We start from the raw sequence: 54,867 nt of genomic DNA on the forward strand, positions 1-54,867 counted from the left end.
GACGACTTTTGCAGATATTTCCGCCATTGCTTGGTGTTCCTACTAAGATATTGATGTTTCCAACGCTGAATTACTCCTGGGTTTCCTCTTCCTCTTCATCTGGAATGGGTGAGTCGGATTCCTCATAATCGAGGTCGTCTTCAGCGCCTTCGTAATCTTCGTAATCGTCTTCTGCTTCTGCGTCTAGCTGACCGTGACGCCCTTCATAGATGGCATCCGCCAACTTACCCACTATTAGCTTAATTGACCGGATGGCATCATCATTGGCTGGGATGGGAATATCTACCACATCAGGATCGCAGTTTGTATCAAGAAGAGACACAATGGGAATCCCCAGCTTCTGGCATTCCTGAACAGCGTTATATTCCCGACGCTGATCCACGATTACCACGATATCAGGAACTTTCCGCATCAATTTGATGCCGCCCAGATACTTCTGCAATTTTGTCATTTCCCGACGCAGCATGGAAGCTTCTTTTTTGGGCAACAAGTCGAGGACTCCGGTTTCTTCCCGCCGCTCCAAATCCTTCAGGCGCTCTACGCGGGTTTTAATCGTCGCCCAGTTGGTGAGCATTCCCCCTAACCAACGTTGGTTAATGTAGTAGGAACCACAACGAGCAGCTTCTTGTGCCACAATACCCGCAGCCTGACGCTTGGTGCCAATGAAGAGAAACTTCTTGCCCTTCTCGGCTTCCGAACGCATATAGTTATAAGCATCTTCCATCAAATGCGCTGTCTGCACCAAGTCGATGATGTGGACACCATTGCGGGAAGTGTAGATATATGGAGACATTTTCGGGTTCCACCGTCGGGTCTGATGCCCAAAGTGAACTCCAGACTCCATCATTTGAGCCAAAGAGACGACTGACATATTTTTTTCTCCTTTCGGGTTAATCCTCCATCCAGACGTATTTCCTGCGGAAACACCCGAAACCCTGGATGTGCGAATTGAGACAACTCTTCTAGTATATCATAAGTTAGGCTCAGATGCAGTTAAAAGTGTTGGGTTGAACGAAAGTAAAACCCAACAAATGTTTAGAATACTTGGCTGAAGTTCCCTGGAAACCTACGCTGGTTTTATATTTTTAGCTCTAAGTTAACCATATTAGGTTTTAAATTCGATTAACTAAAGTGGCAGTAGCTTGATCGGTTGGCACTAAAAGTATCTCGCTAATATTAACGTGGGCGGGTCGAGTGACGCAGAAAAATATCACGTCCGCAATGTCTTCTGGTGTCAAAGGTGTTAATCCTTGATAAACTTTTTTAGCTCGGTCAGTATCACCGTGAAAACGGACATTACTAAATTCAGTTTCGACTAAACCAGGATCTACCGAAGTTACGCGCACTGGCGTTCCCAAAAGGTCTTGTTTCAAGCCTTCAGAAATTGCTTTGACGGCGGCTTTAGAGGCACAGTAAACATTACCGCTTGGATAAGTTTGATGTCCAGCAATTGAGCCAAGATTTACTACATGACCCCGCCCACGATTAACCATTCCTGGTACGAGGAATCGGGTACAGTATAGTAAACCTTTGATGTTTGTGTCGAGCATTTCTTCCCAATCTTGAATGCTGCCTTCATGGAGTTTATTTAAACCGCGACTTAAGCCCGCATTGTTAATCAAAATGTCTACATTAGACCAGTCGGCGGGTAGGGAAGAAAAAGCAGATTCAACAGAAACGCGATCGCGCACATCCAGAGGTAACAAATGCACAGCAGTTCCCTTCAACATCTGTGCAAGTTCTTCTAAGCGCTCTTGCCGTCGAGCCACCAAAATTAGTTTGGCACCAGCTTCAGCAAATATTTTGGCACAAGCAGCACCAATGCCACTACTAGCGCCTGTAATTAACACAATTTGGTCTTTGATTGAAACCATAGAATTTTAGATTTTGGTTATCTCGTTCCTAGGCTCCCGCTTGGGAATGCAATTCAGGAGGCTCCCGCCTCCTTTCACCGATAGCACTACAGGCGGGAGCCTCACATACTGCGTTCCCAGGCGGGAGGCTGGGAACGCAGTAGATTACTTAGTTCCCGCGTTGCCTTCTACAACTCGCAGGCGCTGAGTTACCATTGTGGTGCCTTCCTCCCGGATTAACACCGTTGACACCCAGTAGTTACCTTGAGAAAGGGGCGCGCGACCTACTTTAAAAATCCCACCAGAGGATAGTAACTCTAAATCCACAGGCGCAGGTTTGACAAAGCGCTCCGCCTTGACAGGTTCCTCCACGGCTGCTCCCAGCATAAGATCGTCGCCCAGAGGTTCCTGCACAACAGCATCCAAATTATAAGACTGACCAACACGTACCTGCTCTGGCAACTTCATATTCACCGTAGGAGGCTTTGCGCCAGTCGTCATCTGAGTGCGTTCTGCTAAGATTTCCTGCTGGACAATTTTTTGATTTTGAAAACGCTGGCGCGATCGCACAGTAGACTCAATTTTCGTATCTTTGCCATCCACTTTCCCTGCACCAGTGATAGTAGTCACCGTCTCGGCCACAATCTCATCTCCCTTCGCTTCCCAAGATGTGAGTTCTGTTCGGTAGTTCAGTTTTGGGTAGCGCTGCCAGATTTGAGATAAACTCTGTTGCATACTTTGGCGATTTAAGCCGTCAGAATGGGTAAAATTCTGGCTATAGAACTGCATCACCGTCTTCACATCCTGGCGATTGGCAGCAGCATCAATTTGCGCTAAAGCATTTTTTAGCTCAGCGGGTGCTGTTTCTGGACTAGCGGCGCGGACGGTAGCAGGATGAAGCACCGAAAGCGTAAAAAGTATAAAAGCAAAAATTTTCAACTTTTGCTTAACCATAGAGAGTCGAAAGTTGTTAGAAAGAGTTATCGAGTTAGGCATCGGGGACGTGTTTGAATAGTGGGATAAAGGAAACGGATATTGAGCAAGGTGCAGGGAGTAGAAATCCTGGCTACTCTCCAAAGCTAACTTACAACTAATTTTTGATCTTATCCGCGCCAGGACAGCCAGTAGGAGAAAGAAACTTTGGCAAATGAACTGAAAAAATTGCTAATAGCCGCGAGTGGTACTGGGGGGCATCTATTTCCCGCACTTGCTCTAGCCGAACAACTGCCAGACTACCAAATTGAGTGGCTTGGTGTCCCTAACCGCCTGGAAAACCAGTTGGTTCCTGCTCAATATCCCCTCAATACCATAGCTATAGAAGGCTTTCAGGAACGCTTCGGATTGGGGACACTGGGAATTTTGCTGCGCCTTAGCAGTTCCATCCGCGAGGTGCGACAGATAATTAAAGAAAAGAATTTTCAAGGCGTATTCAGCACTGGCGGTTATATTGCCGCACCAGCGATTATTGCTGCGCGATCGCTTGGAGTGCCAGTTATCCTCCACGAATCCAACGCCCTCCCTGGCAAAGTAACTCGCTGGCTGAGTGGGTGGTGTACTAGCGTCGCTTTAGGATTTGAATACGGAGCACATTATCTACCCCGCACTGGAACAGCATACACAGGCACTCCAGTTCGCGCCCAGTTCCGCACCCAGCAAAAGCTGGCTCTGCCAATTCCGGAAAACGTGCCTTTAATTGCCGTTGTCGGAGGCTCACAAGGCGCTGTCGCTGTCAATCAATTAGTGCGCCAGTGTGCGATCGCGTGGTTAGATGCAGGTGCCTGGATCGTCCATCTAACGGGCGATAATGACCCAGATGCCCAAAGCCTCCAGCACCCTCAATATTTTGCTATGCCTTTCTATGACAACATGGCGGCACTCTTCCAACGAACTAACCTGGCAATTAGCCGCGCTGGTGCTGGCACACTCACGGAACTGGCAGTAACTCATACACCCGCTATTCTCATTCCCTACCCCTACGCCGCCGAAGATCACCAAGTCTACAACGCGGCAATCTTTGACTCAGCGGGTGCTGGTTTGGTATTTCGTCAGGCAGAACTGACACCCCAGTTACTACAAAGTAAAGTGTTGAATTTATTGCATTCACCCGATTTGCTGCAACAAATGGCACAAAAAGCTGGCAAGTTGGGATTTCCTGATAGTGCCGAGCGTTTAGCCGATTTAGTACGTCAGACCCTGTAGGGACTAGAGACTAAGAGAATGGTGGGCAATGCCCACCATTAAAGTCATTGGTGGCATTCCTGTAAGTTTTTAAGGAGGTTCGGGGTTTAATTACGACTAAGCGAACAGTAGTGGGCGCTCAGCAGGAAAGATTGGGTGCATCTACACGTTGGCAGAGCAAGTGTTTTGTGCAGAATTGTTAGTTTTGAGTAGGAGCAACTTTCTCAAAAGTTGTCCTTAAAGTTGTTATTGGTAAGCCATGAAACTCATACTTTTGGCCACAGCTACCCTATTAGCTACATTTGGCTTTTTGGCTCCACTCAAAGCTCAAAATACCGAACCTTTCAACTCAACAACGCCCTCTTCTCAAACGCCACCAACTTCAGATCAAGTTTTGGAAGCTTGTTCTAGAGATGCTGGGGATACTTTGCCAAACCCTTATAGGGATGTGTCACCCTCAGACTGGGCATATAAAGCGGTTCTCAGTATGTACTATTGTGGCGCTTATAGAGGGTCAATTTCACCCGCCAAAGTTAAACCATTTCTGGAACAACAAGTTCCCAGAAGCAGCAACCCAACTGAAACTAGAGGAGAAGTTCCCCAACTTGAAGCCTAACGACTAAAGTTTCGGCTATGCAAACAAAGCGTGCGTAGACAGGCTTATTCTAGCCCGTGCAGGTAGGCTTTGTTTGTATAGCCTCAGGCTTCAGCCTGGAGGTTCTAACCAACGCATTTCCCGCCCTACAATATAATTGGTCTATGCACAGGTGAGGTCAACTGACAATGACTCAAGAACTCACAGATTTAAGAAATTATATTCTTGAAGGTCGCTATGAAGATGCTTTATCCCTATTAGATGAATTGGAGGGGATGAGTAAAAAAGCTATTTTGCAGACTATCGAAAGCTTTCTGATTCGGCTGCTCGTTCACTTGATAAAGAACCAAGTTGAGCAGCGTTTAACTAATTCTTGGGCTGCTTCCATTCGAGATTCGATTCTCAAAATTCAATCTTTAAATCTCAAAGAGAATCAAACCTCATATTATATTAAGCCAGAGGAATGGGACTCTTACCTCGAAACTGCTTTTGAAGATGCAATTTTTACAGGTAGTGTGGAAGTTGCTAATGGTGCCTATAAGCCAGCTCAACTAATGAGAATAGTAGACCAAACACAGATTATAATTATAGCCAATAAATTATTAAATTTAACTTATTCTCATGCTAAAAAAGCATTACGTGATGCTATTTCGGAAGAATTTAGTCAATTACCAGGTGGGGAAGATTGGAATTTAGAAGTATGAAATTGAGGTTTGATGATGATAAGCGATCGCTAAGATATCGTATCTTATATATGCACACGCAAACCGCCTGAATGTTTCACATCCAGGCGGTTCAATTATAGGGTTATATTTTCAACTAGAGCGTCTAGATAAAGTTGTAGATCAGGTTGCTCACGAAAGAAAGCGCGATCGCACCGATTACCGCACTCCAGATCCCCAACCGCAAGCGGAATCCATGTACCAGAGACGCTGCGAGCATGAAAGTTGCAACCGTAACAATAAACGTGAAAAGCCCTGACAGCAAGTTAAACGTCAAAAAGTTAGGAATTGCAAACACAAGTCCCATAATTGGTCTAACTATAGCAGCAACAATTCCTAGCACTGCTGCTGAAACAAATGCTTTCGGGGTGCTATCAATTTCAACACCTACAGGTATTTGGGAAATAATCAGTAAGCTAGAAGCTGATACCAGCCATGCAATCAAAAGATCAATAAAATCCATATTTTTATTACTCCCTTTCTAGAAGTAGAGGCGTGAAAAATTATCTTTATAATTACTACCGTAAGTTAAAGATCGCGCCTCTACCTCTATAAATTGGCAGAATCAACTCTACCTCTTGGGAACAGAATCAGCCTTTGGCGGAGCAATAGTAGCACCAGGGACTGGGACAGCGGGTGCAGTAGGATTAATACCTGGTTGTCCGGGTACAACAGGTAATTGCGGCTGACCTGGATTGTAAGGGTAAGTGGGAGCTGGTGCAGCGTAGGGATTATACGGCTGGATGGGAGCAGTACCGGAGTAAGGTGTAACTCCCGGAGCAACAGGAACCTGCGTATTAGAGCCAGAAGTCCCGTCACCGGAACCGGGTAAAGTTGCTAAAGACACGCGATCGCCTCCTACCTCGCGTAGCAAATCCAACACCTGAATCACATCGTTGTAACTCGCAGTCCGTGACGCATACAGCACCATCAAACCATTGGGATTTGTCGAGCGATAATTCTTTAGTGCCACAGATAGCTGATCTTTTGAGCCGATCGGCTGTTGTTCGATATAAACTTGACCCACATCATCCAAACTTACCATCAACATCTCTCGCATTTGCGGAGTGCCGCTGCTAGCTTTAGGCAAATCCACACTGATAGCTTGCTGACGAGTTAGCTGCAAACCAGCTAACAGAAAAAACGTCAGGATACAAAAGATGACATCTATCAGAGGAATAATCTCAATCCGCGCTTCTTCAGACGGAGTATCCAAATTTACTTTCATTGTTGGAAAAAAGAAGAGAATTGCTAATTGAAGTATCGCTAATTGTTAAAAATCCATTAGCCATTGACTAAGGACTAATTTTAGCGATCGCTAGGCTCGGCGCTGTCGATTTTCGGTTTGATGGCATTACTATGACGGTTAATGCCAAATTTCGGCCATTCCTGCCTGTAAAGTAACTCCAAGTCATTCCCGGCTTTGCGGAAAATTTTGATTTGATTAAACAAAAAAGCTTGAAACAGCCGATAGAAGACCAGAGTAGTAATTGCAACCACCAGTCCAGCCGCCGTACTGATGAGAGATTCACTAATTCCCAAAGTTACTCCAGCAGTCGAAGACGTTCCCAAATCGCCCAAACGAATACCACTCAGGGAGCGGATCAAGCCCAAAACTGTACCCAGCAAACCTAGTAGAGGCGCGAGGGCAATTACAGCTTCTAAAAGTTTGTCGCCTTGGCGCATCGCAGCCAATTCCTCGTCCGCTGATGACTCCAGCGCCAGCTTAAACACCTCTGGATCGGGGCTAGCCAGCCGCAAGGGAGCATACAAAAAGCGCCCAATAGGTTGTCTTCTCGCCTGTCCGGCAATCTCTGCGGCAACGTCCCAGTTGCGGCTCGCCGCCTCCAGTATGCGATCTACAATCTCTCTTTCCTTGGTTAAGATTCTCGCCCAAAACCACAGGCGCTCCAAAATTGTTCCTAAAGATAGCAGCGATAAAGCCAGCAGGGGCCACATCGCAGGTCCGCCCTTTTCAATCAGTTCTTGAAATGTCACAGTGGATTCTTTCCTCCTCACTCCCCGGCTTAGGTTTTCTTTATTCTGTTAAAGCCATTCCAATTCTAGTTAAGCATTGTCATTCATAAGAGATACCTTCTCCTGCTGTTGTCGCATCATAAGCGTCAAACTTCGGGGGGATATCCACACCTGCATACTGCTGGTAGATTTGTCAATATTAAAAATAGATCGAGGGTTAAAGAATGAATTTTTCAATCCAATCACTTTACAACTGGTATCGCAACACAATTCGTAATCCCAAGTATCGCTGGTGGTTGATTCTGGGGACAGTGGCCTATCTGTTCAGCCCGATTGACATTGCTCCGGATTTTATTCCTGTTGTGGGACAGATTGACGATGCCTTGCTTTTGACACTGCTGGTTTCTGAGATATCCCAGATGCTGTCGCAGCGTCTCAAGTCTCGTAACGAGGAAACAGTTAGCGAAGCTGATGCTGCTAACCAAGCTTCAACAGCTTCTTCAGACACCGTTGATGTTAAGGCTGTTCCCATCAAGTAGATTACGTAATTGACAAGTTTTTCTTAGGCTCCCTGGGAAAAGGGCTTCGGGCGATCTTCGATGTGAGCTACATAAAGTGAGATCCCCCTTTGCCTCCATTAAAAGGCAGGGTGGTTTCATACAATCGAAGAAAATATCGTATCGTAAATTGCGACATTTTGTAGGGGCATGGCAATGCCATGCCCCTACCGCCAACCGAAATCAACGTTACAGAATTTTCTTTTAACAAATGCAACCACCCTGCTTTGCCTCCCTAGGAAGGAGGGTAGTATGCCAGTAGCTTAGACTTGACAACCAAATATTAAAAGACGCCTCGGCCACAGCCGAGGCGTCTTTTTGTGTGGTGTTAAGATGAGGGCGAACGATGGGACTTGAACCCACGAATGGTGGAACCACAATCCACTGCCTTAACCACTTGGCTACGCTCGCCATTCCAGTTTCTAACTATAGCATAACTTTCTGGTTTGATCCAGTGATCCAAAAATTACCCCGGAACTCAGGAGCCAGCAGGCGTAGTCTTAACCATAAAGATAAGTCGTAGGCGTACCATGAAGGGTTTGCAGGTTGTTCAAACAATTGGGACAGTCGTCCTAGCTGGGCTGGGCGTGGCGATGGCTATGACTAATCCGAGTCAGGCTGAGTATGAAGAGTTTGCCTTACAGCAGCTGACGGTGTATTTAAAAGAGAATGTTTGTGCAAAAGCGTCCGAAGATTTCGGTGGCTTTTTGAAGCGTCAATGTAATTTACTGGTAGAAACTGGAAGTCCCCAAGTTAAGCAACTTATTGCTGAAACTACAGAAAGGCATAATTTTATTTTCTTTAGTATTTACCGAACGGATTTATCGGTGAGTTCGTTTTTGCCGTCTTATCATTTTGAGTCGGTGGGAGTTTTTAATAATATTTATATCTACCAAGCCCAAAAACAATAAGGCGATCGCTACTTCCTTTTTCAGCCAAACCGTGTCACCTCACCCGCAGATGGTCAACGAGGAGGGGGCGAAGAAAAAGACTGACTTTATCCTCGTTATAGTCACAGGCTAATAACGTCAATGCCTTATGTGAAGCGGAACTTCCCATAACCCATTCTCAGCTGACGGGGTGACAGCCCGTCAGCTCACGGACTTCATTGATGCTCTACTCCAAGAACAAGACAATAAAAAGCTGTCCTAGAAGGACAGGGCTTGCATCCCATTATTTTCGGTCATTTTGGACAGAATTTACAACAGCTGACTGAGGCAGAAATTTTTCATAAAAATCAAGTAAAAGTGTTTCCTTGAGTTCCCAATCAAATACTTCCTGCACTCGCTTTCGTCCCGCTTGTCCCATGCGAATTCTAACTTGTGGTTCAGCTAAACGAATCATCGCCTTAGCTAAATCGTGTACTGTCTGTTCGGGATTTTCAGCAGCAACTTTAATCCCAGTTTCTTCAGTCACTTGTACCGCGGGCCCTCCCAAATTTAAGCAAATTACTGGACGACCCGCCGCCATCATTTCCGCACATACAAAACCGCCAGATTCGTGTAAGCTGGAGTGAACGAGGACGTGACTCTGTCCAATTTTAGACAGTGTTTCTTGGCGCGGCAAAGCTCCCCAGAAGCGGATTTTATCCCCAATTCCCAGCGAGTGCGCTAATGCTTCTAATCGTTGCCGTTCCCCTCCATCTCCGACTATCCAGTATTCGGCTTCGGGGATGTGGTTGAGAGCGATCGCAAAAGCGCGAATCCCCAAATCTACGCCTTTCCAATGTATCAGGCGACCAACACTAATAAAGCGCACTGGACTACCGTCAGGTAGGCCATATTGCGCCAAACTGTTAATTTCTTCTTTAGACAAACCCACTTGGGAAGCGATTTGGACATTTTTTACCCCAAGCGATCGCAACCGTTCCGCCGTCTCGTGCGTAGTTGCTAAACCCACCCTACTCCGAAGAGCCGTCAGCCGCACAAACGGATCGCACTCACCCACAGATTGAGCTAAATTTCGCAGCACTTCATAAACCTGGCCACGCCGACTAAAATCTTTCCAGAAAGCCTTTGGTGCAGCTTCCGCGCCTCCCACAGGCCCCCAAATAAAAGGTACTGGAAGCAAGGCTAAGAAACTCGGCGACCAGTGCTTAACATAAGTAACGTGACGCACTATGTCAAAGGAAATCTCTTGATGCAGTCGTCTTGCCAAAAAATAAGCTTGAATTTGCCAAAGGTAGTAGTGAAGTTGCACCAACCCTTGCTTATTTCGCCAATCCTCAGTCCAGTTGAAGGGATCGAAGTAAACAAAGTGCAAATTTGGCACCGGGTTGCGTTCTAATTCTGCCTCAATAGCTCGACGAAAACCAATACGAGTCAACACCCAAACTTTGTGATCATTTGCTACGTGTCGCACCGTATTCCAACCTACTCCTTCTTCAGAGCCACAACCAGGCTCACAAGCATAAGCGGACAAAAGGATTTTCATAGGTTTTTCATCTCTTGATATTAGCAACTTTCTATTTATATAGTTCCCATTTATTTTTCTATAATACTCATTTCCCCTATAATTTCGTTTCCATGCTGAGCCTGGGAACGAAATTATAGAGGCTCCGCCTCATTCAATGGCGGCCCCAGCCAATCATTTTTTTTCTATTACATTTATTGCCACTTCTGCCATTTCTTTGGCTGCCGCTTCTGGAGAATATTGTGCTATCAGTTGCTGCGATTTTTTACCCATTGAGGCAATTAAATCTGGATTATCTATAAAACGGCGCATACCTTCAGTAATTTCTTCCGGTTTCAGAGGATCGAATAGATAACCATTTTCCCCTTCCACAATCATTTCGTAAGCGCCTGCACCCTTAGAACACAAAACAGGTTTGCCAAACACCATTGCCTCAAGCACCACCATACCCCAGACATCTTCATAGGTAGGAAATACGAAAACATCTGCATACTGAAAGTATGCTCCAAGCTGTCCGTATTCAACCCATCCCGTCCAGGTTACGCGCTCTGCCAAACTCCTATTTTTAACAAAAACTTCCAGTTCTTCTCGTTGCGCTCCATCCCCAATAATCAGCAGCGAATAATTAGAGTATCCCTGACTTTGCAGAAGCGAACACGCCTCTAACAGGGATTTTATCCCTTTCCTAGAAATTACTTGTCCGACAAATAGAAAAACCGGACGGTTTAACTGTAACTCACTTTGTTTAGCACCTTCAAGCCGTTCCCACAAAGCTTGCGTATCTGGCACCAAATAAGTTTTAGTAAAAATTCCATTTCCATCGGCTCCAATCGCTTCCTGAAGATACTTTTTGCCGTCATGGCTGTTAGCAATAAAAGCATCTGTAAACCGAACCATTAACCGACGAGCGAAGGAACGAAATTTAGAATCTTGAAAGTTAGTATTGGGTGAACTGCCATCGTAAATAATTACAACTTTCCAACCTCCCCAAGGTTTGAAAAGTAGAGCCAATACAGTCCAAATAGAGAAAGCACTGGCAAAAACTACATCAGGCTTAAATTTAAGTAACTCATTTACAATCTTCGGTGAAGCCAGCATGAAGCCGCGGCCATAGCCACTTGATACTTGAGTTGCTTCTACAAACTTAAATTTTCCTATAAGTTTAACAGCGGAAGCTCCCGGAGCTGCCGGATCAAATTTAGGCCAAAGGCAACCAGTATAAAAAATTGTATTTTTACATATTTTCATAAGTTCGTACAAAACTGGCCGCCAATAAGAGCCAAATTCGACTGAGGGAACCACTATTGCGATGCGGAGTTTATCCATATTTAATTCCTTATCCTCAACTTTTATATTACTGTGTCTCATTTTTGTGAAAATGCAGTTAGCGGCAAATAAACTAAGCCGTAGCTTATCAGGCTATAAAGACCGCGCAGACGGTCTTTATATCCACACCATTCGAGGGTGCCGCTACTTTCATGTTCCTTCCTGTCGCCGCTTTCCAAAGCTGGAGAAAAGTAATTTTCTATACGGTAGCAACCAAAAAATAGGCCATAAAATACCGGCATGGCGCTGAGCAAATAACTGCCGCTCTTTGAAGGTAAAATTCTTCGGCTGTTCTGCTTTCTGCCATCGTTCGCGGATAGGCAAATTCGAGTCCATCCAATTAGCATACAAAGGGTTTCCTGAACACGTTCCAATGTAGCCTGGAGCTAACCAAACTGTATATCCTTTTTGTTTTGCTCTTAACCCATAATCAAAGTCTCCGGCATAATGTCTAAAGTCAGGATCTAAGTTTCCTATTGTTTGATAAATTTCTCTAGGAATTAGGACACAATTGCCGTGCATGGTGTCGCAGCGCCTAGGTTCTTCGCCTGGTTCTAACCAGCGAAACTTGAAGGGATGCCACCATGTATTGCGCTCTACGCCTCCATAAGAAACTGTATTTGTCTCTGGATCGCGAGTCGCTCCTGTGACAATTACTAGCGCATAACCTTGCTCAGCTAAACGCTGCGATGTTGCCAGCATTTTACTCAAAGCATCGGGATAAATCAGGGTGTCATCATTAAGCCAAAGATGATAATTATGGTTGTGCCTGATGGCTTCCGAAAATGCCATCCGCATTCCCCCGTTCCAAAATAAATTGCCATCTCCCTGAATCATTTTTACTTGAGGATAAGTCTGGCTTACCGCTTCCGTCGTACCGTCGGTGCTGCCATCATCTACCAAATAAACGCAAAGCTCAAAGTCAGCTGGCAATACCTGGTTAAAAAGTGCCTCTAGACTTGCCAAAGTTTTAGGCTTGCGGTTATAGCAAGTTATCAGAATTGCTATGCTTGTTCCCATTACTCGTTTATCTCGTTGAAATTAATACTAGCGCTGTAAGAGAGCGATCGCATATTTTTTTCTTATATTTATTTTATAACTAAACTGATACTTTGAAATTTCTTCCAATATAAAAAAATATTTTATAAATCTTTAATAAAGCTTTTCATTAAGCTATCTAAAAAACACTAAACTTACTATATACCCCTTAGGCAGAATTAAACCATGAGTACAACAATGAAATTGAATCTAGGCTCTTTTGATCGAATCTTTCCAGGCTGGATCAATACCGATATTACGCCTCACATCTTTGTTACAAAAGTCCCTTTTTTAGCAGATGTGATGTTTAGCTTGAGAAAGCTAGATAAAGAGCGTTACGACGAGCATAAAAAAGGCATTTTTCGACAGTTAACTTATCTCGATTTAACCAAAAAATTTCCTTGGGATGATAACAGCGTGGACGCTGCCTATACCTCACACGTACTTGAGCATTTGTATCTTGAGGGAGCGCTAAATTGCATTTTGGAAGTCTATCGCGTTCTCAAGCCGGGTGGAATATTTCGGATTGCAGTTCCCGACCTTGATCAATTAATTAAGAGTTACGATTCTAGCTGTCCAGAAGTCTTTTTAACGGAGTTTTTAGAGGCGACACAGACACTAGAGAAAAATCGTCATCACTGGCACTATAACGAAAATTCATTGCGGAAGATTCTCCAAGAAGCAGGTTTTCGGGACATTGTTAGACGTGAGTATCGAGAAAGTAAAATTTCAGGTATTGCTGAAAAAGAAGAACGCCCAGAATCTTTGTTTATGGAATGTGTTAAGTAAAGATTCAGTAGAGACACGGCGGTGCCGTGTCTCTAGCGCTATAGAACATAAGTAGATGGAAAAAGAGGAATAAGATAATAAAGACCTGTATAACTTTGAAAACCTGTATTTAAACCTACATAATAGGACGGCAAAATAATATTAGCTAAAGCAATATAAAACAACATGTTGAATCCCGGAAACTTTTTTTCCTCTCCTAGCAGGATAGCAAATGCAATCAGCATTCCAAAGAAGCCATAACCGACGTTTCTGCTGGTATCTACAATCAAAAACATTGTAGATATGGGAAATGCAATGATACTTGCTATGGCAGCTACCAAAAGTGTCTCGCCTTGTCGCCAAAGTATCCAGAGAATATATAAAGTAATAACCCAAAGTAGTTTATAGGAGAAGAAGAATCCGGCTAATCCCATCAGTGGATTTTCCGCCAAATACTGCAAAGCTGTCTTATTCTCCAGTATCAAGTGTGCCTTAACTGGACTATCCAGAGAAAATCCACTACCCGCAAACCAAATAAAACAGTAAATTGGGACTAAAGATAAAGCAGTTAATACTTCTCGTTTGGGGAAACAAAAGATAACAATTGGGATAAAGACAAAGGCACTAGCTTCATGCGTTGCTAAGGCAAGAGCAAGTGTTCCCAATCTTCCTTGACGACTCATTGGCATGCAAGCAGGAAGCAATATCAGGATAAAAAATAGCTGATCTACATAACCTGGAAATTGATAATTAAACATCACGTAACTGCTGGTTGCTATCGATACGTAATATAAAAATTGTCTTTGGTAGTTTGGATATTTATTGTCTATGTTTAATATTTTGGATTCTATAAATGTTAATGATAAGAATATTAAAACGTAAGTACAAAGCAGCGAAAAAATATAATATAGCAAAGGGCCGCTCATGTGAATAAAGTTAGCGATCGCCAGCATGAGCAGCCGTCTATAATACCAGTCTGCGTTTTGACTAAAAGGCTCCAAACTCCTGATAGCATACTCTAAACCCATTACTGCTGTGCCTAAAGGATATCTGAAAGGAAGGATAAGTAAGGATAAAATTAGGAAGATGCTTAAGGATGCGATCGCTCTCCTTTTAAACCCAGCATTAAACAGGAAAAAACGCGACTTGATAACCGATATTAAAATTGGCATAGCAACTACTAAAGTTGCTATAAAAAAGAGCATTCCTTTGATAGGGATAATGCCATAAGTAGTAGTAATCTCTGCTAATTGCTGCGGTGCAGTTTTGGCTAGAATCTCTGGAGAAATTCCCCCAGGAGTAAAACGGCTTAAGATTGCTTGGACATTTGTAAAAACCCAATCTTGAGGGAGACGGTTTAAAATAGCTTCAACAGCTATAAGTATCCTATTTCTCGGAGCATTCGCTACTGCATATAGCGTAACTACCGCTATCCAAAAAATCACTGGAGGAATAATACTTTTATCCTTCAGCGAATCAAATAACACATAATGTATGTATTTTTCTGATCGTTTTAGCATCTTCTCAATCTCCTAATAATTTAATTACATTACAAAAATTAGAATTTAGCCAGCTTGTTCTCTGCGTAATCTGTACTTAGAGTGGTTCATTTTCCTGCTAAATGTGAAAAACTAAACAAAGCAATCCTGTTATATAACTCCACGCACTATTTTTAAAAACCGCCTACCATACCCTTTTATTCTCTCAACATTATCTTGTTTGGCTAAACTTTCCTTCTCTACATCTGGCCCTGGCGTTAAAGTAGAAAAAGCTTTATCTATGAGCGTTGCCAAATGTTCAGCATTACTTCGCTCAAAAAAGTAAGAATCTGGCGGGCTTTGCTCCAAGTGAACTGGAAAATTAGAGAGTAATATAGGTTTACCAAGAGAACGTGCATCCTCTACAACCGTACTCCACCCCTCAAATAAGGAAGGTTGAATTACCGCTAAACATCTTCTCATTAGCTGAATTTGATCTACGCGAGGAATTAATCCCAAAAGGCGCACTTGCTCCCCTATCCCTAAATCTTTAATTCTCGCCAATAGTTGGTTGTAATAATCAGGATTGCGGTAATCGGTAGCACTTCCCGTACAGGCAACTGTAGGCGTAATACCTTGTTTCTTCAACAAACCCAAAGCTTCAATTACCACAGCATGATCTTTATGTTTCCAGAACTGATTACTCACCAAGAAGAACTTATCTGGAAGTTGATATTTTTTTTGAGTTAGTTTGGGATCTAACTCAAACCATTCGGGTTCGGGACAACTTACAAAATTCATCACAACGCTTCGAGAAGCCGCATCAGGATAGAGATGTTTAAAATCTTGCTGCGCCATCTGACTACTTAGTACAATAACCGGAGCCGCACTCGCAATTTGTTGATGATCTTTGTTGCGTTGCTCGATTTCTTCTGGCGAGAAAAGGTTGGGTAAGTGATAGTGTTGAAAGTCAGGAATCCAACTTCCCCATTGATAAGGTGTGCGGGTTCCGGCTATGGCGGGGTAGAGAAAGTCAATTTTTTGAGGATTTAGCAGATTCAGAGGAATAAAAGAAACCCTCTGAGCTAAAACATTACAAGCTTTGAGATAAGCACGCTGCAACTTAGAAGTAGCATAAATATGGTTAACATAACCGCGTGCAGGTTCTATCAAATTTAGGTCTTTATCGTGAACGGCTACGGTTAGTTTGAGATTAACTTTTTCTTCAGGGGGTAAAGTTGCGATCGCACGCGCTAAATTCTGAATATATAGCACCCCCCCCAGCCAACCAGAGCCACCCACCATGTTGAGGCAAATATGTAAATTTTTCACCATCCTAAAATCTCAGCGCGACACCATTGAACGTACACATTTACACCCCTTTCTATAGTTACTTCAGGGGTAAATCCAAGTTTGGTAAGCTTACTCATATCTGCTTGCCAATTTATCGGCGTTCCTACCGGGGTAACATTATCAAATTCAACTGGGACATATTCCCCAAGTTTCGCTAACATTAACTCGGCTAGTTCCTTAATCGTTGTTTCGACACCATTCGCTAAGTTATAAACCTCAGCTTCACAATCAGCCTTTTCAGCCAAAATGTGAATTGCTCTTGCTACATCTCTCCCATGAATAAAATCGCGGCTTTCGTTTCCAGTTCCCCTTAACTTCAGTGCAGATTGTGTCAAAGCTTTCTGACACATATCCCAAAGAACTTGCCGCCTTAATCCCGGCCCATAGCCTGAAAAAATACGTACTATGGCAGTAGGTAAGTTATAAACTTTGAAAAATTCTGTACAAAGCTGCTCGGACATCATCTTATGAAAACCATAAGGTGAAATTGGCTTCAGGCTTTGGTTTTCCTGAATTGGTAATGTTTCGGGATTTCCGTAGACAGCAGCACTAGAAAGATAGATTAAACGGCATTTTGGAGCGTAAAGACGCAAGCTATCAAGTAGATTGAAAGTAACAGAAACACTGTTACTAAAATCTGCCGATGGATCTGTAATTGAAAGTTCCACTGATGCTCGTCCAGCACAGTGAATACAAATTTCTGGTTGGAACTCTTGAATAACGTTTACTAAATCAGCAGAAGGCAAACTTATTTGTTGATAGCGAAACAAATCTTGCCTGGGTGCATTCTCCGGAGGGCGGTTTCCTATCCCGACAACGCTCCAACCAGTTTCGGCAAATTGACGAGCAACATATCGCCCGATAAATCCTGTTACACCTGTAATTAAAACAGTTTTCATAAGCAGTATATTACTCAAGATCGCCTAAAGTTTTACTAACAGCAATTATTGGCATTCTTGTAGTGGGACATTTCTTCTTGAGAATTTCTAAATACTCCGCCTCACTGGGAATATATTTATCGCTATCTTCGGGATAATCTTTAGCTTTTACCCAAGTTTGAGACTGCATATCAAATCTTTTGACGATCCTAGAAGGATTTCCCACAACTACACTGCACGGAGGAATATCGCAGTTTACAACACTTCCAGCTCCAATAATTGAACCATATCCCACCTTTACACCTTTTAAGAGAGTAGTATTTGCTCCTAACCAACAATTTGCTCCTAACTCTATTACGTCATCGCAGGTAGTTCCAGTAGCGATATAAGGCATAAAAGGGGTATCAAAAAGATGCCCGCTTCCCAAAATTCGACAGTCATTACTAATCATGGCGTAGTCGCCAATTTTAATCAGACCTCCCGCAGTTAGAAAGTTTCTCCGTCCAATAAAACAGTTATCCCCTATGATGACAGAAACCTTTCCTGGTTCCCGTTTGTTAATCACAATTGTTGTATCCTGTCCGATAACAGAATTTTCACCAATTTTTACGTTTCCCCAACCTAGTACATGAACAGATGGTTCAATATAGGTGTTTTTGCCAACATTCCGCCTTTTAGCGAAATAAGCTTTAAAGTTACCCCCCAACCATTTGAGTCTGTCTATTTGGGAATCTGAGAGTTTTGATACTATGAAGCTTTTTATGTTCTTCATAAATTTTAAGGTTTGTTTTACTACTTAATTTTGATTGTGCCTGCTATTTTTCTCTTTAATTTAGACATAAAGCCTACATTAAAGAATTTTTCTTGAATAAGATGATCTGCTTGGAAATCCTGAATCATAAATTGAGGATGTTTTAAGGGTAGATTTATTTCTTGCGTCTGCACATTTGCTAAAGGATTATCGCTAAAAGTGTGAGTAGCATTGGCTCCAAACCCGATATTAGTAATTAAGTTAACTTCAGGGCAAATCCTTAACCCATTTTGCATCCAACAAGCTAACAACCATTGATAATCCCAGCAGGATCTATCTGAAGATTCATATATTTCTTGAAAGAGTTTTTTCCAATATAAATAATACTTTGGTTCTCGCAGATAATTTTCTAGGAACTGAGCCTCTAAAAGTTGCGGAAATAGGTTAATATTGTAATCAAAAAATTTCCAGGCTCTCCGCCACGATGCCCAGCCCCAGTTACCGCCAAACTGGGAAAAATAATAACTTTGCAGAGGCGATCGCCATTCTCCTAAAAGACTTGTACCAGCGATCGCCATCACCCTTTCGTCATCCCGGTACTTTGAGAGCAACTCTTCGCAGAACTGGAAAAAGGTCGGGTGGGGTAAACAATCATCCTCAAAAATTATGGCTTCTTCGACTTGTTCAAAAACCCAAGTGATGCCTGTAGCTGGACGTAACCCACAGCCTAAGTTTACATCCGAATAATTCTTTAAAACCTCACAATCCCAATCTACTCTGTCAATAATTGCACGAGCCGCAGCGCACTGTTCGGCTTCACCCGGCTTATCGGCACGAGGGCCATCAGCAACTACTAAAAGTTTAGGTGGTTTTGCCTGACGAATCGCTTCAAATACTTTTTCAGTAGTTTCAGGACGCTTAAAGATTAACAAAGCAACTGGAGTTTTCATAAATATTTGTCAGCAGTCATATTCTGCTTAAATTCGGTGTAATGTAGCATCATGCTAGAAGCGATCGCTGCTATTTCAGCTAAAGGAGTCTGAAGCGAAACGTAGCGATATCTAAAAGCAGCTAGTCTTGCATCTGCCTCCTGGTAGAGAATATCTTGCGCCAAATTTCCCCACCGATCCTCTGGCATCAAGTCAAGCGTCATGCCAGCATGGCCAGAAGGTAGCAGCATATTCGAGCCATGTACGCCAATTACCAAACGGCTTTCGGCATAAATTTGGCATATTTCCCTTTCTGTTTCTGCATTAAACTTGTCTACCCGCAAATCTTCGATCCAGTCGGGAAATTGAGTTTTTCTACCCAATCCCGCGATCGCAAACTTTGCCTCCGGAACGCGATCGCGTATCTTTGAAAATAGTTTCTGCACCCGCGCATTTTGAAGCTTGAGAGCAATATCAAGCATTTTCAGCTTTCTCAGACTTGTTGATAGCAGCGCATTGCACCATATCCGATCGTCACGCCAGATAAACGTTATTCTAGGCGGATATTTATCAAAGTTATACTGGGGAATTCTGGTAAATTTGCTAATGTCAAAATGACTCGGATGAGAATGTGCCTTGCTGACGTAAATATCATCAAAACGTTGGCATTCTTCAGATACAAATCGGTCAAAATTTGGATAGTAGCATTGCCCCCGCTTTAAAGGTATATTCACCGTCCATATTTCTGCAACTCCCTCCGGAACCATCCATCTAAGAAACTTCGGTACAATAACAATTAAGCCATAATCAGGATAATTGTCTAAATGTCTTTGAGCATTTAATAGTTTTAACAAACTATGTCCATAAAGATAATCAATACAGTTTAAAATTAGGACGCGCTGATGGCATTTAAAAACTTCTTTAGATATTCCTAGTTTCTCTTCTTGAGGATTTTGCAGAGATACAAGCAGCTTTTCTCCTAACCAATATTTACAAAACTCATGACCATAAACTTCGTGTTTTGCTAAATCAACTTGGTATGGAAAATTAACAGCGTGACCAACTTCTAAGTCCTCAATAATTTTTGTATGGCAACTAACACACTTAGATTCGACGCAGACGTGCATCCCTTGCCACAGAATAGTTTTAGGTTTAAGCGGTGCTTCGCAATGGGGACAGGTAGATGGGTGCTGAATGTTCGGTTTAATTTCAATCATCGCACTACCTCTAAAATTCTATTTACACCTTTATATAGGTTGCAAGAGCGGAGAATAAACTTACCGACTGGCTTTAAATCTGGAATTATGAAATTGAGCAATACAGCGACAATAAAATAAGTTATTAAAGTTGCTACAGTTGCGCCTATTGCACCATACTTAGGGATTAAATACCAGTTTAAAATTATATTTAATGAGGCACCTGTAAAAGTTAAATATAATTCGTTGTGAGCTTTGCCTTCAATCATAATAAAAGCATTTCTGGCAACTCCAAAACCACTACCAAACTGCGCCCACACATAAATTGATAATACTGTAGCTGAAGCAGCGTAATTATCGCCGTATAGAAAATGAACAACATAATTAGAAAGTAGAGAAACTGGAATTGCTACCACTAGCCATAAAATTAAAGTTAAATCAAAGTATGCCTGAAATTTTTTGATGTATTCGCTCTCTCCTTGAGCCTTGGCTTCAGTGAGTTTGGGAAAAAAAGATATCTGCATGATAGATGGGATGAAATCAAATATCTGCGATATCTTAACTGCGGCGGCGTAAATGCCCAATTGCACTGTTTGGTTAAACGAACCGAGCATGACCTGATCGATTGTGGAATACACATAAATTGCAATTCCCGACACAATCAAAGGCCAGCTTTCTGTGAGCAATTTCTTAGCACGAGGGAGGGTGCTGCGCCACGCTTTTAAGTCCTGTCCGCTTGCTTGATAAACCATCACCAACCCCACCGCAGCTAAGGCAAGTTCTCCAAACCTTGCCCAGGCAAATGCAATTAGGGGTGCCTGCATTTGAATTAAGACAATTCTGAGAGCGCAAATAAGTATATAAGCGCTATTTTTAACAACAACTGTATATTTAGATTGAACTTGCGACCGAAACCAGAGGTCGATAGTCTCGAAAGCTTGAAAAATCGTTCCAGCGGCGATAATTCCTACGAGCCAATGAGTTAAATTATCTTGGGGCTGTAGCAAAGAAATTGCGCCAAAAGCCAACAAAGTTGTTACAGCACCGCCGAAGAGCTTTAGTGCGAAGGAAGTACCAAGCGTCTCATTTTTACTATCTGGGTGACGCACAATGTCGCGCACCACAATGGTATCTAAGCCCAGATTGGCAATTGGCCCCAAGAGTGCGACGAATGCGATCGCATAGTTAAATAACCCAAATTGCTCAGGGCCAAGGTAGCGAGCAACCCAAATTCCTACTATTAAGCTCAAGCCCATCTGGAGGATTTTGTCAGCAAACAGCCAACCTATGTTGCTGACAACCTTCTTTAAACCAGGACTAAACTTTTGACTTACCAAAGTCAGCTTGTCTAACATCACAATTTTGCAATATTCTAGGGAATAAAAAGTCGCGCTACATAGTTCATGTAGCAAATTCTATAAAAATCCAGTTATTTAGCTTTAGCAGCTTGCAAAGCTTTTCTCACAAATTGAGCGGTTTGCATCAATTTCGGTTGCTCCCATAAATACTGCAATAAATCCGTCTTTAGTTTGGCCGCCGGAGAATATTCTTTGTACATTGAAGGAATCAAGCGATATTTCATCCCGTTGTATGCAGCATATTCTACAGCAGTAGGAGAAGAGGCATTGCGGCTGCCAAATTCATACACCGCTGGCAGATAATGTGCCGTGAGAGACTTTCTAGAATACTTAGGATTAATTGTTTCCAAAGAACCGTGAATGGTTCTGGAGTTCCAGAAAAGTACATCTCCTTTATTCAAGGCTGGTGCATTAATCTCATCTTTATGAGAATTGATATAACCCTTCAATTTTTCTAAATAAAAACGATTAGAAAGCTTCTCATCTTCTGTTAATTCAAAATCTACTAGATGAGATTTTGGCAAAACATAGAATCTACCAGCTTCTTCGTGAATATCTTCCAAGGCAAACCAACCAGCCAGTAAATGACCATTTGGCATAGAGTCTAAGTAGTACCAATCCTGATGGGCTGGGGTAGCAGTGTTCATATCGAACAACATAGTTTGCATTAAATTATGTTCCTCAATACCTGTTAGTTCAGTTAATGCTTCCCTAACTTGCTGCAAACAAAAAATTTTTCTAGCTGATTCAGTAAATGTTGAATGTTTTGGGTAATCGTGAACATCGCGAAAAGATTCTTCGGAATATCCATAATCATTAATTTTATTAGGTTGCCAGCGGTTACTTGACTGCCTAAAAAAAGGAAAATTTGATGTAATAACCTTGGACGCATATTCGTTTAAGAGGTTATCAATTATGTTTTGAGGAATGAGATTTCTAAAAATATAGTATCCGTTAGCTTGATAATAGTCTCTTGGCCTATCCATAAATAAATCCTCTAAAAGCTGCTATTTTCCTATTAATTTAATCGTATGTTATTAAATTATTAGGCAAATGTCTTACGTAATTACGCTGAAATTAAATTATTAGACAAATGTCCTACGTAATTATGCTGAAAAAATATTTTTTACCCTTTCTCGTTCTCAGCCTCCGACTGGGAATGCCTGTTATGAGGCTCATGCTCCTGCGTGGCTTTCTTCAAGAGGGGGAGGCGCACTAACGAAGCGGTTCTTGCAGTCTGGGATGTTCATTACAACTTTCCGTTGTAGAGTCCAGGCACAATCGAACTGTCGCTAAAACATAAAACATCCACGCATAGGTAATTGACATCAAGCCCGTTTCTGTTATGTTTGTCATCACTGCCCACGTAGTAAGTAGAAGGGGCATGACTAATTCAACGTCTGTACTGCGTTTCATGTACTTTACTGATAACGCAATATTAGTGAGAAAAGAAAGTAAAAATAGACCTAATCCTACCAAACCTAAATCTACGGTAAGGTCTAAAAATCCATTGTGAGAATGCTCAGGCTTAAATTGGGTTTTCACTACTAGGATGTCAGCAGCAGGATCGGCTTCTCCTCGCCAAGATTGCCAAAATCCTAAGTATCCATAACCCAGTATTGGATTTTCTTTGATATGCTCGATTACCAGGGGCCAGAAGTCCATACGTCCGGTTAATGACAAATCTTTCCCCAGAGTATCTACAATAATAAATTTTGCATTTTGCGTTACCAAAATAGTCAGACAAATTCCCAGAGCCATGAAAAAGATAATGCAAGCGAAAGCCAATCTAGGTGGCAATTTTTTTATAAACCGGACAATTACTAATACACCTACCAATAAAACCATTAAAACTTTACCCATCCCACTGTTTGAACGTTGGAGAGAATAAAGAGCTAAAGCAGCAAATCCCAAAGATTGCACCTTAGTCTTGGGTTTGCGGACTGACTGCAAATAAAACATGATCGCAGTCAGAGCCATCAAGAAGCCAAAAGCGTTGCCGTGGGGCAAAATTCCCTGCCAGCCTTTAGAAGTTACTCCGATTGACGGTCTGAATAAAGCGTAAAATACACTCACTACAAGTATAATTTGGTTGGTAAATAGTAATAATTCAAACAGTTCTTTCCACTTATACTGTTTTCCAACATAAATACAAAAAACAGTAGTTCCTAAAAAAACCATACTAGCTTTTAATGTATATACTGGGGTTCCTGACCAAGCAGCAGACAGGCATATAAGTAACATTAAAAGACAGAAATAGGGATTTTTCAATATAATTCTTGAATATACAAAGATAATATCTTTAAGGGTGTGTCTTATCCGGGAAAATATAATAAACAAGCCGACAACATAGATTCCTATTTGTAAAAGAAGAGAAAAAAGCTTTTTGCCTTCGAGATACAAAGCTCTAGGGTGTATTTTATCAAAACCACTTAGCGTTACCCCAGCGATCGCAAATATCATCAGCATAATAAAAACTTTTTCTAAAGTGGCAGAAAAAGTTTTATTATTACTAGCATTGCTAAATAATAATAAAATATAAATAACCACCATGCTTAGAATAATGATAAGAAGTAAAGGCTCTGAGGTTATAGTATTCATACCTATTTTATTGGTTAAAAGAACCTGCTAAATTTTCCCTATCCAAATATAAATACATGAAAGACAAATTTACAGTATATTAAATTTATTACATCTGCAAATTTCTTGCCAGATTAAAAAATTATAATCAGCTTGATAAACCAATAGATACTGACCGGGGATAGGTTGCCAGTAATTTATCAGTAAATTTACATAAGGTATGAAGTAAAAAATATTAGCCTTGGCAGTTTATTGAAAGTCAAGCTTAAATTAATAAGGATAAAGCAAGTAGGTTGTGTATGGTCGATGTAGGTTTTTCTAAACAACTCACCCGTGGTTGTGCGAGTTTAATGTGGGCAACACTTACCATTTCTTACCAGTCTCTAACATACGCACAAGTACCCGGTTTTCAGCCAAATGCACCATTAGCACAACCTAATGCCAGCCCCGTGCCAGCTGGTGCAGCTTATACATTAGGCGGAGGCGATCGCCTCCGCATTGATATCTTCGAGGTTCCTCAGTTTAGCGGCGAGTACACAGTTCTAGCAGATGGCACAATCTACCTACCCCTGATTGGCACTATACCTGTCGAAGGGCGAACCGTAGAACAGGCGGCTAATATCATTTCCTCTAAATACTTTCGCTTCCTCAAACGTCCCATCATTACAATGAGCGTTCTGTCTCCGCGTCCCGCAAATATTCGCGTGGGGGGAGAAGTAAACCGTCCTGGAGGCTTCACAATTCCCCTGACAGCAGGAGTCGGAACCTTACCTGGGCTACAATATCCTTCTGTAACCCAGGCAATTGAGTTGGCGGAAGGAGTTACCCTAGCCGCCGATCTTCGTCGGGTTCAGGTACGCCGCAAAACAGCGTCAGGTAAAGATCAAGTCATCACTCTTAACCTTTGGGAACTGGCGCAAACTGGCGATAGACGGCAAGATTTAAATTTACGAGATGGAGACTCAATTTATGTCCCCACAGCCACCACCGTCAACCTAGCAGAAACACGCCAATTAGCCACTACTCGGTTTGCACCACCTCTAGAGAAACCCCGCACCGTTGCTGTGGTAGGCGAAGTTAACCGCCCTGGATCTTATGTCGTCATCGGCGGAAAAACAACATTAGAACAAAGAACGCTGGGAATTCCCAGCGTGACGCGGGCTATCGATTTGGCTGGCGGCATTAAGCCATTGGCTGATGTGCGCCGCGTCCAACTACGTCGCCTCACCAAATCTGGAACTGAACAGCTCATCGATATAAATTTGTGGCAACTATTGCAGACAGGAGATGTGAGTCAAGATGCGATTTTGCAAGATGGAGATACCATTGTTGTTCCCACTGCAACAGTAGTCAACCCCGCAGAAGTAACAGAATTAGCAACCACTAGCTTTTCTCCCAGTATTATTAAAGTTAGTGTGGTAGGAGAAGTTAAAAAACCTGGAGTCGTGGAGGTTGCACCCAATACAACCTTGAATCAAGCCTTGCTAACTGCCGGAGGATTTAACGATGCTAGAGCAGATCGCAAGGCTGTCGATCTGATTCGTCTCAATCCTGACGGCACGGTGTCGAAAAGTAAAGTAAAAATTGATTTAGCCCAAGGAATCAATGAGCAAAATAATCCACTGCTACGGGAAAACGACATTATTGTAGTCAGCCGTTCTGGTAGTGCTAAGACTGGTGACAGCGTGAGAACATTTTTAGAACCCATTGAGAAAGTTTTCACTTTCTTTAACATTTTTAGTCTCTTCGGAATCTTGGATAGGCAGTAATTTGGGTGTTTCGGGTGCATCTTTTTTTGGGTTTTATGTAGCTAACCTTTCTCTAAGTGTTAAATGGATACCGAACACGATTCACAGGCGTTTATTAATAGGCGTAATGGCGGAGGAAACCAGCCTCAATCATTGCCGGGACAGCTCACTGTCAAACCTGACGACGGTGATGAACAGAAATTAGATTTAGCGTGGCTGTTAGGAGTTGTGCGTCGCCGCTTGCCAATTATGGCAGGGGTAGCAATTGTATTGACTGCCATCTCTGGAAGCACGATCGTTTTGAAGTCAAAAAGTATTGTTCCGGAGTATGAAGGCTCATTTCGGATTTTAGTTGAGCCTGTCACCGCTGAAGACAGATTGGCAAAGCAATTTTTATCCTCTCAAACAAATAATGCAGATATCCAAAAAATTGAAGTAGAAAAATCTAGTTTATTGGATTATGAGACTCAAATTAGGGTTTTGCTTAGTAGCAAATTGATGGAGCCAGTCATTAAGGATATGCAGAAAAAATATCCTGATATTAACTATAACTCCATGATTACAAAGCTATTAATATTTAGAGTTAATTATGAGAAAGATGGGACGCAATATGGGACGAAAATTTTAGAAGTTAGTTATCGAGATAAAAATCCCGAAAAAGTAAATTTTATATTGGATAAACTCTCTCGAAACTATCTTAGATACAGCCAACAAGAGCGCTTGTCAAGCCTAAAACAGGGACTGGATTTTATTAATCAGCAGCTCCCGCAGCTACGGGGGCAAGTTGATACACTGCAAGGACAGCTGCAAAAATTGCGACAGCAGTACAATGTGAGCGATCCGGAACAAGCAGACACTTTGCTGTTTCAGCAAGCTCTGGCTTTGGAGAAAGAGCGATTAGATACTCAAGTACAATTGGCGGAAACGCGAGCGTTTTACGCTACTCTGCAAAAACAGTTGAGAGAAGGGAATCCTACCGGAGTTTTAGCTACAGATTCCAAGACATATGAAACCTTAATTGGAAAGCTACAGGGGCTAGAAACTGAGATTGCGTCAATGTCTCCCCAATTCCGTGAAGACAGCCCACCTATTCAGGTTTTAAGGGAAAGGCAACAAAATATACAAAATTTGTTGCGTCAACAAGCTGAAGGAATTCTGAAAAAAGTTGCTGGGCAACTTGAAGGATTGGAGAATCGCTACCAAACGATTGCTCAAACTGAAAGGCAAGTAAAGCAAAAACTTCAACAATTGCCAGATGTTTCCCGACAGTATGGAGATTTACAGCGGAAATTAGAAGTAGCGACGCAGAATTTAAAGGAGTTTTTAGCCAAACGCGAAGCATTGAGGCTAGATGCTGCCCAGCAGGAAGTGCCTTGGGAATTGATTGAAAATCCTCAGCTACGAGTTGATGAAGAGGGCAACCTGCTATCAGTTGCTACGAAACAAACTAAAAAACAGTTAGCGATCGCAATCGTTTTGAGTGCGCTTCTTAGCATCGGGCTGGGTTTCCTGATAGAAGCTCTCAATACAGTATTCCACACCCCTGAAGATGTAAAAGGTGAAACTAAACTGCCGATACTTGGGGTAATTCCTTTCGCCAAAGAACTCAAAAAACCTCCCAAGAAACAAAAGGAATTTGCTTCTTTACCGGAGGTAGGTAGTTTAAATGAAAGTTTGGGCGGCCATCTTGTTAATAATGGCAATGGCAGAGCTTCCTTGAATTTTTACACCGATTCCCCATTCTTGGAAGCATTTCGCTCTCTGTATACAAATATTCGCTTAATTAGTGCCAATAGACCGATTACTTCGTTGGCAGTTAGTTCAGCTGTACCCGGAGATGGCAAGTCTACTGTGGCGATTAACCTGGCGTTGGCAGCAGCAGCAATCGGTCAACGGGTATTATTAGTAGACGCAGATTTGCGCCGTCCGAGTTTGCATAGTCGGTTGAATTTACCCAACGTGCGTGGATTAGGGGATGTTATCGCTACAGACTTGAGTATTAATGATGCCATTGGGCGATCGCCCTCAGATAAGAACCTCTTCGTGTTAACCGCAGGTCAAAATTCCTCAGACCCGATAAAGTTGCTCTCGTCAGATAAAATGCAGTATCTCATCGAGCAATTTCAAGCCCGTTTTGACTTAGTTATCTACGACTCGCCTCCCCTAGTCGGTCTTGCAGATAGCAACATTCTGGCTGCTAATACAGATGGGACTGTGCTGGTTGTGGGAATTGACAAAACAGACCGTACTATGCTGATGAAAGCACTAGATGGATTAAAAATCTCTGGTGGCTCTGTGTTGGGTATAGTTGCCAATGGCTTGAAAGGTTATACGGCTCCCGCGTATCCTTCTTATAGCCGCACTGGAAAAAATTAAAAACTAAAAATTAAAAATAAAAAGGGAAATAGTTCTTTTTTTAGGTTTAATTTGGCATTTTTAATTCTTTGGTCAGAGGAGTAATGATGAAGTTAAAGCTTGACTGGTCTTGTGGTAGGGCGTTACGGCAAATGACTCAAAAAACCCAGACCGGATCAAAACGTCCAGGGAAAGCAATTTCTGGAAGCTGGAAAAGAATTTTCTGGAGTGCAGCGATCGCGCTTTCTGGCGGAGCGATCGCACTCTCATCGAGTCTCGATCCGGTGTTAGCAGCCGAACGAGTGAAAATGCGCTTGGGGCCATTTCACCAGTCAGTAGCGATCAGCGACTTAGAAGAATTTGCCAAAACGGGTAAAGTTCCCCCGACGCTTAAGCACTACCAGCTTTTGCTAACTCCCCAATTTCGGGAAACGCTCAACTCTAGCTTGCAGCTAGATCCCAAATTGGGAGACAAAGTAGTTAAAGACCTGTTGCGATCGCCAGTAGGAAAAGAGTTAATCGAGAAAATCGGCGTGGCTTTGCCCGACAGTAACATTGAAAAAATGCAAGCTGCCTTGAGTCTAGCCGTACAACAAAGCAACGGCTTAAGTGTTATCAGCTTTTTGCAGGCATACCCAGCCGAAACGATAACCTTAGATGCTTCAAGCGCGATCGCTATTGTCCTTGAATTTAACGCCCCCTACTGGGAGAGTAAAGCTTTAAGCTTGCTCTTAGAACGGGAATTGACTGTCGCCGGGGAAAATTTCAGTCCAGCCTTTAACCCAGCAGCTTTCGGTTCTGAGAGAGTGCACAAACAAACTCGGAGTTTTTACGACCGAAGACGCGATCGCGAAATCATCGTCGATCTCTACTGGGCAAACTCATTCTCCGCCCCAGTCTGGAAAGAACTGCCAGAGGTAATAAGGAGAGAGGCAAAAGCGGGAGATCAGGGAGACAAGAAAGATTTGTCTCCCTCACCGAAACCGCAGCAACTCAATATCCCATTGGTAGTCATCTCTCACGGCTTTGGTGCTGACCGCTCATTTTTAGGCTACCTAGCCCGTCATCTAGCATCCCACGGTGTAACCGTCGCCGCCATCGAGCATCCTGGTAGCAATGCCAGCCGACTTTTTGCCGAGCATTTAGGCAGCAGCCCTGTAGGGTTGCCTGGACTTGATCCCTTGCTACCAGCGTCTGAGTTTATCGCCACACCTGAAGACGTTAGTTTTTTGCTAGATCGGTTAAAAAAGCTAAACCAGAAACCAGGCTCCCTACAAGGTAAGCTAAATACCGAGAAAGTCACCGCCATCGGTCACTCCTTGGGCGGTTACACAGCTTTAGCTTTGGCAGGAGCCGAACTGAATTTAGACGAATTGCGATCCGTGTGCAAAAATCGCAACCCGCTTTTGAAATCTGGGGGAGACTGGTTGCAGTGTGCAGCTGCGGATTTACCTGAAAAGAGAGTGCAATTGCGCGATCGCCGGATAGCGGGCGCGATCGCGCTCAACCCGGTTATCGGACAGTTGTTTGGTAAAACTGGACTTGCCCAAGTTGCCACCCCCACCTTAATCTTGACTGGGACAGATGACAATCTCACCCCAGCACTGAACCATCAACTGCGACCTTTTAGGCAACTACCTAATCCAAAATACTTGATCACAGCCATCGGTGGCACTCACTTAAGCATTAGCGACTTTAGCCCCGGCTCCCAAGGCGAAGTTCTCACCCGAAGTACCCTGGTTAACGAAAGAACCGGCATGGTTGCTACTCCTATGCGTCAGTTGCTCCAAGGGATCGGCCTCTCGTTTGTCAAACAACTAACTCCAGCCGCCCCAACTTACGAACCGTTTCTCTCACCCGCCTACACCCAATCTTTTTCTACCCCAAAAATGCCTCTGCGCTTCAATACGCAACTACCAGCAAGCATTCTTTCCTGGCTTAGTTTGTCCGCACTGCCATAAATTGGGGATTGGGGATTGGGAATAGGGATGAGGGAATTGGGGATTAGGAATTAGGGATTGGAAGGACTCTTAGCCAGTCCCTAGTCCCCAGCCCCCAATCCCCAGTCCCTTGTTTTCCGTATCTACCCTCTCCTGTTTTTTACGGAAAGCAACATAGCAAATGGTTACAATTCCCGTAGCATCACGCTTACATCTTCAAGAGAGTTTAGCCTATACTGCATCAAAACAGTTCGGCAAACAACACTAGCTGTCGAAGGGCGCGATCGCAATTCGGGCGGACGACCGGGAAACTACTGCCACCACCCCATTCCCCATCCCCAATGTTCTATGACTCCCAGTTCAGATATTTTTCTTACTAATCACACTCAAGATCAGCCGCCCGAACTACCTCAACAGCAAGAGCCTTTTCCAGGTGGTTCTGTAGAAACATTGCTGTATTTATTAGAGCAAGCGATCGCATATAGCGGTACAGGTATCGTCATTAGCGATGCTACCCTACCCGACAATCCCATCATTTATTGCAACCGGGCTTTTGAAAAAATTACAGGCTACTCCCGCAACGAGATTATCGGCAGAAATTGCCGATTCTTGCAGGGAGCAGATACAGATCCCATCGCTATACAGGAAGTCAGCACCAGCATCCGTGAAGGAAACTCTTGTCAAGTCGTCCTCAAAAATTACCGCAAAGACGGCACACCTTTTTGGAATGAGCTGAAGATTTCGCCAGTCCGCGACACTAAGGGGCGCGTAATTCACTACATCGGAGCGCAAACCGATATCACCGAGCGCGTATTAGCTACAGAAGCTCGCACCACAGCCCAAACAGCACTCAAACAAAGTGAAAAAAAGTACCGCTATTTAGTCGAAATGTCGCAGGATCTAATCTGGTCAACCGACCAAGAAGGGCGGTTTACTTTCGTGAACTCTGCCGCCAAGCGCATTTTGGGTTACGAACCAGAAGAAATGATTGGGCATACCTTCACCGATTTTCAGCCGCCAGAACAACAACAGCAAGGCTGGGAAGTGTATCAGCGGATTTTAGGCACCCAGTCTTACTATCAGTATGAGACAGTACAACTGCACTCGGATGGCACGCCTGTCCATATAAGTTTTAACGCCATTGTTCTGCGCGACGAAGCTGGGTTAGTCTTCGGGACAACGGGCATCGGCAGAGACATCACCGAGAGCAAACGTGCAGAAGTTGCTCTTTTGCAAAGCCAAACATTTCTCAACTCTGTGTTAGACAATCTGCCCGTCGGAGTTTGTTGTAAGAATGCTTCCGATCTCCGTTTTGCGTTCTGCAATAAAACCTGCGAGGAACTGCTCGGCTTTTCCAGACAAGACGTGCTGGGCAAGAATGATTATGACTTATTCCCACAAGAACAAGCTGATTTCTTTACCAGCATCGATCGGGAAGTGTTGAGGAATGGCAAACTGGTAGACATTCCCGAAGAGCAGATTCAGACTGGGCATCAAGAGCTAAGAATACTGCACACCCGGAAAATACCGCTTTTAGATGCCCAAGGAACACCAGAGTATTTGCTGGCAATTACAGAAGAGATCACCGAACGCAAGCAAATTGAGATTCAATTGCGAAAAAGTGAAGAACTTTATCGCACAATAGCCAAAAATTTTCCTAATGGTGCTGTAGTTTTATTTGACAGTGACTGCCGCTACACCTTAGCTGAAGGTACAGACTTAGAAGTTGTCGGCTGCTGTAAAGACAAAGAGTTATTGGAAGGAAAAACCCTGCACGAGACAGTCACGCCAGAAACCAGTGAACTCCTAGAGCCTTCTTTTCATGCCGCACTGGCTGGCACCGAAAATGTCTTTGAAGTGCCTTATCGCGATTCGCGCTTCTGCGGCGATAGCTTTGCTTCACGCATCTACAAAGTGCATACTCTGCCAGTGAGAAATGAAAACGGAGAGATTACCGCTGGCATGATGATGACACAAAACATCACCGAGCGGAAGCAAGCAGAAGAGGCATTGTTGGCGCAGCTTTGCATGGAGGCGCTGCGAGCAGATGTACACCTCGCTTTGACGCAGAAGGCAACTTTGCAACAAAACCTTCAGTTGTGTGCCGAAACCATAGTTCGACACCTTGATGCAGCATTTGCTCGTATTTGGATACTCAACTCGGAGGAGGATGTACTCCAGTTGCAAGCCAGTGCTGGAATGTACACCCATATCGACGGCCCCCATAGCCGAGTCAGAGTTGGCGAGTTTAAAATTGGTATGATTGCCCAAAAGCGCCAGCCACACCTGACCAACGCCGTCCAAGACGATCCTCGCATCAGTGATCGAAAGTGGGCGAAGCGGGAAGGAATGGTTGCTTTCGCTGGCTACCCCCTCTTGGTAGAGGAAAAGCTGGTAGGCGTGATGGCAATGTTCTTTACTCAACCGCTGTGTGAAGCGAAGCAGATGGGGCTGTTCACGGTAGCGAATGCGATCGCTTTAAATATTGAGCATAAGCGAACCACAGAAGCATTGTCCGAAACTGAGGCAAAATTACAAAAGCTAGCCGCGAATATGCCAGGAATGATTTATCGATTCCTCCTGCGACCGGATGGCTTGATATCTTTCCCATACATGAGTCCCGGTTGCCGAGAATTGTATGAACTGGAGCCAGAAGCCGCCCAGAGCGATGTTTCCCTCGTCTACAATCTAATCCATCCCGATGACCTCCAAGAGCATAAAGACTCTGTGGCGCTATCCGCACAAACGCTCCAACCTTGGTACTGGGAAGGACGAATGTATACAGCATCAGGAAAGCTGAAATGGATTCAAGGTGCAAGCCGTCCAGAACTGCAAGCCAATGGCGATATTATCTGGGATGGCTTGCTGATGGACATTACTGAGCGAAAAACTGCAGAGGAAGCCTTGCGATACAAAACTACTCAGCTAGAGCAAACTTTAAAAGAGCTGCAACACACTCAACTGCAACTGGTACAGTCAGAAAAGATGTCCGGTTTGGGGCAGCTAGTTGCTGGTGTCGCTCACGAAATCAACAACCCAGTCAACTTCATCTATGGCAACCTTGTCCACACCGAGGAATATACTCAAGACTTGCTCTACCTCCTGAGTCTATATCAGCAGCACTATCCCCATCCGGTGCCAGAAATTCAGGAAGAAGCCGAAACAATTGACCTCGATTTTCTACTCGAAGACCTCCCCAAAATGTTAACTTCGATGAAAGTGGGGGCAGAGCGCATCCGCGAAATTGTCCTATCTCTGCGGAACTTCTCTCGTCTGGATGAAGCCCAGATCAAGCCCGTAGACATCCATGAGGGCATCGATAGTACGCTGCTGATCTTACACAATCGTCTCAAAGCCAAGCCTGAAAGTCCCGGTATTCAGGTGATTAAAGAATACAGCGACTTGCCCCTCATCGAGTGCTATGCAGGGCAGCTAAACCAGGTATTTATGAATATCCTTGTGAATGCAATTGATGCTTTGGAAGGGGCTGGGGGCTGGGTACTGGGTACTGGGGACAAGGGACTGGGGACAAGGGACAAGGGACTGGGGACAAGGAAATCCCCAATTCCCAATTCTCAATCTCCAATTCCAAATCCCCAATCTCCAATTCCAAATCCCCAATCCCCAATTCCCAATCCCCAATCCCTAATCCCTAATCCCCAATCCCCAGCCCCGGAGATTCGGATTTGCACCGAGGTGCTGAATGCTCAGAGTGTGGTAATAAAAATAAAAGACAATGGATCGGGAATAACTGCGAATGTGCGATCGCGGTTGTTCGATCCTTTCTTCACTACTAAAACCGTCGGCAAGGGTACTGGCTTGGGGCTATCCATTAGCTACCAAATTATCACCCAAAAGCACGGTGGTGTCTTGAAATGTTTCTCAGAACCTGGACAAGGAGCCGAGTTTTGGGTTGAAATCCCTATTTGCCAAAATTGAAATTTCTCGTTTCTACTCTCTGAGTGGGAACCAGACAAACGAACTTGATATGAGGCTCCAGCCTTAGGGTAAGCATTCCGAGCCTTTGGCTAGGAACGAGACAAACAAAGCAAAACGTAAAGTTGCACATTGCTTTCGTTACCATTAAGGTATATAGCTACTTGGAAAGTAGCTTTTTGAGGAAAAAACAAAAGTCATGGACCCGATCACAATTCTTGCTCCCCTAGCCCTACTGATTATCGGCTCAGCAGTGGGTTCTGGGAAAATTATCAATGAGGGTAATCAAGCTTTGGTAGAGCGCTTGGGTCAGTTCCATCGCAAACTAGAACCCGGTCTTAACTTCATCATCCCTTTTGTGGACTCAATTGTAGTGGAGGAGACAACTCGTGAGAGGGTCTTAGACATTGAACCTCAAGAAGCCATCACCAGAGATAATGTTTCTCTGATAGCCGATGCTGTGTTGTATTGGCAGATTTTTGATCTCAAGAAAGCTTATTACGCTATTGATGATATTGAAAACGCGCTGAAAAACCTCGTTTTGACCCGGTTACGAACTGAAGTTGGTCAGATGGAGTTGGAGCAGACCTTTTCAGCTAGAAAAGAAATTAATCAGGCAATGCTGGAAGAGCTGGATGATGTGACTGACGCTTGGGGCGTGAAAGTCACTCGTGTGGAAGTTCTGGATATTATGCCAGTTCAGACGGTGCTAGAGTCGATGGAGCAGGAGCGGGCAGCTGAGATTAAAAAACGGGCATCAATTTTGGAAGCTGAGGGCGCTGCGGAGTATATGAACCGCATTTCTCAAGCTTTGCGATCGCAAGCGAATAGTAAGGAAGTTTTGCAATTTTATCTAGCTCAGAGATTTGTCGATGCTAACTATAGATTAGGCGAATCTCCAAATTCCAAGATTCTGTTTATGGACCCGAAAGCTATGAGCGAAGCACTGGGAGAACTGATGGGAACGGAGACTGACGTACCAAATGGCAGCAATGGCGGCAATGGCAATAAGTAATTTAGAATTAAAAAATTTTTATTAATTTTTAATTCTAAATATGGCATCGGCGACGCGACAGACATCGTGCATTTGTTGAATGTCGTGTACTCGCAGGATATCAGCACCACTCGCGATCGCTCCACAACAAGCCGCCGCAGTTCCCCAAACTCTGGCTTTGGGATCGGGTTGATTTAAAATCCGCCCGATAAAACTTTTCCGGGATGGCCCCACTAAAATAGGCACGCCCAAAGAACGCAACATCGGCAAGGAACGCAAGATTTCTAGGCTTTGCTCGTAAGTTTTGGCAAAGCCGATACCTGGGTCAATGATAATCTTCTGGCGGTCAATGCCAGATGCGATCGCGCTTTCTATCCGGTTTGCCAAAAACTGCCCGATCTCCCCCATCAAATCCTGATAATCTGTCATCTGCTGCATCGTCGCAGGCGTTCCCCGGATGTGCATCAACACAATCGGTACGCCTAAGTCTGCTACGGTGGGCAACATCTGAGGGTCGAAAGTCCCGCCGGAAATATCATTGATCATATCTGCCCCAGATGCGATCGCAGCCCGTGCCACATCCGAGCGTGTCGTATCCACCGAAATCACCACTGACGATTTTGAAGCGATTTTTGGGGAGATTGATGAGGGAGTTGAAGCATTACTGGTTCTTCCCCCAACCTCCCGTTCTTCCCAAAACATCGCCTGATTTTCCCTGGGGGGGTCGGTTGGATCAATTTGTTTATCTTCTCTTTCGCCTTCTCGTAGTGCCTGCACCACTGGCAGCACCCGATGCAATTCCTCTTCTAAAGAGATTTGGGCGGCTCCTGGTCGAGTCGATTGTCCTCCCACGTCGAGAATATCTGCACCAGACGCTATCAGATGCTCAGCCTGCGCCAGGGAAGAAGCGATCGCTCTGAAGTCTCCCCCGTCACTAAAACTATCAGGTGTTACATTCAGCACACCCATCAAATACGTGCGCTTTCCCCACTCAAAGGTTTGTCCCCTGATTGTCAAAAATCCGCTGTCATTAGTCATTAGTCCTTAGCCATTAGTCGTTTGTTAATGGCTAATGACCATTAGCCATTAGCCATTAGCCACTAGCCATTAGCTAATGACTACTACTTATAATTCACAATCCGAGCAAAACTCTCAGGCTCCAGACTCGCTCCCCCCACCAGCGCACCATCAATTTCTGGCTGCGCCATGATTTCATCAATATTATTAGGCTTTACCGAGCCACCGTACTGAATCGAAACATGAGGATTCTTTAACTGAGTGCGAATCAGACCGATTACCCGGTTAGCTTCCGGGGAATCACAGGTGTCGCCAGTGCCAATTGCCCAGATGGGTTCGTAGGCGATAACTAGGTTCTGCTGGTCAACGTCAACAAGACCTTTCTCAAGTTGCGTGACGATCAGGGATTCCGTTTCACCATTCGCTCGTTGTTCTTTGCTTTCACCGACGCAGAGAATCGGGGTTAGACCACAGCGCTGCGCTGCTTTGAGTCGCCGATTAACTGTTTCATCGGTTTCGCCAAAATATTGCCGCCGTTCGCTGTGACCGACGATTACGTAGCGCACACCGATTTCAGTGAGCATGGAACCGGAAATTTCACCTGTGTAGGCTCCCTCCTGCTCCCAGTGGATATTCTGGGCAGATAGCAGCACCCGGTTGTTATGTAAATTCTTCGATAGGATGCCCAGATCAGTGAAGGGAGCCGCGATAACGACTTGCCGCTCCTGGGGGGTTTCTTCCAGGTGGGACATGAATCCTTGCAAAAACTCCAGACTTTCTGCCTGGGTTTTGTACATTTTCCAATTACCAGCAATAACTATTTTCCGCACAGGTAGCTCAGCCAAGTTCACAATGCTAAAAACTGTAACCTCCAGTTTAGTACGGCGCGGGGGAACCTCTGCCTTTAAGGGGATCAATTTTATACATAATGTAGATGCGATCGCGATCTCCTTGATGCTTACCGGGCTTCCCAAAGAGTAGCGTATGCCCCTACACGCGCGGCTTTGCTCTTTTTCCCCTCCCTTCTATCTCTTAGGTATTACTTCAAAAATTTTTCCCAGGCTTTCCTCTGGATTCACCCCACAGGTTCAACCTAATGCAGGATGGTCTGGAATAATCGTAAAACATAAGATTATATCAGAAAGAAAAATAAAGAATTAATAAAATATCGTCGGTAAAAAATATGAAATTAGCAATTCTAGCAACCGCAGCACTTCTACTTCCCTTAAGCTTAGTAGCTCCGGTTCGCGCAGAAAATCCGGCCCATGTCAGACAGTTGATAGAAACTAAACAATGTAAGGGCTGCGACTTAACACAGGCAAATCTGGCAAGCGCTCACCTGGCCGGGGCTGACTTGAGAGGGGCTAATTTGAAAGGCGCAAACTTGTCCAAAGCTAACCTGGAAGGTGCTGATTTAACAGCGGCTAATCTGGAAAAGGCTAATATGACTGCCGCATTTATCAATAGTGCCGATCTTCAGAAAGCAGACTTGAGCGGTGCCAACCTGAGTCAGGCAAACTTGATGAATGCTAACTTAGAGGATGCTGCCTTAGATAATGCAATTCTGCCCAAAGGCATGAGATAGAGCAAGGCAGTTGTTGAAAACTAATACCTCAAATACTGCGGCTCGGTCTGTTACAGACCGAGCTTTGTTCTATCTGCTATTTAACGGTTCGCCGCCGCTTCGCGGGCTGCTGTTGCTTCGTCGGGGTGAATGTTCAAGCGCGTCAAATTAATCCGACCCTTTGAGTCAATTTCTCGCACCTTGACAACCACTTCATCACCGACAGCTACTTCATCTTCTACGCGACCAACCCGATAGTCAGCCAGTTGAGAAATGTGGATCATGCCTTCTTTTCCGGGAAGCACTTCCACAAAGGCACCAATCGGGATAATACGGGTAACGCGACCAGCATAGACATCTCCTTCGTTCAGCTTCCGCGTCATACCCTGGATAATGTTGCGGGCTTTTTTCGCCTTCTCGCCATCCACCGAAGAAATCGTTACGGTGCCATCATCGTCAATATCTATCTTGGCACCAGTTTCTTCAGTGATACTCTTAATCATCTTGCCTCCGGGCCCGATGATCATGCCAATCAAGTCTGGATCGATCTTGATTGTCAGCAAACGAGGCGCAAACGGCGACATTTCGGTACGCGGCTTCTCAATCGTCGTCAGCATTTTTTCCAGAATGTGCAGCCGCGCCCCCTTGGCTTGCTCAATCGCTTTGGCGATTACCTCTATGGGTAATCCGCTGATTTTCATGTCCATTTGCAAAGCCGTGATACCGCTTTCGGTGCCGGCAACTTTAAAGTCCATATCGCCCAAGAAATCTTCGATTCCCTGGATATCTGTGAGAATGCGAACTTCGTCGCCTTCTTTGATTAGACCCATTGCTGCGCCACTGACTGGCTCAGTAATTGGCACGCCAGCATCCATCAAAGCGAGGGTGGAACCGCACACGGAACCCATCGAGGTTGAACCATTGGAAGATAACACTTCCGATACTACCCGAATCACATAGGGAAATTCTTCTTTCGGCGGCAACACTGGCACGATGGCTCGTTCTGCCAGCGCTCCGTGACCGATTTCCCGACGACCAGGAGCGCGCATCGGCTTGGTTTCCCCTACAGAATAGGGCGGGAAGTTATAGTGATGCAAGTAGCGTTTTTCATCTTCTGGGTGCAGGTCATCTGCGAGATCCTGGGCATCGCCTGGGGTGCCGAGAGTGCAAACAGATAATACTTGGGTCAGTCCCCGGTTAAATAAACCGCTACCATGAACGCGAGTAGGTAACAGACCGACGCGACAGGAAACAGGACGCACTTCATCAAGTTTGCGACCGTCTACGCGAACGCCGTCTTCGATAATCTGACGGCGCATCATCTTTTTGGTGATACCTTTGAAAACGTTGCTAACTGCTTTCGAGTTTTCGGCAGCGGCAACTCGTATCGGGTCTTCTTCGGGTAATTGGGCGATCGCGCTGGTGATTTGCGTCTCTTTGATCTCGTCTAGGAGAGCATCACGCTGGTTTTTATCTAAGTCAAATTTAGATAAGACTTCTTTGATTTGAGCGGTTGCGCGATCGCTTATAAAATTCTCTAGCGTCGGGTCTAATTCCGGCGGTGTCTCTTGCACCATCTCTATACCCAGTTCTGCTAAAAGCTCTCGCTGCGCCTGAATTAAATCGCGCACCGCCTCATAGCCAAAATCAATCGCCTCAATCACATCCTGCTCTGGCAACTGGTTGGCTCCAGCTTCCACCATAATCACACCTTCTGGGGAACCTGCCACCACCAAATCCAAATCCCCCGCCTCAATTTCTGCATAAGTAGGATTGATAATAAAATCATCGCCTACTAAACCAACACGCACCGCCGCCATCGGCCCCAGGAAGGGAATTTTTGCCAACAACACGGCAATCGAAGCGCCAGTCACCGCTAGCACATCCGGCGGTACTTGCTCATCCATAGAAAGTGTCGTTGCTACCACTTGCAGGTCATCTCGCAACCAGGAAGGAAACAACGGACGCAGGGGACGGTCAATTAAACGGCTTGTCAGTGTCACCTTTTCCGGCGGCCGCCCTTCGCGTCTCAGAAAACCACCGGGAATGCGACCTGCTGCATAAAGCCTTTCTTCGTAATCTACTATTAAAGGCAGGAAATCAATTCCCTCTCTGCCGGTTGAGCGAGTCGCCGTGACTAAAACTACCGTATCTCCTGACTGAATCAAAACTGAACCCCCTGCTTGTGGGGCAAACAACCCGACTTTCAGTCGAATATCCCGTCCATCAAAGGATATTGACTTGTCTAGTTCTACCATGTGGTACTTTGTCCTTTCATCATTTTTCTTTATCTTTCGCAATCCTAGCATTTGTATAATATTGGTGCTTTTAGTCTGTTGTCAGTTGTCTGTTAGCGTTTGAAGGTTGTCAGCTTCTTCCAACCGGACAACCGGACAACCTGACGAGTTTTGACTGAACTAATGCCTAATGACTAATGGCCGATACATCATCAGTGCGTCTACCACCCGTCCATCAGATAAATGCGCCGCACTTGGAATGCGCCTATTATCTGAAATCCCAAGGATTCCCATAACTGGATGGATGGGGTGTTGTTTGCAAAGACCAAATTGAACATCACCGCCGTATAACCTTGAAGGGTGGCAATTTCTAGCATTCCCTGTCCCATCAACCTCCCAATGCCTTGACCCCGCATAGATGGTTGTACAATAAAGCCAGCATTACAGATGTGGCTGCATCGTCCGGGAAAATTGGGTTTTAGATAGAAAGCTCCCAAAATTTCCTCCGGCGTTGCTGCGGTTTCGTCATCGGCAGTGACGACAAAAGCATCGTGAGTCATCCAGTAGGCAGCAAATTCTACTTCGGATAGAGGTTGATTTTGTGGATACGTTTGATCCTCAATAATGATTTGGTTCAATAACGCCCTGACCGCATTTTGTTCGCTTAGGCGCATCCGGTCTAAGTTTACTTTTGTTCCATTTTTTAAACTTTTCTGCCAGGGCAAATTAATATTCATAGTTTTTTGGAAAATATGTTATCTCTTATGTAAAAATTTGATTCAAAAATTTATAATTTATCAGGTAGCTGTTAGATAGTCTACCTAAAATAATTAGATAGAGATTTAAGTTAAAAATCAAGAAATTAAATTTTAAATCATGGCACTTTTACACGGTAGTTGGCTACTTCAATCTCAGAATAGTTATTTATTTGTTTGGGGAGAAACTTGGCGACCAATTCCGCCAGATGGGTCTTATAAAACAGATTTGATACCATTTCATCCTTTGGCGATGACACAGGCGGAATTGATATCTTTCTTGCGATCACGCAGTGTCTTGGGAGGAGAATCGCCCCATTTTGATATTGAGAAATTTGTCCAAACATCGGCAACCAAAAGCAAAAAGAATCGTACTGCGGATGAGAAATGGCAGCATTGTATACTAGCTCTCCCCACCCAAATAGGGGAGACAGGCGAACCAGTTTATCCCGTACTGTCTACCAAAATAGTGTCAGAAAATGGGGATGCGCCGCCTCTATTTTTACACCCTTGGCAAGTTGAGGGGCTGTGTCTTAACCCTTTGCAAGCAATGCAATTTTTGCAAGCGCTTCCCCTTGGCTCTTTGAAAGCATCTGACACATTTGTGGGGGGAGAATTGCGCTTTTGGTCGCATATTGGTCGATGGGTTTTGGATCTTCTGGCTCGGTGCAAGTTTTTGCCGGCACTAGAGCGGCAAAAAAATGATACCATCGTCGCCCGTTGGCAACCGCTGCTGGATAGTGCAGTAGATCGGGAGCGTTTAGAAAAGTTTACCGCTTTGATGCCATCTACTTGTCGCACGTATCAGGGATTGGGGACTCAGGAAGAAGACCAATCCCCAATTCCCAATTCCCAGTTTCCAATTTCTGTACAGTTGCCAATAGAACCCCAGGAGTTACTGTTGGGATTCTTGAGTAGTATGATAGACACGATTGTGAGGTTGCGTGTTGGCAATCCTAACTTAAGTGCAGTAGAACCTGCGGTTAGAGAATGGTTAGGCGCTCTATCTACGACATCTGATACCCTAAACGCACCAACGGGATTAGGAAAGCTGGAAACCGCGCTCAAAGATTGGATAGCGCCCGTGCAGAACCATTTAGTTTCTAGAGCGATCGCTAACGGTGAATCTTACACTTTTTTAGCGCCAGAGCAGAATCTGTTTCGCACCTGTTTGGTTCTCCAACCACCAACATCAGGTGAGGAAAACTGGACTTTGGATTACTTTCTCCAAGCAGTTGATAACTCAGAATTTCTGGTGGATGCAGAAACCATTTGGAACCATTCCTTGCAGCGAGGAGTGTTCAAAGGTCGGACAATTGAGCATCCTCAAGAGACTTTGCTGGGCGGTTTAGGTTTGGCTTCCCGAATATATCCTCCCATAGAAGCCAGCTTGCACGACCGCCGTCCGCAGTTTTGTCGCTTGACACCAATTCAGGTGTATGAGTTTATCAAGGCTGGCGCATGGCGGCTCGCTGACAGCGGGTTGGGGGTAATTTTGCCGCCCAGTCTGACACCTGTTGAGGGAGAAAATCGGCGCTTGGGGCTAAAAATTCGCTCCAGTGCGACACCGGGAAAAGGTCAATCAGGGTTACAAAGTTGGCTAGATTTTGAGTGGGAATTAGCTATAGGCGATCGCACAATTTCTAAACAGGAATTTGACCGACTCGTAGCCCTCAAAAGTCCACTTGTACAAGTGAATGGCGATTGGATTGCACTGCAACCTTCTGAAGTTAAAGCGGCGGCGGCGCTGTTGGCGACACCGAAAGATCAGCTTTCTCTCTCTTTAGAGGACGCTGTGCGCCTCAGCAGTGGCGATACCAAACTTGTTGAAAAACTTCCGGTAGTTAGCTTTGAGGCATCAGGGCCGCTGGAACAGTTGTTGACGACTTTAACAGATAACAAGAAAGTGGAAGCGATCGCGCCTCCCGCCAACTTCCACGGTCAGTTGCGCCCTTACCAAGCCCTCGGAGTGGGCTGGCTTTCCTTCATGGAGCGCTGGGGCTTGGGCGCTTGTCTGGCGGATGACATGGGACTGGGAAAAACAGTCCAATACATCGCATTTTTGCTAAATTTGCAAGAAAAAGGGAGATTAGAAGCACCAACTTTGCTAATTTGCCCGACTTCGGTCTTGGGTAACTGGGAGCGAGAAGTTAAGAAATTTGCCCCGACGTTGAATGTTGTAGTCCACCACGGAGATAAACGCGCCAAAGGGAAAACATTTACCAAAGCAATCAAAGGGAAAAGTTTGGTAATTACCAGTTATTCTCTCGCATTTCGAGATGCTAAAGACCTGCAAAGTGTTTCTTGGCAAGGGGTGGTATTGGATGAAGCCCAAAATATTAAGAATCCCCAGGCGAAACAATCGCAGGCGGTACGTCAGCTAAAGGCAGGTTTTCGGTTTGCGCTGACAGGAACTCCAGTAGAAAATAGATTAGCTGAACTGTGGTCAATTTTGGATTTTCTCAATCCTGGGTATTTGGGAACGCGGGATTTCTTCCAGCGGCGGTTTGCTTTACCGATTGAGAAATATGGGGATACAGCATCGTTGCAGACATTGCGATCGCTTGTTAGCCCTTTCATCCTGCGTCGTCTCAAAACCGACCGCAAAATCATTCAAGACTTGCCAGAGAAGCAGGAAATGAATGTATTCTGCGGACTTGCATCAGAACAAGCTACACTTTATCAACAACTGGTAGATGAGTCTCTTGGTGAAATCGAAGAAACCGAGGGTGTTCAACGTAAGGGAATGATTTTAGCTTTATTGCTAAAACTGAAGCAAATTTGCAACCATCCTGCACAGTTCTTAAAATCAGCAGGCGAAACTGAAAATTCATCTTTCCGCAGTCGGTCTGGTAAAGTTCAGCGTCTAGAAGAGATGCTAGAGGAGGCTTTAGCAGAAGGCGATCGCGCTTTAATTTTCACTCAATTCGCCGAAATGGGAAAACTCCTCCAGCCTTATTTAGAACAACAACTTGGCTGGGAAACATTGTTTTTGTATGGCGGAACCCGCAAACAACAACGGGAGGAAATGATAGACCGATTCCAGAACGACCCGGAAGGCCCCAAAATCTTTATTTTATCCCTAAAAGCTGGTGGTACAGGTCTTAACTTGACACGCGCCAACCATGTTTTCCACTTCGACCGCTGGTGGAACCCAGCAGTCGAAAATCAAGCAACAGATCGGGTATTTCGTATCGGTCAAACTCGTAATGTTCAAGTGCATAAATTTATTTGCACAGGTACTCTGGAAGAAAGAATCAATGACATGATTGAAAGTAAGAAAGCCCTGGCGGAACAAGTTGTTGGTGCTGGCGAACAGTGGCTAACAGAACTAGATACCGACCAACTCCGCAACTTGCTTTTACTTGACCGCAGTGCAGTAATTGATGATGAATAAATGCTGAACGACTAAACTCGCAACCGCACAAACTTTTGTCCGCCTCCGCAGCCTTCAATGGAACAACAGGAGTAAAACAAAATGACAAATTACGATATTCAACAAAGTCGAGAATGGTGGGCGCAACGATGGCTAGATTTACTAGAGTCATTTGGCTGGCGGCGTCGCTTGGAACGGGCGCGCATATATGCACGAGAAGGCAAAGTTTTAAGCCTAGAATTTCGCGGTCACAAAGTGGTTTCCAGAGTGCAAGGAACTGCGCCTGAACCATATAAAGTTGTTTTATCGCTGGATGCTTTTAGTGACGAACAATGGGATTATGTGATTGAAACTATGTCACAGCGGGCAATTTTTTCAGCTCGTTTGTTGGCTGGAGAAATGCCACAAAATATTGAAGAAGTGTTTACTGCAAATGGTATAAGCTTGTTTCCATTGACCAAGTTTGATATCCACAGTAAATGTTCTTGTCCCGATCCGGCTAATCCTTGCAAACATATTGGAGCAGTGTATTATTTGTTAGGCGATCGCTTCAGCGAAGACCCCTTTGTAATCTTCCAGTTGCGCGGGCGTACCAAAGAACAAATACTCGATACATTACGTCAATTACGACGCGGGGCTGATGAAACTTCTGAAACAGAAATTACTGCGGAAACATCTCAGCCAACTCGAACAGTAACCCCGCTTAAAATTGAACAATTTTGGCAATACAACGAGCCCCTGGAGTCTTCTTTAGTTGTAATTGCACCAGCAAGCAACGACACAATATTAGATGTTTTAGGCCCTATTCCTTTATCATCAGGTTCCAATTCAGCTTCTAGTCAGCCAGTGATGCAATATTTAGATACAGTTTACAAAACAGTCAGCCAGCAGGCTATTTTATCGGCAATGAATTTAGAGGAAGGTTGATTAGCTAGTCATTACTATAATAAGTAACTGTGCATAATTAATTACACAAACTTGCCTTGCTACATCACGGTTTCATGTGTAATTTATTTCACATATCCACTGAGTAATACATCTGTAAGGACATGGAAATGCCATGTCCCTACCAAGGTGGCTCGAACATCAGAACCACCACATATTCCACCCAACTGAGAAACCCTATATAGCAATCCTAAATCATTTATGAACTTCTCCCTTTCCTCTACCCGGAGCGCCTGGTCGCGCCTGGGCGGTTCATTTAAAAGGGAGCTTTCACAACTCAAATAGGATTGCTATAGACAAGCTGAATTCCTTTATTACTGTCCAAATTCGACCCTTGCTTGCTCAACAAACTCAACCGTGACAATATCCGAACCAGCAGCACGAGCTAGCTGCTCAATCCGTTGTCTCGCCTGAGTGCGGACAAAAAAGGGAATATTTTTCAGCTTTGTTTTGGCATCAGGTGTCCACTGTAAAGCATCTGTAAAATCAGGATCGCGCATGGTACGCCAGCCTTCTGCTGTCAGCAAGGAATATTAATTACATTTTATCTGAGTGTGCGATCGCGCCGCTCATTGCTATTTTTGAGCAGAAGCGAGTTTCTTCTGTGCTGATTGCAGCAGGTTTTGGGCTTCTGAATAGGCGGTTGTCCCAGATTTAACCGTTTGCAGCTGATTAATAATTTCTTGCATCTGGCTTATTATCTGGTTGCGATTCACCTGTGAACCATCCTTGGGGATAGAAGCCAGCAAGGCTTGGATTTGCTCTTGAGCATATTTAAAAGCTTCTTGTGACTGGCGTTCTGCTTTTAGTCGAGTTTGCACAGTACCTAAGTTAGTTTGGTACGTTGCTAGTAATTTTTGCGCTTCCACGTAGTCAACGTCATCTACGCGAATGTTTTGTAGCTGCTCAATTGCTTTGTACCACAAAGTTTCAATTTGTTGCCATTTATCTGCTGTATGAGGTGCATTTTGTCCAAGTTTAGCGGCTGCAAAGGCAAATTGTTTGGCACCTTTAATTAAAGTTTCGGTGCGTCCCTGAACCTGTTTTTGTTCAGAAAGTTGGTTTTTTACCTGCTCAAATCTAGAGCGAATCGAGGCAGTTTGCTCGTCCTCTATTGTCTGCGTATTGTAACCGCTAACATAGCGCCTACCCTTTTTGCGCCTGTAAGAGTATTGCGGCGAAGATATTGTATGCGAAACTGGCAGTTCATCAATATGTTTTTTTGCTGCGTTTAGTTTTTCTTCACCCAATGCCAAATCTGCTGCTGTACTAGCTTGGGTAATGAATTTTTCTGCTTGCTCTAAGAATGCGATCGCTAATTCATAATGTTCTTCATTGCTCAAGGGAGCATTCTGCGCTACTGGCTGATCGTTTGTAGGATATAGCAGGATTGCTAAGACAAGCGATCCCGATCCTAAGACTAGCAAGACTACCAGTACAGCAGCTAGTTTAATTACATCTAAAATACCTATCGAGCGATTAGCTTTTGCGGCTTGCGTCAGCGCCTTCTCTCTGAAGTTTGGATAAGTGGTGACGACTATTTGTTGTAGTTCTTCTAAAGATGCAGGGGAGCCTTGTTGCTTTTGCAGTAATTGTAACTCCCTGACTACAAGGCTTTCCTCTATTTTACTCAATGGGTCATTCCCGGCACATTTGGTAATTTCAGCACGCAGGATTTCAAAAGCGCGATTGTTGAGACGGGACATAGACTAACACCAAGCAACTGATGTTAGTGTTCCCGAAATCAACTTGAGAATCACTGGGGCTGCTACAGGCACCAATTTTCAAGAACGCCTGATATTAAAGCAGCACCATTCTTGCCGTCGCCAGAGAGTGGCAACAATCCAATCGTGTTGTTCTAAAGTATCGGCAATTGGTTTGGCTTGCTCTAGCAAAACACCGCTAATAATTCCCCAACTAGAAGGTTTAGCGATCGCAGTCATTTGCGGGATCAAGTCAATAATCACCTCTGCCAAAATATTGCAGAGAATGCCATCGACAGGCTCATCGCTCATTTTTATCAAGCGGTCGATACTACCCTGCTCTACAATGAGACGCTGGGGGCTAATCTTGTTAAGTTCCCGATTGCTGCGCGTGGCTCGCACCGCCATCGGATCGATATCTACGGAATAAACTTTTTCGGCACCTAACAACACAGATGCAATCGAGAGAATCCCCGATCCGCAGCCAATATCCGCCACTGTAACCCCTTCTTGGTCGCCACCCAAGCGCATTTCCAACGACTCTAGACACAGCTGAGTTGTCTGATGAGTGCCTGTGCCAAAAGCCGCACCGGGATCGAGGCGCAGGGTATGGCGTTCTGACTGTTCTGGAGGAGGCAGCCAAGCCGGGTAGACAAGTAAGCGATCGCCTACTTCTTGCGGTTGCCAATATTGCTTCCAGCTACTCGACCAATCCTCCTCATCAATCAAATGCCAATGGGTCATCGGCATCGCCAATCCCACCATCAGCGCATCCTGACGCAACCACAGAGATAGCGCCGCCAAATCCAGCAGATTTGCATCAAGGGGAGATAAGTAAGCGCACACCAAGCTGGAATGTCCTTTTACCTCACTGGAAGTACCGCGACAGCCAAATTTGTCCAGCCTCCAGAAGATTAAATCTTCCAAAGCTGGGTCGCCCAAAACTTGAATTTCCCACCAGGTGTTCGCCATATCTATTTTGGATTTTAGATTTTGCGGGGGCGAAGAAGTTTCTCCGCCTCCGATGATTTTAGATTTTAGATTTTAGGTAACGGGTTAGAACCACACAACCTGAGGATTAACGAGTAAACCTTTAATCCAAAATCCTTGCATCCAAAATCCTTGCATCGTTTAAAGAGTCACCGTATAAGCATCCCGAATGCCGGGAATTTTGGTAATCTCGCTCAATATTCCCTCCGGTAAGGGATCGTCCAGGCTTAGCACCATCACCGCATCGCCCCGCACGATTTTGCGTCCCACCTGCATACTGGCAATATTGACATTAAAACTGCCTAACAGGGAACCGATATTCCCAATGATCCCTGGCATATCCCGGTGCAGAGTAAACAGCATATGAGGGCTGGGGGGGACGTTGATCGGGAACTCATCAATACTGGTGATGTGAATTTCCCCGTCTCCCAATAAAGCGCCCGTCACCGAATGCTCCCCAAGCGTTCCCTGCGCCTCCAGATGCAGCGAACCAGAATAGTCTCGAATCGAGGCATCCCGCGTTTCAATCACGCGAATTCCTCGCTCCTTGGCCTCAATGCTGGCATTCACGTAATTTACCCGCTCTCGCAGCGCCTGCGAAAGCAGCCCTTTAAGTGCTGCCACTACCAAAGGCTGACTTTGATTAGTTGCCAACTCTCCTTGCAGGCGGATATTCAACGAGTCAATACGTCCTCCAGCCAATTGTCCCACCATATTGCCCAGAGTTTCCGCCAATTGCAGATAAGGTCTGAGTTTTTCCAGAACGTCGGGACGCAAGCCGGGGATATTCACCGCTGAACGGGCTGGAAGCCCCAACAAAACATCTCGAATTTGCTCAGCAACATCGATGGCGACATTCACCTGAGCCTCAGCTGTGGAGGCTCCCAGATGGGGGGTGAGGACGAGATTTTTGCCCAAGGATTTTAAGGACGACTCGCCTAACGGTTCTGTCTCGAAAACGTCTAAGGCAGCACCAGCAATTTTGCCTTCTTTGAGAACCTCTGCCAAAGCCGCTTCATCAATGATCCCACCACGGGAGCAATTGATAATCCGGGTAGTGGGTTTCATCTTGGCTATGGCTTCGGCGTTAATCAAGTGGGTGGTTTCTGGAGTTTTCGGGATGTGCAGGGTGATGTAGTCTGCTTCCTGAAACAGCAAATCCAACTCTACTAGACGAGCGTCTAGTTCTTCTGCCCGTTCCACAGAGATGAACGGGTCGTAAGCTAGTATTTTCATCCCCATTGCTTTGGCGACGGTGGCGACATGGGAGCCGATTTTGCCTAAACCGACAACGCCGAGAGTTTTCTTGTAAACTTCCGTCCCGATAAAACTTTTGCGATCCCACTGACCACTTTTAACAGACGCATTTGCGTCGGGAATATGGCGGGAGAGGGAGAGCATCATTGCTAGGGCGTGTTCTGCTGCGGCAATTGTATTGCCTTCTGGGGAATTGACGACTACAATCCCCTGACGGGTGGCAGCTGGGACATCGACATTATCGACACCAACCCCAGCGCGACCGATGATTTTTAGCTGTTTGCCAGCTTCGATAATTTCCTTGGTGACGCGGGTTCCAGAACGAATCATTAGAGCGTCATACTCTGGCATGATCCGCACCAGTTCTTCGGGTGAAAGACCTGTTTTTACGTCAACTTGGGCAACTTGGGAGAGGATGTCGATTCCAACTTGGTCTATTGGGTCAGAAACAAGAACCTTGGACATGATTGGCAGGTAGGTCTAGGTAAAAAATCATCAGTTCCTATACGCAAGACTTTTGAAAAGCCAAGAGCGATATTGCGTACAGGGAGCAAGGATTGAAAGTCAGCTAATTGATGGCAGTTGACTCAAGAGCGATCGCATCTGATGACTTCCACCAGTGGCGCGATCGCATCAGTTGGTCATTTTAACTGTATCAGGTGTTCTTACACGGCTTGTTACCTGAAAGTTTTTAACTTTGTCTGTTTGGGCTGCTCTCCACCCTACAAAATCTGTATGATACTTTTGCGCTTCACATCCCAATCCAGGTAGAGGATTTGCTGTAGCGACACTGATAGGCTGTTAATTAAGGCTATCTTTTGCATCATCTAACGATATCACTATGAATTATCTCGTCGCCGTACTACAAGACCGCATCCAAGCAGAAGCAGCTTATTCCGCTCTAGAAAAAGAAGGCTTACCTATGGATAAGGTGACTATCCTGGGTAGAGGATACAAAAGTGCTGATGAATTTGGCTTGATCGATCCCAACGAGCAGGCTAAAAAGCAATCAACGCTGATGGCTTATTGGCTCATACCCTTTGGATTTATCGCCGGGTTTGTCTTCAACTTGAGTACTGGGATAGAAATTTTTCACTGGGCAGGAGCATTTGGTAATCATGTCATTGGTGGTATTCTGGGCGCAGCCTCCGGTGCTTTGGGTAGTATTTTTGTCGGCGGCGGTGTTGGTTTGGTAGTTGGGAGTGGCGATGCTTTGCCTTACCGCAACCGCCTGAATGCTGGTAAGTACCTGGTTGTGGTTAAAGCTCCGGAAACTACAACTCGCGTAGCTACTCGGATACTCCGCCAGTTTGAGCCGGAAAATCTTCAAGCCTACGTTGACCCAGATGGCGTGTAAGCTAATCCTCTAGACAGAGGGAGTAACAAACAGAACATTGCTAGTCTAAGTAATTGCTTGAGCGCAAGTGACTTGAGGCTGGTCGGAATAAGAGTATTGCTAGCGGGTTTGGGAGTTGCGCTCGTCTGGTGGATCATCATAGATGTACTTTGGACAACGCTAGCGGTAGGAAGTGGAGGCGGGTCAATTACATCTAGAGTGTGTAGTTGGGTGTGGAAAACTATTCTGCGTCACCATCGCTGCGCTTCGTCTCATCATCTGCTGGCGATCGCTGGCTACAGCACTATTATTATTTCTACTCTGGTGTTGATTTTTCTCACTTGGGCTGGGTGGGTATTAATTTTTAGCGCCAGCGATCGCTCCCTCATCTTTGGCGATAGCAAGCAACAATATTCCCCTTGTTAGCGATGAAGTCTTTGAGGAAGAAGTCACCAGCCTAAATAGGCGAAGGCGTTTGCTTCTGGCCTTAGTGCAGAATGATGGCTGGACTTGGAAGTCAATATCAAATCATTTGGGTAGACGATCTGTTTCTGGGTAAGCATACGCCTTGAGCGAGCGCAACGATACAATCAAGAAAGTCATTGTAGATTCATTTAAAACTCAAGACGCGACAAACCGCGTCTAAAACAAAACTCAAAACTATTTAGAATGTTGCCAAGAGAAGAACTCCTCAAAGGAGTAGAAAATAGAGATACTGTAGCTCGTGTCATTGATCTGGCGGATCAAGCAATTAAAACTTGGGAAGTTGTCGTAACTGATTTTCTTTCTCCTCCAGAAATTGTTGAAATTCAACAGGCTTTTAATCGTTTAACTGAAGTACAACTTGTTGCTTGGGGAGGTTATCCGCAAGCTGAACGGCAAAGGATCGCGATCGCGCGTTCAGAAATTCCTCTGGAAGTGTCTCAAGTCCCGGTTGCGGCTTTGGATATTGCTGGAAATTTTCTCTTCGACCAAGCCACTCATCGCGACTTTCTCGGCTCTATGCTGGGGTGTGGAATTGTGCGGGAAAAAACTGGCGATATTATTGTACTGGGAGAGTCTGGAGCGCAGGCAATTGTGGTTCCAGAAATGGTAGAGTTTCTGGAAATGCAGCTCAATCAAGTACGCTCAACTCCTGTGAAAACTCGCCGAATTGAGCTTAGTGAATTAAAAATTCGCGAACCGAAGAAAAAAGAGTTGACGACTGTTGAGGCTTCTCTGCGATTAGATGCGATCGCATCTGCTGGATTTGGAATGTCTCGCAGCAAAATGGTTGATTTCATCGATGCTGGCGATGTCAGAGTAAATTGGAAAGAAACCACGCAAGCAAGTTCTCAAGTTAAATCTGGAGACTTAATCGCTATTCGCGGTAAAGGAAGGCTGGAAGTTGGGGAAATTGCTGTTACTAAAAAAGAACGCTACCGCGTCCAACTAACACGATTTCTTTAAAATTATGCCTATCCTAAGAGAAAAAACGCGGCGCTAATTACCTTAACGACTGTAGGCGCTTCGCCTTCCCAAAGGGTAGCCGCAACTGCACCAACTTTCGTCCGCGTAAGGCGAGACAAAAAAAGCCTGCGTAGACAGGCTTTTTTTGTGGATCATCGAGACTTGATGGGGCGTTTAAGGACGATTAGCAACTAATTACACGAGGACGACAACCGGACAGGGTACTGTGCATATTCACCACATTGCCAATAATAGCGATCGCGGGTGCGCCAAAACCAGCCGCCTCTACCTGCGGCACAATCGTTGCTAAGGTGCCGATTAATTCTTCCTGTTCCGGTCGAGTTCCCCAGCGAATTAAGGCGATGGGAGTATCTAAACTCAATCCTGCAAGGTGCAATTGTTCCACAATGTAGGGCAGATTGTGAATGCCCATGTAGACGACGATGGTTTCGGAACTGTGGGCGATGCTAGACCAGTTCACAGTAGGACGATACTTCCCTACAGACTCATGACCCGTAACAAATGTTACCGAGGAACTGTAAGCACGATGAGTTAAAGGAATCCCTGCATAAGCTGGTGCGGCAATTCCCGAAGTCACTCCTGGCACTACTTCCGCTGGTACTCCAGCACGTACCAAGTCTTCCATCTCTTCGCCGCCGCGACCAAACACAAACGGATCGCCGCCTTTGAGTCGCACCACTATCGCTTGAGTCTGTGCTTTTTCTATCAACAGTTGCGTAGTTTCTTCCTGCAACAGGGAGTGACGCCCCATCCGCTTACCCGCGTCAATTTTCTCGGCGTGGGGGTTAATCATCGCCAAAATTTGCGGACTCACTAGAGCGTCGTAAACTACGACATCAGCACACTCTAACAGTCCTTTCCCTTTCAGCGTCATTAAGCCGGGATCTCCTGGCCCTGCACCTACTAGATATACCTTACCCAAGCACTTACTCCTGTTTACCTGTGTGTTCTCTATGACTGTGCTGTTCATTTACTTCTTAAGTCCCAAATCAAATCGGCTAACTCAGCACTAGCCCCTATAGGTTCAGCCAGATGAAGCTTGCTCGTGGGAAATTGCTTAGACAGTAGCTTAACTTTTGTTAAGATCGCATCCGTAATTCCCCCGGTAAATAAAAAATAAGGCAGAATCCCTATGTGAGAATACTTAGCGCTGACTAAATCTTCTAGACGCTCCTCCAAACTGGGTGACACCGACCAGTAAGCAGGCACTGCCCCTAGAGTTGCAGCGATTGCCTCCACTGGCTGATTTCCACCAACACGGCGGCTACCGTGAGATAAGAGAATACTCGCATCCGCGTTTACCGAAGCCAAGCTAGTTGCCAAGAGACGACTTAAGCCAGGGTGAACGCCTAGATGAGGTCGGATCTCTATTGTCAACTTGCTCTCAAGAGCAGTAGATGCGATCGCTACTTGCTCTGGGATATCCTCCATCACATGAACTCCCGGCAACAAAAACAGGGGCAACACCTGAAGGTGTTTCAAGCCACTGGCATAAGCGCGATCGCTAAATTGCTGAATTTGTTCATGCAAAGGCTGATCCCCTAGTTCCAGCACTGCTGTACCTACCAGGGGTGACAATGCCACTGGCGGCGCAGCCAAGGATGAGCGATCACTTTTTTTCTGCATCCATTCGCTCTCAAGGCGTACCTTCTGTGCCACAAGAGTTGCTAATTCCTCTACAGCTGCTTGGGGACGAGGGTCACGGCTTCCGTGGGATACCAGTAGATAGGCAGATGTATTTGGCAAAACCCCGCTCAAACTCTTCCTAAATTGCGTACTATCCAATTAATATCGTTTTCCCGCAGAAGTTTTTGTATAAACTGTTTCTAATTCAAGTGCGATTTTGATATAAAACCGAATTTCTACATCGCTACAGGCGATCGCCTTACCTACATTATTAATTTTTTATTAAGAAAAGTCGAGCCTGCGGGTTAAACTTCCCACAGACTCGATTTTTTTAACTAAGTTGTCCCGACTTGATGGTACAATTAACTGTCAGCCGTAGGCTGTGGAACATACTCGAAATCAGGTGCAGAGTTCCAAGGCCCCCGCTCATCCTGACCATTCTGAGACAAATTGAAGTAAAGATTCACAGTTTCATCAGGCTGGATATTGCCAAAGAAGGGGTCAGTTAGTTTACCCATCGACTCCAGCGCCTTCATAAACATCTTGGTATGAGAAATTTCGCGGGTAAGCAGATGCACTAGAGTCTTCTTCGTCCCTTCATCAGTTGACAGCTTGATCAACTGCTCATAAGTTTGACGCGCCCCAGCTTCAGCAGCAATGTTTGCCCGCAAGTCACGCACAACATCCCCACCTTCATTAATATAGCTAGCAGTCCAACTATTACCCTGGCTGTCTAAGAAGTGTGGCCCCATCCCACGGAGAGCAAATAGGGTACTCTTATAAGCTTCTGTTTGGTCAGTATTCTTGGTATGCTGTTCGATGAGTTTACCCACCATTTCCAGGTGTCCAAACTCCTCTATAGCGATATCTTGCAGCATATCCTTAATACCGGGATTGTCGCAGTGAAACGACTGTACCCAATACTGTAAAGCGGCTGTAAGTTCGCCGGTTGCTCCCCCAAACTGCTCTAACATTAGTTGAGCAAAACGCGGGTTAGGCTCTTTAATATCGACAGTATGAATTGTTTCTTTTTTGTGGAAAAACACTAACTAATGCCTCCTCTCAATTTTAGATGTAAGCTGTAAAACCTGATTTTCGTAAAAGCCTTGTATCGCCAACTGAAAAAGATTAAACTTTTTTCAATATTTTTGGCACTGTCACCAGCTTATATCAGGGTATACAATCTAAACCTGCATCAACAGACAGAGTTTAAAACAAGCTTTGTATAACTAAAGAATGAGGATGAGATAGCTAATATAATATACAGTCAGCCAAAAAATTTATCCTGGTTCCCTTCTGACTGGGAACGCTTGGAGATGAAAGCTCTGCCTCTGATAAAGTATCAAATAATATCAGGCAGAGTCTCATGGTAGGCATTCCCAGCCAGAGACTGGGAAAGAGAAATTGGGTGCGATACATCTGTAAAGACATGGCATTGCCATGTCCCTGCCAAGGTGGCGAAAACAAAAGAACCGCGATATATTCCACCCAACTGAGAAACGCTATATCCCGTGTAACACCCAATGCTCGTGGATATATTGCACCACAGGTTAACTCAGGGCTATTTCATTCTAACTGAGTGACTGATATGGTAGTTAGGTCATCTCCCCAAGCCTGAGACCAGATGCCTCAATTAGCCATTGTCGAAGCCTTTGCAGATATCTGTGAT

General features: G+C 44.7%; 47 protein-coding genes, 1 tRNA gene and 1 pseudogene (1 of these 49 running past the window's edge). 17 read left to right on the top strand and 32 right to left on the bottom strand.

The genetic code is table 11. The annotated features are described in order from the left end of the window. The 4 genes from tsf to H6F63_RS04355 form a co-directional block, all read right to left on the bottom strand. On the bottom strand, nucleotides 1–27 hold the beginning of the coding sequence (gene tsf / locus H6F63_RS04340) for a translation elongation factor Ts (protein ID WP_190424651.1). It extends 921 nt beyond the left edge of the window; 27 of the gene's 948 nt are visible here — the first part of the coding sequence; its start codon is at nucleotides 25–27; its stop codon lies off the left edge, out of view. A gap of 43 nt (nucleotides 28–70) precedes the next feature. Continuing rightward, the gene (gene rpsB, locus H6F63_RS04345) at nucleotides 71–871 is read right to left on the bottom strand and encodes a 30S ribosomal protein S2 (RefSeq protein ID WP_190424649.1); all 801 of its coding nucleotides are present in this window, start codon (nucleotides 869–871) and stop codon (nucleotides 71–73) included. Nucleotides 872–1,112: 241 nt separating this feature from the next. Beyond that, nucleotides 1,113–1,874 carry an SDR family oxidoreductase gene (locus tag H6F63_RS04350; RefSeq protein ID WP_190635202.1) on the bottom strand — a complete coding sequence of 254 codons (762 nt, stop codon included), beginning with the start codon at nucleotides 1,872–1,874 and terminating at the stop codon, nucleotides 1,113–1,115. Between the two features lie 144 nt (nucleotides 1,875–2,018). After that, nucleotides 2,019–2,807 (bottom strand): nuclear transport factor 2 family protein, encoded by a 789-nt coding sequence (locus H6F63_RS04355; RefSeq protein ID WP_199297674.1) that lies wholly within the window; start codon nucleotides 2,805–2,807, stop codon nucleotides 2,019–2,021. A 186-nt stretch (nucleotides 2,808–2,993) separates the two neighbouring features. Here H6F63_RS04355 and murG point away from each other — a divergent pair, with 186 nt between their 5' ends. The 3 genes from murG to H6F63_RS04370 all read left to right on the top strand — a co-directional run bounded on the left by murG (nucleotide 2,994) and on the right by H6F63_RS04370 (nucleotide 5,330). Continuing rightward, entirely contained in the window at nucleotides 2,994–4,052 is a 1,059-nt protein-coding gene (gene murG / locus H6F63_RS04360) for an undecaprenyldiphospho-muramoylpentapeptide beta-N-acetylglucosaminyltransferase (protein WP_190635203.1), read from the top strand. Nucleotides 4,053–4,290: 238 nt separating this feature from the next. Next, complete coding sequence (locus tag H6F63_RS04365; protein WP_190635205.1) at nucleotides 4,291–4,647, top strand: S-layer protein; 357 nt, start codon at nucleotides 4,291–4,293, stop codon at nucleotides 4,645–4,647. Nucleotides 4,648–4,814: 167 nt separating this feature from the next. Further along, nucleotides 4,815–5,330 carry a DUF29 family protein gene (locus H6F63_RS04370; protein WP_190635207.1) on the top strand — a complete coding sequence of 172 codons (516 nt, stop codon included), beginning with the start codon at nucleotides 4,815–4,817 and terminating at the stop codon, nucleotides 5,328–5,330. Between the two features lie 124 nt (nucleotides 5,331–5,454). Here H6F63_RS04370 and H6F63_RS04375 read toward each other — a convergent pair whose 3' ends face one another. The 3 genes from H6F63_RS04375 to H6F63_RS04385 form a co-directional block, all read right to left on the bottom strand. Beyond that, a complete protein-coding gene (locus H6F63_RS04375) occupies nucleotides 5,455–5,811 on the bottom strand; it encodes a phage holin family protein (RefSeq protein ID WP_190635209.1) in 357 nt (118 codons plus the stop codon). 108 nt (nucleotides 5,812–5,919) lie between these two features. After that, nucleotides 5,920–6,576, bottom strand: a complete 657-nt coding sequence (locus H6F63_RS04380) for a biopolymer transporter ExbD (protein ID WP_190635210.1) — start codon at nucleotides 6,574–6,576, stop codon at nucleotides 5,920–5,922. An 80-nt stretch (nucleotides 6,577–6,656) separates the two neighbouring features. Beyond that, complete coding sequence (locus H6F63_RS04385; RefSeq protein ID WP_190635212.1) at nucleotides 6,657–7,346, bottom strand: MotA/TolQ/ExbB proton channel family protein; 690 nt, start codon at nucleotides 7,344–7,346, stop codon at nucleotides 6,657–6,659. A gap of 203 nt (nucleotides 7,347–7,549) precedes the next feature. On the opposite strand from H6F63_RS04385, the gene H6F63_RS04390 reads away from it, so the two are divergent. Further along, nucleotides 7,550–7,864 carry a YkvA family protein gene (locus H6F63_RS04390; RefSeq protein WP_190424631.1) on the top strand — a complete coding sequence of 105 codons (315 nt, stop codon included), beginning with the start codon at nucleotides 7,550–7,552 and terminating at the stop codon, nucleotides 7,862–7,864. A gap of 356 nt (nucleotides 7,865–8,220) precedes the next feature. On the opposite strand, the gene H6F63_RS04395 is transcribed toward H6F63_RS04390, so the two are convergent. After that, nucleotides 8,221–8,293 (bottom strand) — tRNA-His (locus tag H6F63_RS04395). A 119-nt stretch (nucleotides 8,294–8,412) separates the two neighbouring features. Here H6F63_RS04395 and H6F63_RS04400 point away from each other — a divergent pair. Further along, nucleotides 8,413–8,793 carry a DUF4359 domain-containing protein gene (locus H6F63_RS04400; RefSeq protein ID WP_190635214.1) on the top strand — a complete coding sequence of 127 codons (381 nt, stop codon included), beginning with the start codon at nucleotides 8,413–8,415 and terminating at the stop codon, nucleotides 8,791–8,793. A 262-nt stretch (nucleotides 8,794–9,055) separates the two neighbouring features. Here the strand turns inward: H6F63_RS04400 and H6F63_RS04405 are convergent, their stop codons facing one another. From H6F63_RS04405 to H6F63_RS04415, 3 genes are all read right to left on the bottom strand, one after another. Continuing rightward, nucleotides 9,056–10,315: a glycosyltransferase family 4 protein gene (locus H6F63_RS04405; protein WP_190635215.1), complete on the bottom strand. Its 1,260-nt coding sequence runs from the start codon at nucleotides 10,313–10,315 to the stop codon at nucleotides 9,056–9,058. A gap of 153 nt (nucleotides 10,316–10,468) precedes the next feature. Continuing rightward, on the bottom strand, nucleotides 10,469–11,620 hold the full coding sequence (locus H6F63_RS04410) for a glycosyltransferase family 4 protein (RefSeq protein WP_190635217.1): 1,152 nt from the start codon (nucleotides 11,618–11,620) through the stop codon (nucleotides 10,469–10,471). Nucleotides 11,621–11,770: 150 nt separating this feature from the next. Continuing rightward, nucleotides 11,771–12,640 carry a glycosyltransferase family 2 protein gene (locus H6F63_RS04415; RefSeq protein ID WP_190635219.1) on the bottom strand — a complete coding sequence of 290 codons (870 nt, stop codon included), beginning with the start codon at nucleotides 12,638–12,640 and terminating at the stop codon, nucleotides 11,771–11,773. 216 nt (nucleotides 12,641–12,856) lie between these two features. Here H6F63_RS04415 and H6F63_RS04420 point away from each other — a divergent pair, with 216 nt between their 5' ends. Continuing rightward, complete coding sequence (locus H6F63_RS04420) at nucleotides 12,857–13,447, top strand: methyltransferase domain-containing protein (protein ID WP_190635220.1); 591 nt, start codon at nucleotides 12,857–12,859, stop codon at nucleotides 13,445–13,447. Nucleotides 13,448–13,485: 38 nt separating this feature from the next. On the opposite strand, the gene H6F63_RS04425 is transcribed toward H6F63_RS04420, so the two are convergent. The 9 genes from H6F63_RS04425 to H6F63_RS04465 all read right to left on the bottom strand — a co-directional run bounded on the left by H6F63_RS04425 (nucleotide 13,486) and on the right by H6F63_RS04465 (nucleotide 23,970). Further along, on the bottom strand, nucleotides 13,486–14,946 hold the full coding sequence (locus tag H6F63_RS04425; RefSeq protein WP_190635222.1) for a hypothetical protein: 1,461 nt from the start codon (nucleotides 14,944–14,946) through the stop codon (nucleotides 13,486–13,488). Nucleotides 14,947–15,075: 129 nt separating this feature from the next. Then, nucleotides 15,076–16,239 (bottom strand): glycosyltransferase family 1 protein, encoded by a 1,164-nt coding sequence (locus tag H6F63_RS04430; protein ID WP_190635224.1) that lies wholly within the window; start codon nucleotides 16,237–16,239, stop codon nucleotides 15,076–15,078. Beyond that, nucleotides 16,233–17,156 carry an NAD-dependent epimerase/dehydratase family protein gene (locus H6F63_RS04435; protein WP_190635225.1) on the bottom strand — a complete coding sequence of 308 codons (924 nt, stop codon included), beginning with the start codon at nucleotides 17,154–17,156 and terminating at the stop codon, nucleotides 16,233–16,235. The genes H6F63_RS04430 and H6F63_RS04435 overlap by 7 nt, the downstream gene beginning before the upstream one ends. Before the next feature lie 10 nt (nucleotides 17,157–17,166). Further along, the gene (locus H6F63_RS04440) at nucleotides 17,167–17,907 is read right to left on the bottom strand and encodes an acyltransferase (protein WP_190424613.1); all 741 of its coding nucleotides are present in this window, start codon (nucleotides 17,905–17,907) and stop codon (nucleotides 17,167–17,169) included. Nucleotides 17,908–17,927: 20 nt separating this feature from the next. Next, complete coding sequence (locus tag H6F63_RS04445) at nucleotides 17,928–18,836, bottom strand: glycosyltransferase family 2 protein (protein ID WP_190635227.1); 909 nt, start codon at nucleotides 18,834–18,836, stop codon at nucleotides 17,928–17,930. Beyond that, a complete protein-coding gene (locus tag H6F63_RS04450) occupies nucleotides 18,833–20,032 on the bottom strand; it encodes a hypothetical protein (RefSeq protein ID WP_190635228.1) in 1,200 nt (399 codons plus the stop codon). Before H6F63_RS04450 ends, H6F63_RS04445 begins: the two co-directional genes overlap by 4 nt. Further along, the gene (locus H6F63_RS04455) at nucleotides 20,029–21,366 is read right to left on the bottom strand and encodes a flippase (RefSeq protein ID WP_190635230.1); all 1,338 of its coding nucleotides are present in this window, start codon (nucleotides 21,364–21,366) and stop codon (nucleotides 20,029–20,031) included. The genes H6F63_RS04450 and H6F63_RS04455 overlap by 4 nt, the downstream gene beginning before the upstream one ends. Before the next feature lie 74 nt (nucleotides 21,367–21,440). After that, entirely contained in the window at nucleotides 21,441–22,355 is a 915-nt protein-coding gene (locus H6F63_RS04460; RefSeq protein WP_190635232.1) for a phytanoyl-CoA dioxygenase family protein, read from the bottom strand. Nucleotides 22,356–22,584: 229 nt separating this feature from the next. After that, entirely contained in the window at nucleotides 22,585–23,970 is a 1,386-nt protein-coding gene (locus H6F63_RS04465) for an O-antigen ligase family protein (RefSeq protein ID WP_190635233.1), read from the bottom strand. A 278-nt stretch (nucleotides 23,971–24,248) separates the two neighbouring features. Here H6F63_RS04465 and H6F63_RS04470 point away from each other — a divergent pair, with 278 nt between their 5' ends. The 5 genes from H6F63_RS04470 (at nucleotide 24,249) to H6F63_RS04490 (ending at nucleotide 34,943) form a co-directional block, all read left to right on the top strand. Beyond that, on the top strand, nucleotides 24,249–25,718 hold the full coding sequence (locus tag H6F63_RS04470; RefSeq protein ID WP_190635235.1) for an SLBB domain-containing protein: 1,470 nt from the start codon (nucleotides 24,249–24,251) through the stop codon (nucleotides 25,716–25,718). A gap of 63 nt (nucleotides 25,719–25,781) precedes the next feature. Further along, entirely contained in the window at nucleotides 25,782–28,073 is a 2,292-nt protein-coding gene (locus H6F63_RS04475; RefSeq protein ID WP_190635237.1) for a polysaccharide biosynthesis tyrosine autokinase, read from the top strand. 131 nt (nucleotides 28,074–28,204) lie between these two features. After that, the gene (locus tag H6F63_RS04480; RefSeq protein WP_242019515.1) at nucleotides 28,205–30,013 is read left to right on the top strand and encodes an alpha/beta hydrolase; all 1,809 of its coding nucleotides are present in this window, start codon (nucleotides 28,205–28,207) and stop codon (nucleotides 30,011–30,013) included. Between the two features lie 327 nt (nucleotides 30,014–30,340). Then, the gene (locus H6F63_RS04485; protein WP_190635239.1) at nucleotides 30,341–33,931 is read left to right on the top strand and encodes a PAS domain S-box protein; all 3,591 of its coding nucleotides are present in this window, start codon (nucleotides 30,341–30,343) and stop codon (nucleotides 33,929–33,931) included. Nucleotides 33,932–34,127: 196 nt separating this feature from the next. Beyond that, a complete protein-coding gene (locus tag H6F63_RS04490; RefSeq protein WP_190635241.1) occupies nucleotides 34,128–34,943 on the top strand; it encodes a stomatin-like protein in 816 nt (271 codons plus the stop codon). 21 nt (nucleotides 34,944–34,964) lie between these two features. Here the strand turns inward: H6F63_RS04490 and folP are convergent, their stop codons facing one another. Together folP and tpiA are read right to left on the bottom strand one after the other, a co-directional pair. Next, nucleotides 34,965–35,960 (bottom strand): dihydropteroate synthase, encoded by a 996-nt coding sequence (gene folP, locus H6F63_RS04495; RefSeq protein ID WP_199297676.1) that lies wholly within the window; start codon nucleotides 35,958–35,960, stop codon nucleotides 34,965–34,967. An 83-nt stretch (nucleotides 35,961–36,043) separates the two neighbouring features. Next, nucleotides 36,044–36,769 carry a triose-phosphate isomerase gene (gene tpiA / locus H6F63_RS04505; RefSeq protein ID WP_190635277.1) on the bottom strand — a complete coding sequence of 242 codons (726 nt, stop codon included), beginning with the start codon at nucleotides 36,767–36,769 and terminating at the stop codon, nucleotides 36,044–36,046. 353 nt (nucleotides 36,770–37,122) lie between these two features. Here tpiA and H6F63_RS04510 point away from each other — a divergent pair, with 353 nt between their 5' ends. Beyond that, the gene (locus H6F63_RS04510; protein WP_190635242.1) at nucleotides 37,123–37,524 is read left to right on the top strand and encodes a pentapeptide repeat-containing protein; all 402 of its coding nucleotides are present in this window, start codon (nucleotides 37,123–37,125) and stop codon (nucleotides 37,522–37,524) included. 80 nt (nucleotides 37,525–37,604) lie between these two features. On the opposite strand, the gene H6F63_RS04515 is transcribed toward H6F63_RS04510, so the two are convergent. Together H6F63_RS04515 and H6F63_RS04520 are read right to left on the bottom strand one after the other, a co-directional pair. Further along, on the bottom strand, nucleotides 37,605–39,761 hold the full coding sequence (locus tag H6F63_RS04515; protein ID WP_190424464.1) for a polyribonucleotide nucleotidyltransferase: 2,157 nt from the start codon (nucleotides 39,759–39,761) through the stop codon (nucleotides 37,605–37,607). Nucleotides 39,762–39,920: 159 nt separating this feature from the next. After that, nucleotides 39,921–40,471 (bottom strand): annotated as a pseudogene (locus H6F63_RS04520) (N-acetyltransferase). Between the two features lie 145 nt (nucleotides 40,472–40,616). Between H6F63_RS04520 and H6F63_RS04525 the strand changes: the two are divergent. Then, nucleotides 40,617–43,892, top strand: a complete 3,276-nt coding sequence (locus tag H6F63_RS04525) for a DEAD/DEAH box helicase (RefSeq protein ID WP_190635244.1) — start codon at nucleotides 40,617–40,619, stop codon at nucleotides 43,890–43,892. 81 nt (nucleotides 43,893–43,973) lie between these two features. Then, complete coding sequence (locus H6F63_RS04530) at nucleotides 43,974–44,798, top strand: SWIM zinc finger family protein (protein ID WP_190635246.1); 825 nt, start codon at nucleotides 43,974–43,976, stop codon at nucleotides 44,796–44,798. 332 nt (nucleotides 44,799–45,130) lie between these two features. Here H6F63_RS04530 and H6F63_RS04535 read toward each other — a convergent pair whose 3' ends face one another. The 4 genes from H6F63_RS04535 to serA form a co-directional block, all read right to left on the bottom strand. After that, nucleotides 45,131–45,316 (bottom strand): PCP reductase family protein, encoded by a 186-nt coding sequence (locus H6F63_RS04535; RefSeq protein ID WP_190424522.1) that lies wholly within the window; start codon nucleotides 45,314–45,316, stop codon nucleotides 45,131–45,133. A 75-nt stretch (nucleotides 45,317–45,391) separates the two neighbouring features. After that, the gene (locus H6F63_RS04540) at nucleotides 45,392–46,522 is read right to left on the bottom strand and encodes a hypothetical protein (protein WP_190635248.1); all 1,131 of its coding nucleotides are present in this window, start codon (nucleotides 46,520–46,522) and stop codon (nucleotides 45,392–45,394) included. Nucleotides 46,523–46,600: 78 nt separating this feature from the next. Beyond that, nucleotides 46,601–47,491 (bottom strand): 50S ribosomal protein L11 methyltransferase, encoded by an 891-nt coding sequence (gene prmA / locus H6F63_RS04545; RefSeq protein WP_190635249.1) that lies wholly within the window; start codon nucleotides 47,489–47,491, stop codon nucleotides 46,601–46,603. 159 nt (nucleotides 47,492–47,650) lie between these two features. After that, nucleotides 47,651–49,231: a phosphoglycerate dehydrogenase gene (gene serA, locus H6F63_RS04550; RefSeq protein ID WP_190635251.1), complete on the bottom strand. Its 1,581-nt coding sequence runs from the start codon at nucleotides 49,229–49,231 to the stop codon at nucleotides 47,651–47,653. Nucleotides 49,232–49,607: 376 nt separating this feature from the next. Between serA and H6F63_RS04555 the strand changes: the two genes are divergently transcribed. The 3 genes from H6F63_RS04555 to H6F63_RS04565 all read left to right on the top strand — a co-directional run bounded on the left by H6F63_RS04555 (nucleotide 49,608) and on the right by H6F63_RS04565 (nucleotide 51,551). Then, nucleotides 49,608–50,123 carry a hypothetical protein gene (locus H6F63_RS04555; RefSeq protein ID WP_190424452.1) on the top strand — a complete coding sequence of 172 codons (516 nt, stop codon included), beginning with the start codon at nucleotides 49,608–49,610 and terminating at the stop codon, nucleotides 50,121–50,123. A 210-nt stretch (nucleotides 50,124–50,333) separates the two neighbouring features. Next, entirely contained in the window at nucleotides 50,334–50,528 is a 195-nt protein-coding gene (locus H6F63_RS04560; protein ID WP_190635253.1) for a hypothetical protein, read from the top strand. 243 nt (nucleotides 50,529–50,771) lie between these two features. After that, nucleotides 50,772–51,551 (top strand): photosystem II S4 domain protein, encoded by a 780-nt coding sequence (locus H6F63_RS04565; RefSeq protein WP_190635255.1) that lies wholly within the window; start codon nucleotides 50,772–50,774, stop codon nucleotides 51,549–51,551. A gap of 184 nt (nucleotides 51,552–51,735) precedes the next feature. Here H6F63_RS04565 and cobA read toward each other — a convergent pair whose 3' ends face one another. The 4 genes from cobA to H6F63_RS04585 form a co-directional block, all read right to left on the bottom strand. Next, entirely contained in the window at nucleotides 51,736–52,542 is an 807-nt protein-coding gene (gene cobA / locus H6F63_RS04570) for a uroporphyrinogen-III C-methyltransferase (protein WP_190635256.1), read from the bottom strand. Continuing rightward, on the bottom strand, nucleotides 52,539–53,318 hold the full coding sequence (locus H6F63_RS04575; protein WP_190635258.1) for a sirohydrochlorin chelatase: 780 nt from the start codon (nucleotides 53,316–53,318) through the stop codon (nucleotides 52,539–52,541). The genes cobA and H6F63_RS04575 overlap by 4 nt, the downstream gene beginning before the upstream one ends. A 242-nt stretch (nucleotides 53,319–53,560) precedes the next feature. Further along, the gene (locus tag H6F63_RS04580) at nucleotides 53,561–54,244 is read right to left on the bottom strand and encodes a manganese catalase family protein (protein WP_190635260.1); all 684 of its coding nucleotides are present in this window, start codon (nucleotides 54,242–54,244) and stop codon (nucleotides 53,561–53,563) included. A 205-nt stretch (nucleotides 54,245–54,449) separates the two neighbouring features. Further along, nucleotides 54,450–54,722 carry a hypothetical protein gene (locus H6F63_RS04585; RefSeq protein WP_190635262.1) on the bottom strand — a complete coding sequence of 91 codons (273 nt, stop codon included), beginning with the start codon at nucleotides 54,720–54,722 and terminating at the stop codon, nucleotides 54,450–54,452. Nucleotides 54,723–54,867 lie beyond the last annotated feature (145 nt).

It is taken from the genome of Trichocoleus sp. FACHB-40 (genome assembly GCF_014695915.1).
GTDB classification, from domain to species: Bacteria; Cyanobacteriota; Cyanobacteriia; order Cyanobacteriales; family FACHB-T130; genus Funiculus; species Funiculus sociatus.

Bases quoted from the DNA above. Each gene is read 5' to 3' on its own strand.
- H6F63_RS04455 (WP_190635230.1), bottom strand. From the start codon at position 21,366: ATGTTAGACAAGCTGACTTTGGTAAGTCAAAAGTTTAGTCCTGGTTTA.
- H6F63_RS04530 (WP_190635246.1), top strand. From the start codon at position 43,974: ATGACAAATTACGATATTCAACAAAGTCGAGAATGGTGGGCGCAACGA.
- H6F63_RS04460 (WP_190635232.1), bottom strand. From the start codon at position 22,355: ATGGATAGGCCAAGAGACTATTATCAAGCTAACGGATACTATATTTTT.
- H6F63_RS04475 (WP_190635237.1), top strand. From the start codon at position 25,782: ATGGATACCGAACACGATTCACAGGCGTTTATTAATAGGCGTAATGGC.
- serA (WP_190635251.1), bottom strand. From the start codon at position 49,231: ATGTCCAAGGTTCTTGTTTCTGACCCAATAGACCAAGTTGGAATCGAC.
- H6F63_RS04470 (WP_190635235.1), top strand. From the start codon at position 24,249: ATGGTCGATGTAGGTTTTTCTAAACAACTCACCCGTGGTTGTGCGAGT.
- H6F63_RS04480 (WP_242019515.1), top strand. From the start codon at position 28,205: ATGACTCAAAAAACCCAGACCGGATCAAAACGTCCAGGGAAAGCAATT.
- H6F63_RS04535 (WP_190424522.1), bottom strand. From the start codon at position 45,316: ATGCGCGATCCTGATTTTACAGATGCTTTACAGTGGACACCTGATGCC.
- H6F63_RS04400 (WP_190635214.1), top strand. From the start codon at position 8,413: ATGAAGGGTTTGCAGGTTGTTCAAACAATTGGGACAGTCGTCCTAGCT.
- H6F63_RS04410 (WP_190635217.1), bottom strand. From the start codon at position 11,620: ATGGATAAACTCCGCATCGCAATAGTGGTTCCCTCAGTCGAATTTGGC.
- H6F63_RS04430 (WP_190635224.1), bottom strand. From the start codon at position 16,239: ATGGTGAAAAATTTACATATTTGCCTCAACATGGTGGGTGGCTCTGGT.
- H6F63_RS04525 (WP_190635244.1), top strand. From the start codon at position 40,617: ATGGCACTTTTACACGGTAGTTGGCTACTTCAATCTCAGAATAGTTAT.
- H6F63_RS04445 (WP_190635227.1), bottom strand. From the start codon at position 18,836: ATGAAAACTCCAGTTGCTTTGTTAATCTTTAAGCGTCCTGAAACTACT.
- H6F63_RS04490 (WP_190635241.1), top strand. From the start codon at position 34,128: ATGGACCCGATCACAATTCTTGCTCCCCTAGCCCTACTGATTATCGGC.
- rpsB (WP_190424649.1), bottom strand. From the start codon at position 871: ATGTCAGTCGTCTCTTTGGCTCAAATGATGGAGTCTGGAGTTCACTTT.
- H6F63_RS04415 (WP_190635219.1), bottom strand. From the start codon at position 12,640: ATGGGAACAAGCATAGCAATTCTGATAACTTGCTATAACCGCAAGCCT.
- H6F63_RS04540 (WP_190635248.1), bottom strand. From the start codon at position 46,522: ATGTCCCGTCTCAACAATCGCGCTTTTGAAATCCTGCGTGCTGAAATT.
- H6F63_RS04485 (WP_190635239.1), top strand. From the start codon at position 30,341: ATGACTCCCAGTTCAGATATTTTTCTTACTAATCACACTCAAGATCAG.
- H6F63_RS04565 (WP_190635255.1), top strand. From the start codon at position 50,772: ATGTTGCCAAGAGAAGAACTCCTCAAAGGAGTAGAAAATAGAGATACT.
- H6F63_RS04350 (WP_190635202.1), bottom strand. From the start codon at position 1,874: ATGGTTTCAATCAAAGACCAAATTGTGTTAATTACAGGCGCTAGTAGT.
- H6F63_RS04425 (WP_190635222.1), bottom strand. From the start codon at position 14,946: ATGCTAAAACGATCAGAAAAATACATACATTATGTGTTATTTGATTCG.
- H6F63_RS04555 (WP_190424452.1), top strand. From the start codon at position 49,608: ATGAATTATCTCGTCGCCGTACTACAAGACCGCATCCAAGCAGAAGCA.
- cobA (WP_190635256.1), bottom strand. From the start codon at position 52,542: ATGAACAGCACAGTCATAGAGAACACACAGGTAAACAGGAGTAAGTGC.
- H6F63_RS04370 (WP_190635207.1), top strand. From the start codon at position 4,815: ATGACTCAAGAACTCACAGATTTAAGAAATTATATTCTTGAAGGTCGC.
- H6F63_RS04355 (WP_199297674.1), bottom strand. From the start codon at position 2,807: ATGGTTAAGCAAAAGTTGAAAATTTTTGCTTTTATACTTTTTACGCTT.
- H6F63_RS04390 (WP_190424631.1), top strand. From the start codon at position 7,550: ATGAATTTTTCAATCCAATCACTTTACAACTGGTATCGCAACACAATT.
- H6F63_RS04420 (WP_190635220.1), top strand. From the start codon at position 12,857: ATGAAATTGAATCTAGGCTCTTTTGATCGAATCTTTCCAGGCTGGATC.
- H6F63_RS04465 (WP_190635233.1), bottom strand. From the start codon at position 23,970: ATGAATACTATAACCTCAGAGCCTTTACTTCTTATCATTATTCTAAGC.
- H6F63_RS04515 (WP_190424464.1), bottom strand. From the start codon at position 39,761: ATGGTAGAACTAGACAAGTCAATATCCTTTGATGGACGGGATATTCGA.
- H6F63_RS04405 (WP_190635215.1), bottom strand. From the start codon at position 10,315: ATGAAAATCCTTTTGTCCGCTTATGCTTGTGAGCCTGGTTGTGGCTCT.
- H6F63_RS04365 (WP_190635205.1), top strand. From the start codon at position 4,291: ATGAAACTCATACTTTTGGCCACAGCTACCCTATTAGCTACATTTGGC.
- prmA (WP_190635249.1), bottom strand. From the start codon at position 47,491: ATGGCGAACACCTGGTGGGAAATTCAAGTTTTGGGCGACCCAGCTTTG.
- H6F63_RS04380 (WP_190635210.1), bottom strand. From the start codon at position 6,576: ATGAAAGTAAATTTGGATACTCCGTCTGAAGAAGCGCGGATTGAGATT.
- H6F63_RS04510 (WP_190635242.1), top strand. From the start codon at position 37,123: ATGAAATTAGCAATTCTAGCAACCGCAGCACTTCTACTTCCCTTAAGC.
- H6F63_RS04450 (WP_190635228.1), bottom strand. From the start codon at position 20,032: ATGATTGAAATTAAACCGAACATTCAGCACCCATCTACCTGTCCCCAT.
- H6F63_RS04435 (WP_190635225.1), bottom strand. From the start codon at position 17,156: ATGAAAACTGTTTTAATTACAGGTGTAACAGGATTTATCGGGCGATAT.
- folP (WP_199297676.1), bottom strand. From the start codon at position 35,960: ATGACTAATGACAGCGGATTTTTGACAATCAGGGGACAAACCTTTGAG.
- H6F63_RS04375 (WP_190635209.1), bottom strand. From the start codon at position 5,811: ATGGATTTTATTGATCTTTTGATTGCATGGCTGGTATCAGCTTCTAGC.
- H6F63_RS04440 (WP_190424613.1), bottom strand. From the start codon at position 17,907: ATGAAGAACATAAAAAGCTTCATAGTATCAAAACTCTCAGATTCCCAA.